Annotated in this window: 48 protein-coding genes (1 of these 48 only partly in view); 20 read left to right on the plus strand and 28 right to left on the minus strand. The window is 37.9% G+C overall.

Features of this window, described 5'->3' with window-relative positions; all coding sequences use genetic code 11:
* Nucleotides 1–38 precede the first annotated feature (38 nt).
* The 3 genes from ACKGJN_RS12980 to ACKGJN_RS12990 all read right to left on the minus strand — a co-directional run bounded on the left by ACKGJN_RS12980 (nucleotide 39) and on the right by ACKGJN_RS12990 (nucleotide 2,678).
* On the minus strand, nucleotides 39–599 hold the full coding sequence (locus ACKGJN_RS12980; protein WP_409539971.1) for a helix-turn-helix domain-containing protein: 561 nt from the start codon (nucleotides 597–599) through the stop codon (nucleotides 39–41).
* 515 nt (nucleotides 600–1,114) lie between these two features.
* A complete protein-coding gene (locus tag ACKGJN_RS12985; protein ID WP_409539972.1) occupies nucleotides 1,115–1,786 on the minus strand; it encodes a hypothetical protein in 672 nt (223 codons plus the stop codon).
* 175 nt (nucleotides 1,787–1,961) lie between these two features.
* Nucleotides 1,962–2,678: an SDR family oxidoreductase gene (locus tag ACKGJN_RS12990; protein WP_409539973.1), complete on the minus strand. Its 717-nt coding sequence runs from the start codon at nucleotides 2,676–2,678 to the stop codon at nucleotides 1,962–1,964.
* A 268-nt stretch (nucleotides 2,679–2,946) separates the two neighbouring features.
* On the opposite strand from ACKGJN_RS12990, the gene ACKGJN_RS12995 reads away from it, so the two are divergent.
* From ACKGJN_RS12995 to ACKGJN_RS13005, 3 genes are all read left to right on the plus strand, one after another.
* Nucleotides 2,947–3,324 (plus strand): hypothetical protein, encoded by a 378-nt coding sequence (locus ACKGJN_RS12995; RefSeq protein ID WP_409539974.1) that lies wholly within the window; start codon nucleotides 2,947–2,949, stop codon nucleotides 3,322–3,324.
* A gap of 89 nt (nucleotides 3,325–3,413) precedes the next feature.
* Nucleotides 3,414–4,031, plus strand: coding sequence for a YqaA family protein (locus ACKGJN_RS13000; protein ID WP_409539975.1), 618 nt, complete (start codon nucleotides 3,414–3,416; stop codon nucleotides 4,029–4,031).
* A 162-nt stretch (nucleotides 4,032–4,193) separates the two neighbouring features.
* Nucleotides 4,194–5,816 carry a M28 family metallopeptidase gene (locus ACKGJN_RS13005; RefSeq protein WP_409539976.1) on the plus strand — a complete coding sequence of 541 codons (1,623 nt, stop codon included), beginning with the start codon at nucleotides 4,194–4,196 and terminating at the stop codon, nucleotides 5,814–5,816.
* 169 nt (nucleotides 5,817–5,985) lie between these two features.
* Here the strand turns inward: ACKGJN_RS13005 and ACKGJN_RS13010 are convergent, their stop codons facing one another.
* From ACKGJN_RS13010 to ACKGJN_RS13030, 5 genes are all read right to left on the minus strand, one after another.
* Nucleotides 5,986–6,951, minus strand: coding sequence for an EamA family transporter (locus tag ACKGJN_RS13010; RefSeq protein ID WP_409539977.1), 966 nt, complete (start codon nucleotides 6,949–6,951; stop codon nucleotides 5,986–5,988).
* 167 nt (nucleotides 6,952–7,118) lie between these two features.
* Nucleotides 7,119–7,556 carry an acyl-CoA thioesterase gene (locus ACKGJN_RS13015; protein WP_409539978.1) on the minus strand — a complete coding sequence of 146 codons (438 nt, stop codon included), beginning with the start codon at nucleotides 7,554–7,556 and terminating at the stop codon, nucleotides 7,119–7,121.
* Nucleotides 7,557–7,563: 7 nt separating this feature from the next.
* On the minus strand, nucleotides 7,564–8,760 hold the full coding sequence (locus tag ACKGJN_RS13020) for an acyl-CoA dehydrogenase family protein (protein ID WP_409539979.1): 1,197 nt from the start codon (nucleotides 8,758–8,760) through the stop codon (nucleotides 7,564–7,566).
* 129 nt (nucleotides 8,761–8,889) lie between these two features.
* Complete coding sequence (locus ACKGJN_RS13025) at nucleotides 8,890–9,768, minus strand: DMT family transporter (RefSeq protein ID WP_409539980.1); 879 nt, start codon at nucleotides 9,766–9,768, stop codon at nucleotides 8,890–8,892.
* Nucleotides 9,769–10,013: 245 nt separating this feature from the next.
* Nucleotides 10,014–10,469, minus strand: a complete 456-nt coding sequence (locus ACKGJN_RS13030; protein ID WP_409539981.1) for a KTSC domain-containing protein — start codon at nucleotides 10,467–10,469, stop codon at nucleotides 10,014–10,016.
* A 170-nt stretch (nucleotides 10,470–10,639) separates the two neighbouring features.
* Between ACKGJN_RS13030 and ACKGJN_RS13035 the strand changes: the two genes are divergently transcribed.
* On the plus strand, nucleotides 10,640–11,143 hold the full coding sequence (locus ACKGJN_RS13035; RefSeq protein ID WP_409539982.1) for a RidA family protein: 504 nt from the start codon (nucleotides 10,640–10,642) through the stop codon (nucleotides 11,141–11,143).
* 14 nt (nucleotides 11,144–11,157) lie between these two features.
* On the opposite strand, the gene ACKGJN_RS13040 is transcribed toward ACKGJN_RS13035, so the two are convergent.
* From ACKGJN_RS13040 to ACKGJN_RS13080, 9 genes are all read right to left on the minus strand, one after another.
* A complete protein-coding gene (locus ACKGJN_RS13040; protein WP_409539983.1) occupies nucleotides 11,158–12,072 on the minus strand; it encodes a carbohydrate kinase family protein in 915 nt (304 codons plus the stop codon).
* A gap of 132 nt (nucleotides 12,073–12,204) precedes the next feature.
* Complete coding sequence (locus ACKGJN_RS13045) at nucleotides 12,205–12,417, minus strand: family 16 glycoside hydrolase (protein ID WP_409539984.1); 213 nt, start codon at nucleotides 12,415–12,417, stop codon at nucleotides 12,205–12,207.
* Nucleotides 12,395–12,862 (minus strand): family 16 glycoside hydrolase, encoded by a 468-nt coding sequence (locus ACKGJN_RS13050; RefSeq protein WP_409539985.1) that lies wholly within the window; start codon nucleotides 12,860–12,862, stop codon nucleotides 12,395–12,397. The genes ACKGJN_RS13045 and ACKGJN_RS13050 overlap by 23 nt, the downstream gene beginning before the upstream one ends.
* 200 nt (nucleotides 12,863–13,062) lie before the next feature.
* The gene (locus ACKGJN_RS13055) at nucleotides 13,063–14,163 is read right to left on the minus strand and encodes an alkene reductase (RefSeq protein WP_409539986.1); all 1,101 of its coding nucleotides are present in this window, start codon (nucleotides 14,161–14,163) and stop codon (nucleotides 13,063–13,065) included.
* Nucleotides 14,164–14,233: 70 nt separating this feature from the next.
* A complete protein-coding gene (locus tag ACKGJN_RS13060; protein WP_409539987.1) occupies nucleotides 14,234–14,920 on the minus strand; it encodes a type 1 glutamine amidotransferase domain-containing protein in 687 nt (228 codons plus the stop codon).
* 97 nt (nucleotides 14,921–15,017) lie between these two features.
* Entirely contained in the window at nucleotides 15,018–15,590 is a 573-nt protein-coding gene (locus tag ACKGJN_RS13065; protein ID WP_409539988.1) for a Crp/Fnr family transcriptional regulator, read from the minus strand.
* A gap of 111 nt (nucleotides 15,591–15,701) precedes the next feature.
* Nucleotides 15,702–16,133, minus strand: a complete 432-nt coding sequence (locus ACKGJN_RS13070) for a DUF4437 domain-containing protein (protein ID WP_409539989.1) — start codon at nucleotides 16,131–16,133, stop codon at nucleotides 15,702–15,704.
* A gap of 195 nt (nucleotides 16,134–16,328) precedes the next feature.
* A complete protein-coding gene (locus ACKGJN_RS13075; protein WP_409539990.1) occupies nucleotides 16,329–16,577 on the minus strand; it encodes a VF530 family protein in 249 nt (82 codons plus the stop codon).
* A gap of 163 nt (nucleotides 16,578–16,740) precedes the next feature.
* Nucleotides 16,741–18,288, minus strand: a complete 1,548-nt coding sequence (locus ACKGJN_RS13080; RefSeq protein ID WP_409539991.1) for an SDR family NAD(P)-dependent oxidoreductase — start codon at nucleotides 18,286–18,288, stop codon at nucleotides 16,741–16,743.
* Between the two features lie 180 nt (nucleotides 18,289–18,468).
* Here ACKGJN_RS13080 and rlmF point away from each other — a divergent pair, with 180 nt between their 5' ends.
* On the plus strand, nucleotides 18,469–19,323 hold the full coding sequence (gene rlmF, locus ACKGJN_RS13085) for a 23S rRNA (adenine(1618)-N(6))-methyltransferase RlmF (RefSeq protein WP_409539992.1): 855 nt from the start codon (nucleotides 18,469–18,471) through the stop codon (nucleotides 19,321–19,323).
* Nucleotides 19,324–19,696: 373 nt separating this feature from the next.
* Nucleotides 19,697–20,176 (plus strand): ferritin-like domain-containing protein, encoded by a 480-nt coding sequence (locus ACKGJN_RS13090; RefSeq protein WP_409539993.1) that lies wholly within the window; start codon nucleotides 19,697–19,699, stop codon nucleotides 20,174–20,176.
* Between the two features lie 63 nt (nucleotides 20,177–20,239).
* Here ACKGJN_RS13090 and ACKGJN_RS13095 read toward each other — a convergent pair whose 3' ends face one another.
* Both ACKGJN_RS13095 and ACKGJN_RS13100 read right to left on the minus strand, forming a co-directional pair.
* Nucleotides 20,240–20,698 carry a universal stress protein gene (locus ACKGJN_RS13095; protein ID WP_409539994.1) on the minus strand — a complete coding sequence of 153 codons (459 nt, stop codon included), beginning with the start codon at nucleotides 20,696–20,698 and terminating at the stop codon, nucleotides 20,240–20,242.
* Between the two features lie 136 nt (nucleotides 20,699–20,834).
* Nucleotides 20,835–21,500, minus strand: a complete 666-nt coding sequence (locus ACKGJN_RS13100) for a hypothetical protein (RefSeq protein WP_409539995.1) — start codon at nucleotides 21,498–21,500, stop codon at nucleotides 20,835–20,837.
* A gap of 173 nt (nucleotides 21,501–21,673) precedes the next feature.
* Here ACKGJN_RS13100 and upp point away from each other — a divergent pair, with 173 nt between their 5' ends.
* Entirely contained in the window at nucleotides 21,674–22,330 is a 657-nt protein-coding gene (upp, locus tag ACKGJN_RS13105; RefSeq protein WP_409539996.1) for a uracil phosphoribosyltransferase, read from the plus strand.
* Here the strand turns inward: upp and tamL are convergent.
* Together tamL and ACKGJN_RS13115 are read right to left on the minus strand one after the other, a co-directional pair.
* Nucleotides 22,327–24,597, minus strand: a complete 2,271-nt coding sequence (gene tamL / locus ACKGJN_RS13110; RefSeq protein ID WP_409539997.1) for a translocation and assembly module lipoprotein TamL — start codon at nucleotides 24,595–24,597, stop codon at nucleotides 22,327–22,329. The two genes, upp and tamL, sit on opposite strands and share 4 nt — an antisense overlap.
* Nucleotide 24,598: 1 nt before the next feature.
* On the minus strand, nucleotides 24,599–29,584 hold the full coding sequence (locus ACKGJN_RS13115) for a translocation/assembly module TamB domain-containing protein (RefSeq protein ID WP_409539998.1): 4,986 nt from the start codon (nucleotides 29,582–29,584) through the stop codon (nucleotides 24,599–24,601).
* Between the two features lie 542 nt (nucleotides 29,585–30,126).
* Here ACKGJN_RS13115 and ACKGJN_RS13120 point away from each other — a divergent pair.
* Together ACKGJN_RS13120 and ACKGJN_RS13125 are read left to right on the plus strand one after the other, a co-directional pair.
* A complete protein-coding gene (locus ACKGJN_RS13120; protein ID WP_409539999.1) occupies nucleotides 30,127–30,966 on the plus strand; it encodes an OmpA family protein in 840 nt (279 codons plus the stop codon).
* Between the two features lie 197 nt (nucleotides 30,967–31,163).
* Nucleotides 31,164–31,511: a hypothetical protein gene (locus ACKGJN_RS13125; protein WP_409540000.1), complete on the plus strand. Its 348-nt coding sequence runs from the start codon at nucleotides 31,164–31,166 to the stop codon at nucleotides 31,509–31,511.
* Between the two features lie 44 nt (nucleotides 31,512–31,555).
* Here ACKGJN_RS13125 and ACKGJN_RS13130 read toward each other — a convergent pair whose 3' ends face one another.
* The 3 genes from ACKGJN_RS13130 to gndA form a co-directional block, all read right to left on the minus strand.
* Nucleotides 31,556–31,975 (minus strand): DoxX family protein, encoded by a 420-nt coding sequence (locus tag ACKGJN_RS13130; protein WP_409540001.1) that lies wholly within the window; start codon nucleotides 31,973–31,975, stop codon nucleotides 31,556–31,558.
* 134 nt (nucleotides 31,976–32,109) lie between these two features.
* A complete protein-coding gene (locus ACKGJN_RS13135) occupies nucleotides 32,110–33,456 on the minus strand; it encodes a GntP family permease (RefSeq protein ID WP_409540002.1) in 1,347 nt (448 codons plus the stop codon).
* Nucleotides 33,456–35,363, minus strand: coding sequence for an NADP-dependent phosphogluconate dehydrogenase (gndA, locus tag ACKGJN_RS13140; RefSeq protein ID WP_409540003.1), 1,908 nt, complete (start codon nucleotides 35,361–35,363; stop codon nucleotides 33,456–33,458). Before gndA ends, ACKGJN_RS13135 begins: the two co-directional genes overlap by 1 nt.
* Before the next feature lie 293 nt (nucleotides 35,364–35,656).
* Between gndA and ACKGJN_RS13145 the strand changes: the two genes are divergently transcribed.
* The 7 genes from ACKGJN_RS13145 to ACKGJN_RS13175 all read left to right on the plus strand — a co-directional run bounded on the left by ACKGJN_RS13145 (nucleotide 35,657) and on the right by ACKGJN_RS13175 (nucleotide 45,471).
* Nucleotides 35,657–36,160: a DUF4402 domain-containing protein gene (locus tag ACKGJN_RS13145; RefSeq protein WP_409540004.1), complete on the plus strand. Its 504-nt coding sequence runs from the start codon at nucleotides 35,657–35,659 to the stop codon at nucleotides 36,158–36,160.
* 212 nt (nucleotides 36,161–36,372) lie between these two features.
* Complete coding sequence (locus ACKGJN_RS13150; protein WP_409540005.1) at nucleotides 36,373–36,891, plus strand: DUF4402 domain-containing protein; 519 nt, start codon at nucleotides 36,373–36,375, stop codon at nucleotides 36,889–36,891.
* Nucleotides 36,892–36,988: 97 nt separating this feature from the next.
* Nucleotides 36,989–37,489, plus strand: coding sequence for a DUF4402 domain-containing protein (locus ACKGJN_RS13155; RefSeq protein ID WP_409540006.1), 501 nt, complete (start codon nucleotides 36,989–36,991; stop codon nucleotides 37,487–37,489).
* Nucleotides 37,490–37,583: 94 nt separating this feature from the next.
* Nucleotides 37,584–38,408, plus strand: a complete 825-nt coding sequence (locus tag ACKGJN_RS13160) for a fimbrial biogenesis chaperone (RefSeq protein ID WP_409540007.1) — start codon at nucleotides 37,584–37,586, stop codon at nucleotides 38,406–38,408.
* Between the two features lie 47 nt (nucleotides 38,409–38,455).
* Complete coding sequence (locus ACKGJN_RS13165) at nucleotides 38,456–42,334, plus strand: Ig-like domain-containing protein (protein WP_409540008.1); 3,879 nt, start codon at nucleotides 38,456–38,458, stop codon at nucleotides 42,332–42,334.
* Entirely contained in the window at nucleotides 42,334–42,861 is a 528-nt protein-coding gene (locus ACKGJN_RS13170) for a DUF4402 domain-containing protein (protein ID WP_409540009.1), read from the plus strand. The genes ACKGJN_RS13165 and ACKGJN_RS13170 overlap by 1 nt, the downstream gene beginning before the upstream one ends.
* Before the next feature lie 18 nt (nucleotides 42,862–42,879).
* Complete coding sequence (locus ACKGJN_RS13175; RefSeq protein ID WP_409540010.1) at nucleotides 42,880–45,471, plus strand: hypothetical protein; 2,592 nt, start codon at nucleotides 42,880–42,882, stop codon at nucleotides 45,469–45,471.
* 245 nt (nucleotides 45,472–45,716) lie between these two features.
* On the opposite strand, the gene ACKGJN_RS13180 is transcribed toward ACKGJN_RS13175, so the two are convergent.
* Nucleotides 45,717–47,762 (minus strand): HD family phosphohydrolase, encoded by a 2,046-nt coding sequence (locus tag ACKGJN_RS13180; protein ID WP_409540011.1) that lies wholly within the window; start codon nucleotides 47,760–47,762, stop codon nucleotides 45,717–45,719.
* 114 nt (nucleotides 47,763–47,876) lie between these two features.
* Between ACKGJN_RS13180 and ACKGJN_RS13185 the strand changes: the two genes are divergently transcribed.
* Both ACKGJN_RS13185 and ACKGJN_RS13190 read left to right on the plus strand, forming a co-directional pair.
* On the plus strand, nucleotides 47,877–49,052 hold the full coding sequence (locus ACKGJN_RS13185) for an acetyl-CoA C-acyltransferase (RefSeq protein ID WP_409540012.1): 1,176 nt from the start codon (nucleotides 47,877–47,879) through the stop codon (nucleotides 49,050–49,052).
* A gap of 23 nt (nucleotides 49,053–49,075) precedes the next feature.
* Nucleotides 49,076–49,825, plus strand: coding sequence for a C40 family peptidase (locus tag ACKGJN_RS13190; RefSeq protein WP_409540013.1), 750 nt, complete (start codon nucleotides 49,076–49,078; stop codon nucleotides 49,823–49,825).
* 93 nt (nucleotides 49,826–49,918) lie between these two features.
* Here the strand turns inward: ACKGJN_RS13190 and ACKGJN_RS13195 are convergent, their stop codons facing one another.
* Nucleotides 49,919–51,166: a tetratricopeptide repeat protein gene (locus ACKGJN_RS13195; RefSeq protein WP_409540014.1), complete on the minus strand. Its 1,248-nt coding sequence runs from the start codon at nucleotides 51,164–51,166 to the stop codon at nucleotides 49,919–49,921.
* A gap of 23 nt (nucleotides 51,167–51,189) precedes the next feature.
* The gene (gene gyrA, locus ACKGJN_RS13200) at nucleotides 51,190–53,727 is read right to left on the minus strand and encodes a DNA gyrase subunit A (RefSeq protein ID WP_409540015.1); all 2,538 of its coding nucleotides are present in this window, start codon (nucleotides 53,725–53,727) and stop codon (nucleotides 51,190–51,192) included.
* Nucleotides 53,728–53,973: 246 nt separating this feature from the next.
* Here gyrA and ACKGJN_RS13205 point away from each other — a divergent pair, with 246 nt between their 5' ends.
* Nucleotides 53,974–56,523, plus strand: coding sequence for an ATP-dependent Clp protease ATP-binding subunit (locus tag ACKGJN_RS13205; RefSeq protein WP_409540016.1), 2,550 nt, complete (start codon nucleotides 53,974–53,976; stop codon nucleotides 56,521–56,523).
* A 193-nt stretch (nucleotides 56,524–56,716) separates the two neighbouring features.
* Nucleotides 56,717–57,088, plus strand: coding sequence for a hypothetical protein (locus tag ACKGJN_RS13210; protein WP_409540017.1), 372 nt, complete (start codon nucleotides 56,717–56,719; stop codon nucleotides 57,086–57,088).
* A 2-nt stretch (nucleotides 57,089–57,090) separates the two neighbouring features.
* Here ACKGJN_RS13210 and hutH read toward each other — a convergent pair whose 3' ends face one another.
* A protein-coding gene (gene hutH, locus ACKGJN_RS13215; protein WP_409540018.1) for a histidine ammonia-lyase crosses the window boundary here: on the minus strand, nucleotides 57,091–57,671 show its end. Its footprint extends 931 nt past the window's final position; the window shows 581 of its 1,512 coding nt (coding positions 932–1,512); its start codon lies off the right edge, out of view; the stop codon is at nucleotides 57,091–57,093.

Consider the following 57,671-nt stretch of genomic DNA (forward strand, 5'->3'; position numbering starts at 1 on the left):
TTAGTATAATTTTAGGTAAAAATTCTGGTTAATATTAGTTAGAAGGTTTCCAATAATGCTGCTCGTTTTTGATTTAGTAGTTTATAAACAGAAGGAGAAAAGCCTGTAACTTTTTTAAACTGACTGGATAAATGCGCCACACTGCTGTAATTTAGTTTATAGGAGATCCCGGAAAGATTGAGATCATCAAGCAAGATTAACTCCTTAACCCTTTCAATTTTGTTGAAAATAATATATTGTTGTATTGTAACCCCTTTTACTTCTGAAAATATATTGGCCAGGTAGGTATAATCATAATTTAATTTTTTGCTTAAGTATTCAGAATAATTAAGAACAGAATACTTCTCAGAATATTGGATCATTTCGAGAATTGCATTTTTGATTTTTTCAATCAAAATACATTTTTTTTCCTCATGCAGTTTCAGTCCACATCTTAAAAGATTTTCTTTAAATTGATTTCGCTGTTTTAAAGTTAGTTCGTGATAGAGCTCAACAACTCCAGCATCAATAAACCTAAATGGTATTTCCAGCCTTTCCAGTTCTTTTTCAACCTTCCTTTTACATTGAACACCAACCATATTTTTAATAAATAACTTCATAGTACCTTTATTAAGTATGTAATTCAGTTTTTCAAAATAACCTACTTGATGGTTTACTTCACTTATAGATCATCAAAAACAATTCTTATTAAGTAAAAAATATAAAGACAGAGCTTTCTTACATAGCACGGTGAATTGTAATCAGGATTAAAATTAGTCCTATTAGAGCGAAGATAAAGGTAATTGGGATAGTCTTGGGATAGAGTTGGCATTAACAATTAGGCATTTATACCGATTATAATTGTATTTTATCGAGGAACAGGAATGTTAACTTTTTAAATTTATATTAAGAAATAATTTACATTTGTCTAATCCACTGATTGTTGTGAACTTGCTTTAAGGATCTTTTTAAATTCATTGCAAAGAATGAAATGGTTTCAGCAGAAATTTTGTTGTCTTTTCATCGATTCGAAAGGTTAAAAAACAAAAAAATGCTGCTAAGATATTTAGCAGCATTTTAAAGAACTTGTCTTTAAATCAAAAACCCTCAATGAGGGATTCAACAATTCTGGTTTTTATGAATCATCTTCGGTTTCTTCTATTTCACCTTCCCATTCTGAAGCTATAACCTCTTCTTTTTTGATCAAATTTCCTGATGTGGTTATTTTAAAATGGTTTTCATTTAAAATTTGTAATTCCCAAATAATATTTTCTGCTTCCGGAAATTCAACGCTCCCGTTCATTTGTTCTTCAAATAAACGTTTAATAATATTCCTGTCGGAAAGGCCATCATTAAATAATCGCAACAGCATTTCTTTGGTTAGGGTGATATCGTTATTTTTGTCCAAAGCGGTAACGGAACATTCGATGATGGTAGCGCTGGAGCTTGGGAATTTTCCATTGTAAGCCTTAAACAGCAATTGAGTGATATGGAATAATGTGGATTGCAATTCCATTTCCGGATATTCCTCACAAACGGTATCTATTAACATATCGTTTGCGATCTGGTCGATTTGCCCTTCCGATAGCTGTTCGCCCAATTTGTAATCCAGGGCTAATTTAGCAGCTTCCGAAGGCTCAAAATCTGTTATAGCCATAAATAATAATTCCCTTAAATTTTCGGCTTTGGAATCTTCTGCATCCGGATAATTGAATTTTTCCAGCAACTGAACATAATCTTCTTTTTGCCAGTATTCCTTGATTTCATCAACAGTATGGATGCTATCTATTTTTATTTTGTATTTCATCTTTAAATTTTATTCGGTTGTTTAATTTACCTGTGGGTCATGATAAGCATTTCTTAACTACAAATTTACCTGTATGCAGCCAAAATTTTACTAATATTTATTTGAGGATACCTGGTATTTTACAAAAGAAAGGCAGCAATTTAATTTGCTGCCTTTCAGGAAAACTATAAAATCTTTATTTTGAGGGTGGTTGAGAAGGCCTAACCTCAATTTTACTTGGCAAGGTGCGGGGATTCATCTTTAACAAATCAACAACCAATTCTCCTATATCCTCGATCTGGATTTTCCAGGAATCTTTTTCTGATGGTTCATGATCGTTAAAATGTGTCGCCACAGATCCCGGCATAATGGTACTTACATTTATTCCAAGATTTCTTAAATCCAACATAACAGACTGTGTCATTCCGGTTACACCAAATTTACTGGCATTATATGCAGATCCTCCGGCAAAGAAATTTGTTCCGGCAAGACTTGAAATCGTAATCACATAACCTTTTGACTTTTTTAATCCGTCCAGGGAAGCTTTTATACTATAAAAAACTCCGCTAAGATTCGTGTCTATAGTTTGCTTCCAATCCTCTATTGAAAGATCTTCTACGGAAGCAAAATGGCCTACTCCGGCATTGGCTACCAGAACATCCAGTTGCCCCCAGGTGTCAATGACTTTTTTTACAGCCCGCTGCTGACTTTCATAATCCCTTACATCAGCTTCAAGACCTAAGGCCTCTCCACTGCCAACTTTTGAAAGCTCTTTGGCTGCCTTTTCTGCAGCATCATTTGAGCGACTTGTAATGGCTACATTCATTCCCAATTTTATAAGGGCTTCTGCAACTCCGTACCCTATTCCTTTACTCCCACCTGTTATAAGTGCCACTTTTGATTTAAATTCCATTTGGTCTAATTTTTAATGAGTCTAAAACTACTAAAGAAGCAGCTCCCTTTAAAATTTAAAGTTCTAATTAATTGTTAATACTATTAAGTTTATAGCCATAGTACAGGGAATGAGGGACAAAGATTTAAAATTTAAATCTTTTATAAATATTAGCTAAAATTGTTTTGAAAATACTTTAAAGCACTAACTTTGCTATCATTCAAACCCACACATATCGCATGTGTTGAAGGTTGAAATTTAAGTGTAACGAATTATAAAATCAAAAAAATTGAATAATCCCAAAGCTCAAAAATTACTCGATAAAATACAACGTGATCTAATGCGAAATGGAATTGTTGTAAATACCATTGTTAGCGATTTAAAAGAATTAAGACCTTATGCAGTAGAAGAAGAAGATCCACTTCTTGCTAAAGTTATACGGTTAACTTATGAGCATATTGAAAACTACCAGACATTTGCCATTTCTATTCCCGAGGATGAGCCTGTTGATGAACTGGAAGATGAAGATGAATCTGAAACATCTGTAACCCCGGAAGAAAGTCTTGATTATCTTCTGTCATTGATGAACGACACATCCATCAAGAATAATGAAATGGATCTAAGGGAATACAGCCGGGATCTACAGGAATATGAAGAAGAAAATTAAATACATTCCCACTAATCTACTATTTTTGTTTTGAAGTACGTTTTGAGACAAAAATAGTAGGATCTGAAATCCAATAAAGAAAAAATTTAATGAAGAAGGATGCGAAATCTAAAAAGAAGTCGCGCATAAAATTGCTGCACCAGTATTACGGCTATACGGGGTTTTATAAATTTGTTGGAAAAAGTGTCAAAAAGGCGATTATTCCAATAATCCTTGTCATTGCCGGAATATTCGCCGTAGATTATTTTGTTCTTGATTTAAATAAATTATTGGTTACTGTTACTGAAACCTTTTCTCCAGTTGGTATTCTTAGTGTTTTTTTTATTTCAGAATCCATATTAGGACTTGTACCTCCCGAACTTTTCATTGCCTGGGCAGGGAAATCTTTATATCCTATTTCATTTCTTACACTTTTGGCTTTAGCTTCCTATTTGGGAGGTATTGTTTCTTATTTCATAGGTGTTGGGATTACCAAAATACCTGCATTTAAAAACCAAATTGAAACAAACCTGGGAAAACATATTAAAAACACCCGAAAATGGGGTGGTTTCCTAATTATTGTTGGTGCCTTGCTCCCTATTCCATTTGCGATGACAAGTATTGCTGCAGGAATTATCCGTTTCCCATTTCCAAGTTACCTTCTGTTTGCATTGCTTAGGTTCGTAAGGTTTTACCTTTACGCACTTGTAATTTTTGAAATGGTTTAAGAAAGCATAAGAATACCCGTACTTCAAATAATGCTGTTTTATTCTCTTCAAAGCAGCATAACCCATTTTTCGGAAAATTACAAGTATCCCAATATCCATAAAAATTCAATACTTTAGGGACTTGTTTAAATCAATACTAATAGGAATAATAACAAAACTGGTATGAATAAGTATTTTGGTGTTCTTTTTTTAATTGCATTTTTAGGATGTAAATCCGGCGATAAAGAAACTAATAAGGTCGGGGAAATCAGTCAGGAAACGCTGGCAAAACATATAGAGCGATTGGCTTCCGATGAATTTATGGGCAGAATGCCTTTTTCAGAGGGAGAAGATAAGACCGTTCGTTATTTAGAGGAGGAATTCTCTAAACTCGGACTTTCCCCCGGAAATGGAGAGAGTTATTTTCAGGAGGTTCCTCTGGTAGAAATTACAGGAACAGTTTCAGAAAAAATGAAAATATCCTCCCCTAAGGGAGATTTTGATCTAAACTTTTTTAAAGATTTCGTTGCTCTTACCCTAAAACCTGAAGACTCTGTAGGTCTTGAAAACTCTGAACTTGTATTTGCAGGTTATGGAATTGTTGCTCCGGAATATGGTTGGAACGACTATGACGGAATTGACTGGGAAGGAAAAACAGCCGTTGTTTTAATCAATGACCCTGGATTTGCAACCAAGGATTCCACCTTGTTTAAAGGAAATGAAATGACCTATTACGGTCGCTGGACCTATAAATATGAGGAAGCCGGTCGCCAGGGTGCCGCCGGAGTTATTATCATCCACGAAACCGCACCAGCATCCTACGGTTGGAATGTGGTACAATCAAGCTGGACAGGGGCAAAATTAAATCTTGAAAGCGATGCCCCGGTTGCCGATATTCAGGGCTGGGTATCTCAGGATGCGGCAAAGAGACTGTTTGACGCCTCTCCAATTGAGAATAAGAACTTTAATGAGCTGGCCCTGGAAAAGGATTTTAAACCAATTCCAATGGGTATGAAGGCCTCTGTTGAAATAAAAAATGAAATCAAAAGGAATACATCCAAAAACGTGATCGCTCTTTTGGAGGGAACTACAAGAAAAGATGAGTATATTATTTATTCTGCACATTGGGATCACCTGGGAATTGGGCGTCCGGTAGACGGGGATTCCATTTATAACGGAGCGGTAGACAATGCCTCCGGAACAGCCGGACTTCTTGCCATTGCCGAAGCTTTTAAAAAGGGACCGCAACCTGAAAGATCCATTGTTTTTATTGCGGTAACTGCAGAGGAACAAGGTTTATTAGGCTCTGCCTATTATGCTGAAAATCCTGTCTTTCCTCCAGAAAACACCGTTGCAAACATCAATATGGATGCTTTAAAAAGTCCGGGGAAAATGAAAGATCTTACCATTACCGGTTTTGGTCATTCAGAAATGGATCAATATGCAACGGAAATCGCTCAAAAACAAGGACGTTATGTAATTCCCGATCCTGCTCCGGAAAAGGGTTATTTCTACAGATCTGATCATTTTAATTTTGCAAAAATTGGTATTCCGGCACTCTATGCTTCAGGCTCCAATGAGGGTTTTGATATTGGAGCAGATTCTATAAAGATATTGAATGATGAATATAGTGCAAACAAGTATCACCAACCTTCAGATGAATATGATCCTGAAACCACAGATTTAAGCGGTGTACTGTTTGATTTACAACTTTTCTACGAAGTTGGCCTGCAATTATCCACTGAAAATACTTTCCCGAAATGGAATGAAGGAAGTGAATTCAAGGCGGCAAGAGAAAGAAAATAAAAACCACTTGTTGGGATTCTTCCTCGCCCAAAAGTTCGTTCAGGATGACAAAAACAACCCTCAATTCATTCTGAATGAAGTGAAGAATCCTGTTTCTCATGGGTCCAATCATTATTCAAGCAACATCAGACTTTATCACTCCCTCCAAAAACCAATTGTTAGGATTCTTCTAATCAAGGTGATTTTCTAGATCATTCTGATTTGCTTTCCGACCTACCCTGCTTGAAAATCTTGCAAAGATTACCAGCTGTTTCCTGGTATTTATAAAATAAACCCCGGTAAGAAGCACAACTGCCGCAACGATAGATTGCGTTGTAATTTGTTCGTTTAGAAAATACCAGCCCAGCAAAAGAGCGATAATAGGATTAACATAGGTTGAAGTTGCAACTTTTTCAGGCGAAACCGTTTTTAATAAATAGTTAAATGAAGTAAAAGCTACAATACTTCCAAAGAGGACTAAAAGTATCATGGAATATTGAGTTGGTGAACTCCAGGATGTAGGATATGACCAGGTTTCTCCAAATGATACGCTGGCTATAAGCAGCAATACCCCTCCCGTAAACATTTGATATCCAGTATTAACCAAATAATTGGAAGGTAAATTGGCCCTGCCCACAAAAAGGCTCCCAGACGCCCAGCTTAATAATGCCAGAAAGATTAATACCATTCCCAGAACAGAATTTTCCTGTTCCGTTATTTGTTTCTGACTTACCAGTAAGTAAATTCCAATAACCCCCAGGATTACTCCTACGATGGACATTGCTTTAATTTTTTTATTGTCAATAATCCACATTAACAAAAGAACCACCAGTGGTTGGGCAGAAATTTGAAGCGCGGCGAAGCCGCTATCTACATATTCCAGAGCCCATACTACGATTCCATTTCCAAAAGCGAGGAACAGGAATCCTGCAATTACCGTGTTGAGCAATTGTTTTTTTGAGATCTTCAGACTTTTACCCAGGATCAGGCTTAAAATAAATATTAAAATCCCCGCTGTGATAAAACGAATAGACGCCAGCATAAAAGGAGGTAATTCGGTTACGGCAATTTTATTTAAAAGATAGGTCGATCCCCAGATAACATAAATTGAAAAAAACGCAGCAACAACAAGTGCGGTATTTGGAGATTTATTCATTGGGATTTCAGCTATTTTTAAAGGTGCGAAAATAGGAATAAACTTCTGTCTTCAACATATTCTTATTGAGTTTATAAACGCTTATACAGGACTTTAAAATATGAAAAATGAATTTTGGATCGTTTTAAAACCGGAAAAAAAATGTATTTCTTTCATAAATTTGTATTTTAAACGGGATTGGACAATCCTTCCAAAGCTTTTATTTTTTCTGATAAATAACCGGGTACTAATAGCTTTGAACCATTGGAGGGATCTATAATTATAATTTCGTGTACCATAATAGCCGCTAAACGATCCTGTTTCTCACTAAAAAAATAGGAACGAAAAATAATGCGATCTTCCCGAATTTCTTCAACCCTGGTCCCAATTTTTATGATGTCTGGATATTCTAACGGAATTATATATTTTACAGATTGAAATCCTAGTATAGGTAAATGTTCCGATTTTTCCGGATCGGAATTGATCAAACCTATTTTTACAAAATAATCAATTCTGGCAGTTTCGCCCCAACGTACGTATGCTACATTGTTTACATGCCTGAATGCATCCATCTCACCCCATTGTACATTTATGGTAGTAACAACTTTGAAATCTTTTATTTTCATATGTGTTTTATTTTTTTTGCATCGCTTTCATTTCCCGGAACAACTCCCTGAATAAGCCACGGGCGATCAATAATTTCATAATTTCATTTGTCCCGGCATAAATTCTGGCTACCCTGTTGTCTACATACATCCGGGCGATTGGGTAATCCCACATATAACCATAGCCGCCAAATAACTGCAGACATTCATCTACAACTTTAGAGTGCATTTCTGTGGCTGAATATTTTGCCATGGAAGCACTTTCTGCGGTGAGTTTATCTTCAGCCAGTAATTGAATACATCGATCTACAAATGTTTGATGAATTTGCAATTGAGTAGCACATTCCGCAAGTTTAAATTGGGTGTTTTGGAACCCGGCAATGGGTTGATTAAAAGCGGTTCTTGTAGAGGTATAGTCAATGGTATCCACGATAGCGCCTTCTGCACCTCCAATGGAACCTATGGCTACAGACAAACGCTCCCTGGCCAGTTCTGTCATCATAATTTTGAATCCGTTTCCTTCCTCTCCCAGCAAATTTTCCTTTGGAACTTTTACGTTGTCAAAAAATAATTCGCAGGTATCCTGGGCTTTCATTCCTATTTTTTTGAAAGGAACTCCTTTTTCAAAGCCTTCTGCAGCACTCTCCATAATCAATAAAGAAACCCCTTCATTTTCTGATCCGGAATTTGTTTTAACCGCTACTATTGCCATGTCACACATAAACCCATTGGTAATAAAGGTTTTTTGACCATTTACCAGATAATGATCCCCTTTATCTACAGCGGTTGTTCTAATTGCCCTAAGATCACTGCCACAGTTTGGTTCTGTCATCCCAATAGCTGTGATCATTTTTCCGGTTGCCATTATGGGCAGGTATTTTTGTTTTTGAGCTTCACTGCCGTGCTTTAAAATATAAGGCGCTATAATGTCTGAATGCAATGAAAAACCGGGTCCGGAGATCCCTTTTTTGGCAAATTCCTCAATAAGTAAGGCATTGAAACTAAAATCGAGACCGCTGCCGCCATATTGCTCTGGCATATCCATGCAAAGTAAGCCTAACTCTCCGGCACGTTCCCAAATTTCCCGGCTTACCATTCCGTCTTTTTCCCATTGAGGTACTTGATCCTCGATTTCATTTGTGATGAAATCCTGAATCATTTTCTGCATCATTTTATGTTCTTCTGATGCATATATTTCCCGTTCCAATAATATATTTAGTAACATAAGTCTCAATTTTTTGACCGGTTAATTTTTGTAAAATATTCTGTTACTTACCGCTTCATAAATATAAGGGCAAAATTTGATAAAGCTTGGGGAAAATCAATTGATCTCTTTGATAAAAAATAACCGGCTTCAATCTGGCGTTTGAACCATAGCAATTTTGCCCGCCTTTCGGTTTAAACGGGAAATATAAATACTGCTTATTAAAATAAACCCACCCCCAACTAAAATATTCCAGGTCAATTTTTCATCCAAAACAAAATGACCCAGCAATATTGCCGTTACTACTTCCAGGTACATCAAGGTGGTCGCGGTGGATGCAGTGAGATGTTTTAGTCCGAAAAAGAAGAGTTTAAAAACGACAATGCCAATTAATAATCCATAGAAAATCCCTGTGACCAGATGCCCTATTTCGGCAGTGGGCAATACCGTCAAAAACGGAATAAATAAAACAGCCCCTACAATGTTCTGATAAAAGATCATCTTGTTTTGGCTGTAATTATGGGTTTCAGTTTTAAAAATAATCACCGTAACGGCATACCCAATGGAAGCTCCAATTGCGGCGAGCATTCCTATAAAATCCCTGGATTCAAAATTAAAAGGTTTGCCGGCATAGGTTATAATTATGCCTATAAAAGCGAGTAACAAAAAAAATAATTGCGTCTTTTTTATTTTCCTTTTTAGAAACAGGATCTCAATGGCGGTCACAAAGATTGGATAGGTATAGAAAAGCACCACCGCATTCCCAATGGAGGTGTAGATAAACGCGATTAAATACAGGTACATTCTAATGGCATTTATGGATGAGGCCAGCAACATTCTTTTATTGCTGCCTTTAAAGTGCAGATCTCCATCTTTCCACAAAAGCGGGATTAAAAAAATTATTGGGATCGCAGTCCTGAACCAGGCGATAGACCCTGGCGTCATACTGGACATATGTTTTATCAACAAACCATTGTTACCTGCAATTAATGCACATAAAATAACGGCGTAGACAGCATTTTTGATCATCGGTAAATTTAGGCTTCCTTAAATTTTAAAAAGGTTTTTTACTTTTAAAAAAAGCTGTTTTTTTAAGAAAAAATTTAACTGGTTTTTTCCGGAACTGAATTTCATTCCTATTTGTTTGAGGTCATCGTCAGAAACTGTTGAAGCTACTCTATCCGGGTGAATTTAAAGTGAGCTGTATTCCTGATAAAAAAAATTCCAAAAATCCGGAGACTTTTGGAATTGTATAAAAAACTATAATTTTAATTTTAAGCTTCCTGAAGCTCAAGATCTTTCTTGGATTTTCTGTAAAGGAATGAGGTGAAAATATTCCTTTTCGCAAAACGAAATTGTCTGTCTGAATTAACGAATTTCTGAAAAAGAGGTTTATTTACACCAAAGTATTCATAAGTGGTACCATCTGTAAAAGAGATCTCCAAAAGATTTCCTTTATGCTGAAAATCGGCTATTCCGGCTTCAGAAGTTGTGATGTTATATTCTTCAAGATTTGCTGCTTTGGTTTCCGGTGCAATGCTCACAAGAAAATGATACCCATCAATAATTTGCTTGCTTTTAACTTCAGCTTCCGCATGCAATTCATCGGTTTCCTGAAATTTATCGGGATGCCATTCTTTTACCAGGTTTCTGTAAGAAGTTTTAAGTTGTTTCAGATCAATGTCTTTTTCAACATTAAAAAGTTTCTTGTATTCGTTAACACGCTTCATCTATGCTTATTTTAAATAAGCCGCGAATTTACAGCTTTTTATTTGATTAAAATAAAATTTATTTGGTGCTGTTCTACAGTTAAAAAAGCCTTCGGGTTTAAAGTTGTAAACACCAATTTTTAAAATGAATGGAATATTCTTAATTTGTACAATGATAAAACTACTGAATCATGAAAAACCTTTTACTCTTATTAATCCTGGCTTTTTTTATTATTACCGATGCAAGCGCACAAACTCCTGAAGAGCGATTGGTAGAACTTGGAATTAGTTTACCGGAAGTAAGCCAACCCGCTGCTAATTTCGTGAAATGGCGAAGGGTTGATAACCTAATTTTTTTGGCAGGAATAGGTTCAAAAATGAAGGGAAGGCTTGGGAAAGATCTTTCTGTGGAGGAAGGATATGATGCCGCACGTTTAACCGGTATCACTATATTGGCAACTTTAAAGGCCGCCTGTGGAACCCTTGACAATATTAAACAGTTTGTAAAAGTACGGGGAATGGTTAATTCTACCCCCGATTTCTATGAACAGCCGGCAGTGATCAATGGATTTTCTGATCTTATGGTAGAGGTCTTTGGCGAAAAAGGTAAACATGCAAGAGCAGCTGTAGGTCATGCAAGCCTACCATCCAATATCGCTATTGAGATTGAAGTGATTGTTGAAGTGAAAAGATAAAATCGATATAAAAGTTATAGGTTTTCCTGTAATTGCCCCTGTATTCCACCTATTTCAGAAAGACTCAGCGTGCCGCATTTTACAGCAGTCATTCCGCAAACTTTTAAGGGTTTTCCCTGAAGCCATTCCCGTAAAAAACCCGCATCAAAATTATCCCCGGCGCCGGTGGTATCGGCTATTTTTAAATCTTTACTGATTTCCTGGGGAACATCTGTATGAAAATGGACCTTGTCTTTAAATATGGTTGCACCATCCCCTCCTCTTTTAATCACTACTATTTGGCAGAACTTTGCCAGCCAGGTTCCGGCCTCTATAACATCGGTTTTGTTTGAAATTTTTTTAGCTTCTTCTTCATTTGGCATAAAGACGTTGATAGAGGGTAATAACTCCATAACTTTTTTCCAGTCATTATTTGGCGACCAGTTGGTATCCAATGAGGTAGTGATCCCTTTGCTTTGCAGCTCTATAATAACATCCGGCCAGAAACTGAACAATTGATCGAGTAAAAAATATCCCGCAATATGCAAGTGGCAGGTGTGATTCAATACTTTTGAATTCAGGATATCTTCAGCAGAAAGAGCGGCCATAGATCCCTGAAAAGTGAGCATTGCTCTGTCATCATAATAAGAAAGTCCAACCCCAACAGAAGTTTTTATTTCAGGTTTGATAATAACATGGTCTGTGGAAATATGGAGATGTTTTAATTTTTGAAGCAGGATATCGCCAAAAGTGTCTTCCCCAACCGATCCAATTAAACCTACCTTTCCTCCAAGTTTGGTAAACTGAGAAGCAAAAATTGCTGCAGAACCTCCTAATTCAATAGCATAATCGTCTATATATTGTTCTACCTGGCCATATATGGGTTTTACTTTTCCGGAGAGTAAAATATCCAGGCAAAGATCAGCCACTACTGCTACATCATATTTCATATGTTTATATTATTGGTTATTATCGGTCTCCTGATAGCTACCGGGAGTAACATTCATATAATCATTTCCTATGTGAGAAATTTTATTCTCATGGATTTTTCATTTTTGGTTCAGCGCTGGTTTGTAATAGTTCTAATCGAGTTCCTGATAGCTTATTTCCTTAAAATAAACCACATCGTCACCTCCATGATTTTGCAATCCAATATACCCGGACGCCGGTCGTGACCCCCTTTCTGGTTCATAGGATTTTACTTTTTCAGGAACCGGATCCCCTTCCGTAAAATCGGTAACTAAAATGCCATTTATGTGGACGAGGGTTCGGTTACCATCCAGTGTGATTACCATAGTATTCCATTCCCCAGGAATTCCCGGGCTTGCCTGTGCTTTTGTAAAGGAATATAAAAACCCCGGTTTTATGATATTCGTCCCCGCGATCGTCTATTTGGACTTCAAATCCTTTATTTACAGGCATCCAGGCTTCTGTTGGTTTTTCAGGAATCCGTATGAAAACTCCTGCGTTATTTTTATCGGCTCCTTTGTAAACCACTTTAATCCTGGAATTTTCAAATTTTTTCCCTGTAAACCAAAGCAATCCCATTCCGCCGTTGGATCTAAGCAATCCATCCTCTAAAATAAAATTACCATCGCCTACCTGTTCCCATCCATCGGTATTTTCTTTGTTAAAAGTGGGATCCATTCCTGTGCAAACAGGGTTCCAGTGAACATATGTAACAAAATGATTAAAACTGTTTTCATAAGTAATACTATTGTTTAATAATAAAATTAGCAAACCCGACCAATATATGCTAAAATTATTTTGGGAGTGGTCTTTATGAAGAGATTTATGATTTAATCCCCTATTGATGTTTAATTCCCGGATACAAAGATTATTGATATCCCCCGAAGTTATGAGATTAAAAAAAAGAGAGATTTTCAGCAATTGAAAATCTCTCTTTTAACTATAAATTTTTATGTTGTATCTACTACCTACTATGCGGTTTCCTTTTTATAATCAAGATACCCTTCTTTCCCCTGGGTATAAAATGTATCTGGATTCCATTCGGTTAAGGGAACATTTTGAGCGAATCGTTCCACGAGGTCCGGGTTTGATATATAGGGTTTTCCGTAAGCAACAAGATCGGCATTGCCTTCCTCCAGTACTTTGTTCCCTTTTTCCTGATCAAATCCGCTATTGATTATGATGGTTCCTTCATAAATTGGTCTGTAACGTTTTGCGATATCAGTTTCTGCATACGGGATATCCGATACATCGGTAAAAGGTTCTGATAAATGCAAATAGGCCAAATTATAATCATTCAATTTTTTAATAATATAATCGAAGGTTGGGATGGTTTCTTCGTCCATTTTCATTCCGAAGATACCATCCATAGATGGATTTAAACGCAAACCAACCTTGTTGACAGGGATTACCTCTTTTATCGCTTCAATCACCTCAAAAAGAATCTTCGCACGATTTTCTATACTTCCACCGTATTCATCTTCACGTAAATTAGTGGTGGCGTTAAAGAACTGGTGAAACAAATATCCATTGGAAGAATGTATTTCTACACCGTCAAATCCAGCATCTATCGCATTTTTTGCCGCGTTTTTGAAATCCTGAACCGTTTGCTTAACCTCCTCAATACTCATTGCTTTTGGCGTTACGGTATCTTTAAAACCATTATAGGTATAGGATTTTGATTCAGGATTTACAGCCGAAGGTGCCAATGGAAAATCCCCGTTGTGAAAATCGGGATGAGACATTCTACCTACATGCCAAAGCTGCATGAAAATTCTTCCATCGGCATCGTGAACCTTTTTAGTAACCGCTTTCCAGGCCTCCACTTGATCGTTGTTATAGATACCGGGCGTATGAATATACCCAACCGCTTGTTTTGAAACCTGAGAACCTTCAGATATGATCAACCCTGCAGATGCGCGTTGCTCATAATAGGTTCCCTGAAGTTCTTCAGAAGGAATATTTTCAGAATTGGTAGCCCTGCTCCTTGTCATGGGCGCCATTACAACACGATTTGGAAGTTCGAGTCCATTTAAATTATATGATTTTAATAATGCCTGATCTTTGTTCATTCTATTATTTTTTGTTTTAATCCCAACATTGGTTATTTTTCTGGGCCTATTATGTAGCTCGTTCTCCTACTTAATGGGAATTCAGTTTTTCGCCTAATTTCTCTGCAACTTTTTCAGAGGAAGCGGGATTTTGCCCTGTGATCAATAATCCATCCTCTACAGCATAAGGTTTCCAGTCACCGGTTTTGCTGTAAGTTCCTCCATTTTGTTTCAGCATATCTTCCAACAGGAATGGAACAACTTTAGATAATTCTACAGCTGCTTCTTCCCCATTGGTAAATCCTGTAACGTTTTTACCGTAAACCAGCGCTTGCCCATCTGTTCCTTTTACATTTTTCAACACTGCCGGAGAATGGCACACAAAAGCAACCGGTTTTCCTGCGGCATAAAAATCTTCGATGAGTTTAATGGAATTTTTGTTTTCCACAAGATCCCAAAGCAATCCGTGACCACCGGGATAAAAAACCGCATCATAATCGGCCATATTTACTTCACTTAAAAACCTTGTATTGGCAAGGGTTTTTTGGGTTTCTTTATCAGCATCAAATCGTTCGGTCGAAGCAGTACTGGCATCTTTAGTTTCACTATTTGGGTCTATTGGGGGTTGACCTCCTTTTGGAGAAGCAAGTGTAATATCAAAACCAAGATCTTTTAAAAGGTAATAAGGAGCTGTAAACTCTTCGATCCAAAATCCGGTTTTATGACCGGTATCTCCCATTTTATCGTTGCTGGTAAGTACAAATAATATCTTTTTCATCTTTTTATAAATTTTGTTTTTAAGAACAACGAAGGTAAAGCAGAATGCGGATTTACTGCTTGATGTATGTTATGGAAGCCTGTTAAAAATTGTTAAGCTATAGCAATTCTTTTCTAATTCGGCTTAGGCTTTCCGGTTGTATCCCTAGGTAATTCGCTATTTGATAATTAGGAACACGCTTTTCTATATTGGGATAGGACTTACAAAATTCCTGATATCTCTGTTTGCTGTTCAATTGCAATGAAGACAAGATCCTGCTTCGAAGTGATACAAAAGCTCCCGTGGTTTTTAATCTGAAAAAACGCTCAAATATTGGAATTCTTTGATAAAGTACTTCCAGGGAATCTTTTTGAATTTCCAGAAGAACAGATTCTTCTATAGTTTCCAGGAATAACTGTGCAGGAACCTGGTTGAAAAATGCTTCAAAATCAGAGATCCACCAATCTTCAACCGCAAATTGAATAATATGTTCATCCCCGTTTTCATCTAAATAATAGGCCTTTAAACAACCGCTTACAACGTAATATTCTGATTTCACACTATCTCCGGGTTTTATCAAAATTTCCTTTTTTCCGGCTTTTATTTCTGAAAGTATACTCAAAAATTCCTCCTGCTCTTCTTTGGTAAGAGTAATATCTTTTGAAATATGATTTAGGATAGCAGAATGCATAGTATTAAAAAAGGAATCTAATGTTAGGCCTGTCTGGTGAAGCCGCAAAAGTATAGAATCCTCTGATTATAATCTGTATTCTGTAAAATGAATCTATAGAATTCCACCGATTCAATTTTTTGTTGCAACCGGGATAGCGTCCAATGGTTCTTCAAACCCTATAAATAATACACAGGGACTATCGCCACACTTTGCAGAATGTGGCTTTCCCGCTGGTCCAAAAGCATAAGAGCCAACTTTTAAGGTTTGTGACTTTTCGCCCTCGTAGGTGACTTCAAGTTCTCCTGCTACAAGGACCATTCTTTCAACAGAGGTATGATAGTGATTTGGAATTTTTGAATTTGCAGGAACTTTAAAGAATATATCTACATTTTTTTCTGCAGGATCTCCATGCAATACCGCAATTTTACAGCCTTCCGGCATAAAATCGGGACATCCACCCCATTCAAGGCCGGGATCGTTGTGATCCTGCATCATAATAGATTCCTCCATTATTTCGTGATCCTGAGCTATCACAGGAAATGAGATTAAAAATAACAACATTATTTTCAGACTAAAAATTTTAGAAAATACTTCCATGATACTATAGAATTAAGGTTAAAATCTCAAAATTCAACAACTTCAAATCCTCAATAGTTTCAGTAAGATGAACCAGAATGAATTTTGCTAATGGTTAAGGTAGAAAAATATAAGCTAAAATTTTCTTGGGGAAATCCCCTATTTAGGGAGAGGTTAATTTTAGGAATTATGGCAGGATTTCAAATATAATTGTTCAACCTTTTCTCTGGCCCAGGGTGTTTTCCTGAGAAATTTTAAGCTGGAATTTACCGATGGATTGTGGGTGAAACAGCGAATATTAATCTTTTGGCCAAGTTCTTCCCAGCCATATTTTTCTACCAGGGATTCCAGAATGCCCGCAAGTTTCAGCCCATGCAAGGGGTTGTTAGGCTGCTTTTCGGGATCTTTATTTTCAGTATTTTGGGTCATCTTATAAAAGTAAAGAAAAAATTTATTTTGAGGTTTCTTTTAATCCCTCATTGAGGGTTTAATTCCCAGAGGCCTGCCCGAATCATTCAGGCGGGCTAGCCTCGAATTTTTAAAAGTATTTTTCACTTCATGCCTCGTATCTTGCATCGAGGTTTTTGATTGCTTACCAATCTATAGGCATATAATCTTTCAAAAATTTTCCGCTCCAGTGTTTTCCTGTATTGATACCATCTATTAAAGGATCCATTACCCTGGCTGCGCCATCCACAATGTCGAGCGGTGGCTGAAAATCGTGAACTTCCACCTTTTTCCTTGATAATTCAGCCGGATCTTCATCGGTTACCCATCCGGTATCCACGGCATTCATAAAAATTCCTTCTTTGGCCAAACCGGACGCGGAAGTATGAGTCATCATATTGAGAGCAGCCTTCGCCATATTGGTATGAGGATGCCTGTCTTCCTTCTTGAACCGCTGGAATTTCCCTTCCATGGCCGAAACATTGATGATATGCTTTTTGCCTGTATTTTCCTTTTTCATCAATGCTGAAAGTCGGTTACACAAAACAAAAGGCGCAACGGCATTTACAAGTTGCACTTCCACCATTTCAGTGGTCTCTATCTCCCCTAATTTCAATCTCCAGCTATTTGTTTTCCTAAGATCTACCTGTTGAAGATCGGCATCCAGTTGTCCTTCCGGAAAAACCTCTTTTACCGACAGTGAATTATCAAAACTATAAGGGATTTGAGAAAGTTCTGCAGAAGCCCTTAATCCTATTCCAGGTTCCGGACCGTGCCAGGTTACAGGCAAATTTTGATTATTTCCAGGGCCATCGGCAAGTCCTTTCAATTCCTGGAGACAGTAAATATGATTTTCAAGCAAATCCTGAGCCTGAAGAGGAAGCTCCGATACAGGCATGGTTTCCTTAACCATTAAATGCTGATAAAATCCTGCAGGACGCCTTACGGTTTGTGCAGCATTATTGATCAAAATATCAAGCCTGTCATATTTTTGTTCGATATAATTACAGAATATTTCCACACTGGGAATATGTCTTAAATCCAGTCCGTGAATTTTTAGTCTATGGCCCCAATCCTGAAAATCATCTTCTTTAGAAAATCTAAGGGCAGAATCTGCCGGGAATCGTGTAGTGGCCACAACTGTTGCTCCAGATCTTAGCAACATCAGGGTGATGTGATATCCTATTTTCAATCTTGAACCTGTAACGACTGCTACCTGCCCGGTAAGATCGGCTGTTTGGAAACGCTTCGCGTAATTGAAATCCCCACATTCAGAACACATGGTATCATAAAAATGGTGGAGTTTTGTATAAACAGCTTTACACACATAACAATTTCTGGGTGATTTCAATTCCAGATCGCGGTCCGGATTACTACCCGGAGCTAAAAGTTTAGGAGCCGAAAAAACAGTTGCTTCCCGGGCACTCCTAATTCCTGTTTCCTTTCGTGCGTGTTTGTCCCGCTCGATCATTTTTCGCTTTGCGGCTTTTTTGGCATCTTTTCTACGTCGGGAAAACTCATCCTTATTTGGCCTGGTGAGCAATCCTGCAGCCAACATAAGAGCGATGCGTTGTTCCTCGGGTAAGTCAAACAATTGATTGGTATCTCCCACCAACTGTTCCAATACAGAAATACATGTATCGATTTCTTTCTGGCTTAGGGCTTTGGCTGCATCTTCATTTCCGGAGTTCATATTACTTAATTTCAGTCGGCAAATATAAGTTTAAAATCCAATTTTTCCACCCGAATGGAATGGAGTTCCTTTTTGAAAAAAACAAGGTTAACTGACAGGTTTCTGACTTGATTTGATTTTTTCTGTTTTTCAAATACATGTTACCTTTACCAAACAGAAATTCATATAAAACAATACAGTTTGCATCCGAAAAACGTACACAATCAGGAATATGATATGGAAGCTTTAACCGTTTCTTATCCGGAATTGTCCAGTTATATTTTTCAGAATGATTTTCGGAAAACCACCATAGATTTTTCAAATCCTGAAGCGGTTTTACATCTGAACAAGGCACTCCTTAAACATCATTATCAGGTTGCCAACTGGAATATTCCGGAGGATTATTTATGTGCTCCAATTCCCGGAAGGGCAGATTATATTCACTATCTGGCCGATTTTCTTGCCGAAGAAGGAATCGATAACAAAAGCATAAAAGGACTTGATATTGGGGTTGGAGCGAATTGTATTTATCCCATTTTGGGAGCCAGGATTTATAACTGGAAAATGACCGGGTGCGATATTAGTTTAACTTCGGTAAAGGCAGCCAAAGCAAATGTTAATGCTAATTTCGGTTTGAATAATTTCATTGAAATCATACATCAGCCCGATCCTGGCCATATCTTTAAAGGAATTGTTACTCCAGGAACCTATTTTGATTTCAGTATGTGTAATCCTCCTTTTCACGCTTCGGCAGAAGAGGCAAAAAAGGCGAGTCTTAAAAAATTAAAAAATCTGGGAATTTCCGGAACAGCTCTTAATTTTGGAGGGCAAGCCAATGAATTGTGGTGCAATGGCGGGGAAGCATTATTTATAAAAAGAATGATACGGGAAAGCATTGCATTTAAAACACAAATAGGATGGTTTACCTGCCTTGTATCGAAAAAGGAAAACCTGCCTAAGATCTATAAACAACTTACCAAATTAAAGGCTTTTCATAAAACCATTGAAATGGCTCAGGGCAATAAAAAAAGCAGAATAATTGCGTGGAAATTTTGATAAAAGAGTGATAGTTCCCAGATGTCCAAACGTGATATTCGGGTGAGATTTCATAGATATTATCGATTTTTCTTCTTTTCATCTGTTTATTTTATTGTTTTTTATCGGTCCTGTTTAACATCCATAATACTCATCCACCTGTATATCGACTTGCCGTTATGGATGTTTCATATAACTCTACCAAATAATTGATTCCTAAAAATTTAATATAAAAGACTTCAAAAAATCTTACTTTAGCTTAGGTTTATTTTAAATTTTCACTATATAATCTTAGTGTTTTTGTTAAACCATTAAAAAAGCTGATTTTAATCAGTTTTTTTAAATATTTTAAATTTTAAATTTACAAACGGAAATACCAAAAAATCGTATTATTATGGAAACCACAAGAGAATCTGCTAAGCAAGAAAGTCATAATCAACTTGTAAATAATTTACAGGAATTGCTTGAAAAAAATTATGATGCTGAAAAGGGATATAAAAAAGCGCTGGTAGAAACCAAAGATGGAAATTTAAAACGCTTTTTAAAAAAACAAGTCGTTCAAAGAAATCATTTTGCTATAGAGCTTGATAAAATAATCCGTTCATTAAATGAACGCCCTAGGGAAAAAGGGAGTACAGCAGGGGATTTGCACAGAACCTGGATGAATATAAAAACCAAGCTTAGTGCAAATAAAGATGAGGCACTTTTAGAAGAATGTATCCGTGGTGAAAAGGCCAGTAAAAAAGAATATGAAGAGAAGTTAAAAAAATATAAATTTCCTCCTTCTATTTCTGAAACATTAAAAAGACAGTTAAGTGAGATCAGCACTACTGTAGAAACAATTAAAAAGTTGGAAGATCTTGAAGAAGAATAGATTTTCATAATACATTGAAAGAAGTCCTGAGGAAGCACATCCTCGGGACTTTTATTTTTTGCTTTACTTCTCTCTTATTGGGATAATATATAAAGGTATTTTAGAAGATTTTAAAATTTCGGAGGTTACATCTCCAATAAAAATTTTCTCCAAAGTACTGCGGCTGTGAGTTCCTAAAACCAGAATATCCGCCTTCCATTCCGAAGCATAATTTAATATTGTATCGGAAGTGTCTCCTTGCCCTATATAAGTTGACATTTCGGGATCCTTAAGATGCTCTTTTGTTTTTTCCATAAAATCCTCTGCCACTTTGTGCAATTCATCGGCCATAGTAAGGTCCATATCCATGTTGTATCCTGTGTATCCCATAAATGAAGGATATTCCATTCCGTAATATTTAACTTCGGTCATCACGTGCATTATACAAACCTGGGCCTGCATATCTTTAGCCAGTTTATAACCGGCCTCTGCTATTTTTTCTGAGCTTGGACTATAATCTATAGCAATTAGTACTTTTTTCATAATTGAAAATGATTTAATTGTTAAAAGGATTTATTGAAAGTTAACATTTAAAAAAGTTATAGTCCCTTAACAACTTGTTATAATTTCTTCAATATTGAAGAAGGGTTTTCCTGAATGAAAAAATTGAAAAAAAGAATTACTCTTTTACTATAATCATACTTGCTTTGGAACCTGTTAACAGGTTCCAACGATTGGAATTGATAATTTCCCCCATTTCATTAATTACAGAAAATGCCGCTGTATTTGGGCCGCTGGATCCCTGATTAAGTGCTTTAAATTCAATGGTATTAAAACCTTTTTCAAGGTTCACAAGAATAGGGGTCCAATTGCTTCCCAGGGTAATGCTGTTATGAATAACCACTCCATTTACCCGTACCTGGATTTTATCTCCATCCACATATTGATCGTCCCGGCAATAAAGCTCGACAAATTTTCCTTTGGTTTTAAAATCACCCAAATATTGATCTTCTCCAAAACCAGCTTTCGGTTTTTCGTCTTCGGCCCATTTGTTTTCAATAAAATCACCCGCGCTAAGAAGGTCACTTTTAGTTCTCATTTCTATGGGTTTGGGTTTTGTAGGATCATCTTTCAACTTATAATCCGGCCTTGGGGCTTCACGCATTAAGATGGATGGTAATCCACCGGAATTGCTTTTAGGCCCATCAAAAACAGGCTTATTTGAGCTTGCCGGAAGTTCTGTTTGGGCATAGGAAACTATGGAAAAAGATATAAGAAAGAATGCTGAAAGCACGGTTTTCATATGTAGATTTTTATTGATCTGGCTATCGGGAATAATTCGCATGTTTTAAATTATTTTCATTTTTCATTATACAATAACTCAGCCAAAAATATGGAATTTTAAATACATCCATTTCTATTTTTCTGCTTTGGGTTTTTTTAGAAAATGAATTTCATATTATTGGTTATTATTGGTTCCAATTTTTAAATTTCTGATTAAATTTATAAAAAATAAATATGCAAGTTTTTAATCTTGAGGAAAAAAATTCGGTTTTAAATAAATTTATTGCGGAGATCCGGGATATAAAAATGCAGTCGGATAAAATGAGGTTTCGAAGGAATATTGAACGAATAGGCGAAATACTGGGATATGAACTTAGTAAAACCTTGAATTATAAGGAAACCATCATCACTTCACCCCTTGGAACATCTAAGGTTTCGGTACCAGATGAAGAACTGGTTATCTGTTCGATTTTGCGTGCAGGCCTGCCGCTTCACAACGGCTTATTGAATTACTTTGACAATGCAGAAAATTCTTTTATTTCTGCATATCGGCATCATACCTCTGAAACTGAATTTGAAATTAAGGTGGAATACCTGGCTTCTCCTTCCCTGGAAGGAAAAACCCTCATTCTGGCAGATCCTATGTTGGCAACGGGACTTTCTTTTATCAATGTTTTTAATTCCTTAAAACCTATGGGAACTCCTAAAAATATTCATTTGGTTTCTGTAATAGGTTCGCAGCAAGGCATTGATAATTTACAGAAGGAACTTCCGGATCACGTAAAATTATGGATAGCTACGGTGGATAATGAACTCGATGAACACGGATATATTGTTCCGGGTCTCGGGGATGCCGGAGATCTTTCTTTCGGAACAAAGCTTCAGTATTAGAAAGGATATCCAATAGCAAAATTAAATACCGGTTTTCCAAAATCAAAATTCCATCGTTCCCCTTCCGGTAGATATGGAGTTCTAAACGGAGCAGCCAGATCAAACCGGATTACAAAGTTTTGAATATCCACACGCAATCCTACCCCTCCACCAATTCCAAGTTCGTTAATGAAGTTGGAACTGAACTTTCCACCAGGAAGGGAATTATTTGTATTCCAAACATTTCCTGCATCCACGAAAGCAGCACCCTTCAGAAACGAAATTATGGGAAACCTGTATTCCACATTGGTTTCAATCCTGATGTTTCCAGATTGATCAAAAAAACCGGCATCTCCAGATTGGGCCGGATCATACGTTCCCGGACCCAATGATCGAATACGGAATGCCCTGACACTATAAGGACCTCCGGAAAAATACTGTTTGCTGAATGGCATTACGTTAGAATTTCCATAAGGAATTCCATATCCTGCAAAAAATCGGGTAGCGATCTTTTGTTCTTTCCCAAAATTAAAATGATATCTGAAATCGCCATCTGCTTTGGCATACTGCGCATATTCCAATCCTAAAAAGGTTTGTGGACCTTCAGCTGCATTTCCGCTGATAAGATCTATACCATTTCCGGCAATATCCAACGTTGAATTCAGAAAAAACTGATGTTTTTTATATTGGTCTACCATCCCATTATAGGTGAAAGAATAAGTAAGACCCGCGATAAATTGTTGATTGAAACTATTTCTTAAAAACGGATTTTCATCAAGAATAGTTTCAAATTCAGGTGTTGTATTGGTTAACCTGACATAATTAACCGAAATTGGATTTAATTCGTGTGTAACATATCGGTTTGCGCTCCAAAAATATCCAAATCGGGAAGAAACAGACCCCAGACTGAATAATTCACTTCGGTTTAAATAATCCCCTTCCAGACTGATCCTCGTTTTGGGAATCGAATATTTAAACCAGTTTTCATCAAAGGAAATTGGAAACAGCAATCGCGGAAAGATAAGATCGGCACCCAAACCAAGCTGAATACTGCTAAGCCCTTTCCGGTCTCCCCCTGCAATCTGCACTTCATAACCGAATTTAGCAGAAATATTCAAGGTTTCACCACCATGAAAAAGATTCCTGTTGGATAAAGTAACCGCAAGATTAGGACCTGCAAAATTATTTGATTTTGTAATGGCCTGAAGTTCTGCCCGGATTGCCCGTTTATTTAAAGGCGAAAGAAATATGTTGGCTTCCAGTATACCAAGGCTATCGGTTGCTAAAGTGTCAATTTCATCATAGCGTATGTTTACAAATTTATAGACTCCAATCGATGCCAGACGCCTGCTGGTATTCCGGGAATCAGAAGGGCTGTAGAATGCTCCTTCATCAATAAGAATATAAGGATCGAGACGTTTCGGTTTAAAGAATTCCTGTGCTTGTATAAAACTTTTCCCTTCGTAGCGAACCGTATCTTGCCTTATAGTATCATGCCCAATCACATAATTGGGATAAATGTTCACTTTTGAAATTTTATAGGGGATGATAGATTTTACAGGAACTTCCTTTTTTAACCTTAAAAACAAATCAAACCGCTTATTGCTGTATTGATTGGTATCTGCTTCAAAGATCAAAAATCCGGAATTGAAATTATAGTATCCTGTTTCTTTCAATTTTCTATCCAATCGTTCCCTTTCAAATTTTAACAAAGGCAGGTCAAACCGCATTCCTTTTTCAATTGGGGTATCCGGAAGGTGTTTTGTAATTTCCCTATAGATAAGAAGGGAATCAGAATCCAGTTTATAATTTTCAAGTCTGTAAGGCTCTGTCAAACCAACTTTATAGTTTACCCTGGCTGTTTTTTTAGGTTCATTTTCCCGAATAGAAGAAGTTGCAGTACTATAGAAAAAACCCCTGTTTTCAAGCCTGTTTATAAGCAGATCCTGTGTTAAAATAGGATCCACATTTGAAAGATAAACGGGCTCCTGCCCTATTTTATCGTTCAGGAATTTATTTATAAATCCAGGTTTTTCTTTTTGTGCCTTATAATGGAAGTAAAGCCCCGGGTACATACCCAAAAGTTTTCTGTTTGGCTCAGGTTGTATTACGGCTTCCAGCTGCGTGAGTAATTGGTCAAATTCCTTAATATCTGAAACCGTATCTACTTCAAGATCAGCGCCCCTGTAAAGAAGTTCCCCCTCCGGAATAAATCGTTTTATACTGCAGGACTGCAGTACAAGAAAACTTATCAATCCAATTAGGTATATATGTAATTTTCTTAGCATATTAATCTTCTGTATTTTCAGGTACTTCCTTTAGAAAATTTTTCCACAATTCTTTATATTCATTAAACTCTCTGGTAAAAATAAACGCTATTCCGCTAATGATGATCTGGCCGTCTATAACATTTTCGAATTGATTTTTTCTGAAACCTTTTAAACGGAAAATTCCATCTTCGGTAAGCAGGTATTCAATACTCACATTTCCTATTATTGGGCTCTCTTCTCCCTGAACCTGGCTGCTGCCCTGAATATCCACATCGCTTCCTACCCGTACTATTAAGCGGTCATCTAAAAGCTTTTTTTGAGCAGTGATCTCCACCTGGGTTCTTTCCTGAGGACTTTCTCCCTGATAATCGGTAAAACTGTCTACTCCAAAATCCAGTTCTACTCCGGTATCACCCAATAATTTTTCTGAAAAAATGTTTAACTGATCGGAAAGCGCCTGGTTTAAATTATCCCTTGCAACGGTTACCGTACCACCGCCGCTGCCATCAGACATAGATTCAGGAAAAAATCTGTTCAGAACCAGAAGGGAAAACACCTGTTTGTTCAGTTCCTGCTCCTGACTATTGAGTTGCTGAATTCTTCCATAAACCTGTCCGCCAATGGCTCCCTGATCATTCTCCGGCATATCAAGGTTGAAGGAAATCTTGGGTTGCATCAATTCTCCATCGACATTTAAATAAACCAGAAAGGGTAATTGTTGTCTAAATCTTCCCCTTACAGAAGCATCGGCTCCTGCGGTTTGTGTTGCCATTAATGCAGAGGCAGATGTCTCCACCTTGTAAATAGCACGTATATCGAGATTGGCATCCAAAGGATCTCCCGCCCAGGTAATCGTGCTTCCTGGTGCGATATTGAAACGCCTTTTTACAAGACCGTACAGGCTCATTTCGTAATGTCCCCCACTCATTTCATACCTGCCGGATAAGGTGGTTCTACCATTGGGGTAAACGTTAAAATTAAGATCTCCCTCCCCTTTTACCTGAAAATTATCTTCGGTTTGCTCATCTAAAATAATGGTGAATACCGCGCCATCGACTATGGAGATCAAAGCACGGATATCTACCCCGGAGATAATTGCGGATTCCTCTTCCGAAGATTTGGTTAATATATCATCCGGATCTTTCCGATTTACAAAAAGAACAACTCCATCCCGTTCCTGAATTGCCAGAGATTCTTCCGGAATAACATAAGTAACATTCGTATTTGAACCCACCGTAATATTAACATCCAGTTTTGGCAAATCAAGATCGCCGGTTAAACGCGCGGTTCCGTCAAAACTTGCTGTTCCATAATAAAGCTCATTATCTTCTGCAGTAGAATTAAGCACATTAAAATTGGTTGCCTTAAACTCAAGATTGAATTTAGGATTTAACAAGGTTTTGGTTAATACTTCCCCATTAACCACAAAGGAATTATTTTTAGTGTCATTTATTTTGAAGTCATCAAAATAAAATCCATCGGTATTTACTTTTAGTATTTCATCTTCAATTTTAAATGGCGCATTAAGAGTAGCAACCGTAAAAGCTGTATTATTAAACTGGAAAACCCCGTCGTAATCAGGTTTTGCAAGAGTGCCGTTTAGTTTCATTTCCCCGGAAATACTTCCGCTTGTGGTATTGATGGCTCCATTTGAGAATCCTTCGATGGCTGCCAATTTTAGCTCATTGAGCTGAAGGTCCATATCTATTTGTGCACCGGTTTCGGAGGCAATATAAGTTCCGGTAAGGTCAAGATCTGCATCGCCTCCTTTTATGGAAAGATCAAAATTGTAATTCTGGCCTCCTTCGGCTACAGCGTCAAGGTATAATACTCCCAGGGGAACTTCCATTACCTTTAAATCCTGGATTTGCAAATCGGCCAGGAGCCCTGTACTGGAAAAAGGTTCCTCAATAATAAAATTCCCGTTCAGGTTTCCCGAGGCAAGGCTTTTTTCCGGATTCAGGTAACTGAAAATAGCCTCAAGGTTAAAGTTTCTAAAGCTGATGCCTATATGTTCTTTTTGAGCTTCAGGCATAGAATTGCTTATTTCTATTTCCTGATTTTCCCGACTCAATCTGAAATCGTTAAATCGAATTGATTTTTCTCCAATTAGAACTTCATTCGACTCCGGGATCTTCCATTCTGAATAATTCAGGATCAGCTCTTCAGGAACCAGGTGAACCCGGAAAATATCATCTTCCTTCGAGATCACCGATGCAATATGAACAAGTTTTTCGTCCTCATAGTAGGAATTGAAATCCAGATTCAAAATTTTATCTTCTATACTTCCTTCAAGAAAGGTCTTTTTAACCGCAAGTGGCCCAGCATCCAAAGCATTAAATCCGAAATTGAAATTAAAATTTTCCTTATCTGAATTCAGGCTGAAGGACAAACTGTCTATTATATTTCCGTTATAATTAATATAAGGGAGTTCCACGTCTGCAACAAGCGTCCTGTTTTTTTCACTGAAATCTACATTGATATCAACCGTATCCAATTCGGTAAGATTAGCGATGAAAACGTCATTAATGATTGGAGACTGATTAATTTGACCGCGCAACTTTAATTCCACCGGATTTTTCACTGTGTCAGTTCGAATTTCATCCGAGAAGTAACTTTCAAAATGACGGTAAATGGCATTGGTGAAATCTTCCGGACTGGCATTGGACCGAAGTTCCAGATCGACCATTTTATTTTTGATATTCAGCGAAGTAGTATCCTTACTTACGAAGGCAGACAGGTCCAAATTTCCCAGTAAATAAGATTGATCATCATAGACCACAACCCCATCGGTAATATTTGATGAAAACTCATAATCTTCGGCATTGCCTTGAAATGTTGCATTTAACTGGAAGGCACCCTTAATGTTTCTTTTGGTTAAACCAAGAGCCTGCAGATTTGCTCCCGTTACATCAAGTTCGGCAGTTATTTTTGGGGATATTGAATCAAGCTCAACAAATGCCTGAAGACTTGCGTTAAGATTTTCATCTTTGTAGGCTGAAGTGATAATGCCGTCTCCATTTTCTATCCCTCCGTTGATCTTCCAGTCTTTAATACTATACTCATTGTAGGTTAAACTGTTTATTGTAGACTCTAAAGTAGCATTTAACACGTTAATATTTGCGCCGGAACCACTCGAACTTAATTCCATATTCAATATACCCAGATTCTCATTTTGTAAAAGTTCTCCAAGATTAAGTTCAATTACATCCACATCTGCCCTATAACTGATGGTTTCGGCATCGGAAAAGTTTCCGTTAACGACAATGGCGCCCTGAGATGTTTCCAGCTTTGCAACAGTATTAATATTTTCCGGACTGCCTTCAAGAGATCCGCGCAAACTTAATTGTGCAGGAACCTTTATTCCCAGACTATCTTCCTCAATAAACCTTATTACATCCAATCTTGTAGACGAAAATTGGAAGGAAGGAAATTTAAACATGAGCTTTTTAGCGTCCATAGGATTTTCTATAGTTCCTGTTGCACTTAAAGAAGTGTTTTGTCCCCATTTAAAATTTGCAGAAGGTATTTCCAGGGAAGTAAGGGATCCATCAATTTCTAAATTTCCAGTAAGCACTTTTTTGCTTAATTCAAGCAGATATTCGTTCTTTTTTAATTCTGGCTGAAAAGGGAACAGGTCTCTTAACCAAAAATTAATTGTATTCAACTCAGCTTTTATTTGAGAATTTTCGGGATAATTTATGAGTTCTTCCACCGAATTATATTCCAAAGCCACAGTGCCTTGTATTTGATTTTCATTTAAGTGAACCTTTAAACCATCCAGATCCAGCGAGTTTTCATCAAGGTTAAGGGCCAGTGCAAACTCTTTTAATACATAACCTGAAGCCTCAGTAAAATTAAGTTTGTTTAAACGTATCCCGAGGGTCTCTTCCACAAAATAGAGATTTTCTGCACTGAAATTAAGGTCCTTGAGTACAATCGCATCAGGATTAAAAATCCCCTTCTCAACCTTGGAACCATTAGAAAAATAGCTGAAATTATTATTTTCCAGCGTTATCGTATTAACATTTGCAGTCCATTCCGGCCATTCAAATTCCTGATTTCCTCCTGAATCTTCTGTCAGCTGAATTTCTTTTTCAATTGTGGTAGTTTCAACCAATACTTCAGAATTATCAAGCAGAATTTCATCAATTTCAATAAGATTATTATTCAGATTTATTTCCGCCGATCCCACTATAAACTCACCCACATCAAGAATACTTAAAATTCCATCTTGTTTGGAAGCGTAATTTACGTTTACATTTTCCAGCTGAATTCTGTCAACAATTAAAAACGGCAAGGGCGCATCTGTATCTTCAGATTCTGGTAAGGGTTTGATTTGATTATAATAAATTGAAGTATTTGCCAATTGAACATTGGAAATATGGAATTTCATATTATCCAAATCGGTTTCTTCCATTTCAAGATTTAGCCTATCCATTTTCAATCGGCTGTCTATTCCGCTGACATCATCTTTAAAGGTAAGATCGAAATTCCTGAAATTAAGCTTCCCTATATTGATGTTTGTGGTTGCTGTGGTATCCTGTGCTGGAGCAGCATTAGGATTGGAAGTAGCATAAGCATCCAAAAGAAACTGATAATTAAATCCACCAACTGAATCTTTCCTTATAATTTTGGCAACAACTCCCTCCCATTCCACGAAATCAACTGAAATTCCATGGCCTCGAACAATTGGTATAACAGGAACATCTGCCTCCAGATATTTGGAGTAAACCAAAGTATCCCCTTGTTTATCTTCAATGTAAAGGCCTTTCAGAAGAATATTGCCATCAAAGCTTATAAAGAGTTTTTCAATTTCAACCCTAGTTCCGGTTTTTTCAGAAACAGAAGAGACTATTTTATCTACAATAATTCCCTGACCCCAGGGACTGCGGACGAAAAGTAAAATAGCAATTAACAGAATGAGCAGACTTAAAAAAAACCAGCCTACTATTCTTAAAATTTTATTTACCTTTTTTTTTTCTTGCTTTTCTTCCTTTTCCAATCCTTTTTACGCTTGAACTTCAAATTTATCGCATTATGCTTATATTATGAAGCTCAAACCTATAATATTAAGTTAATATAAATGTAATAAATGAACCTTTATATTATTCTGCCGTACCTAATCAATGGTGGGAATACAGGAAAGCGGAACTGTTTCTGCCGGTTTCGAAGATTAAGTTTCCCTCCATCCCTCTCGGGCCGGATTTCATACTAATTCTGAATAGGCATAAGGCAAATTGGTACAAGTCAATTGAATAATTATCTTTTAAATGCCAAAATGTGTGGTAATTATATACACTTTGTATTAAAATTTCCACACATTTTACTAAATTCTGGATAGAATACATATAAGGCTGTTTTTTAAAAATATCAACCTAAACCAGTGGTTTTTAGTTAACTCAGGCTTTACTGCAATACATATAAACCGGTTATCCTTAATCCTGAAATTGGTGCAAAGTGTATTGGCATCGTTATGGCAACCACCTAACAGGTCTACATTAAACCAACCATAATTAAACGGGCCATAATTTTAAAAATTATACTATGAAAAGAACTCTTTTAGTAGCAGTATTATCTGTCGCGATGTTAAGCTCTTGTGTTTCCAAGAAAAAATATGTTGAACTTGAAACAGAATTATCCAATACCCAATCCAATTTGCAAAAAACAGCAATGGAAAAGGAAGAAGCTCAACGTAAACTGGATGCCATTGAAGCCCGTGTTTCAGATTATAACGCCAAAATCAATTCATTGCAGGAATCCAACGATAGCAAAATGGAAATGAATGATCTTACTGTAATGTCAAATAACAACAAGGCAAAAATGAGAGAAACCCTTAAAAAGGTAGATCAGGAAGCACTTAGAAATGCCAGAACTCTTGAAGATTCCATCAACCTTGCAGTTTCCTATAATTTGAAACAATCGATTTCTGATGACTCTGAAAGTGATGATGTTAATATCACTATCGATAAAACAGTGGTAATGATCAATGTTTCCGATAAATTATTGTTTAACAGCGGAAGTTACCGAGTGAGCAATAAAGCCTCTAACTTAATGCAGAAATTGGCTGATGTTATCAATTCTGAACCAAGTATGGAAGTGATGATTGAAGGACATACTGATGACAGAACCATTGTTAAAGGATCACATTTACAGGACAATTGGGATTTAAGTGTTAGACGTGCAACTTCTATAGTAAGATTGTTACAGGATAAATACAATGTTGCCCCGGAAAAACTGATCGCAGCAGGAAGAAGCAGTTATTCTCCTTTAGTGGAAAATACTTCAAAAGACAACATGGCTAAGAACAGAAGAACAAGAATTGTTATTATTCCAAATCTTGATAAGTTCTTTGCTCTTTTAGAGAGTGAGCAGTCAGGACAGTAATAATTTAGATAAAACTATTGAAAAGGCAAAGCTGAAAAGTTTTGCCTTTTTTTAGTTTCTATTCTTTTTACAATAGGACAGAGATTTCCAGGAAGTTTTAGCAAAAGAGATCTCCACATTTAACTAGAATTTAACCCGTTATGTAATTGAAAAGCGTACTGTTTTTTTAACTTTAATAGAAATCTAGGAAAGAAATAATGAAAAAGAACGAGCACAAATCTTCAGATAAAGCTAGAAATAAAGAGGATAAAAGAAAAGAAAATCTTTCATATAATCCTGACATAACAGATGAAGATAAGCAGGCCCTGAATGAAAAAGGGCACAGTATGAATATGGGGCAGGATAAAGATTTGGCAAACAGAGAAAGGGAAGTTGATTTTACAGCTAAGGATCTGGATATCCCGGGAAGAAAAGAAAGAGATACTTCCACAGGAAAAGAAATTCCGGATGAAGATAATTTTCAATTCAACCAAAGAGGATCACGGCCTGAAGAACAGAAAAAATTAGAACATCCCAATCCTGACAGGGAAATTCCAAAGGATTAAAAATTTATCCCGGCAATTGCCGGGATTTTTACGTTTATAAGGAATTATTTTTTCTTTGAAAGAAAGTACCAGTCCAAAGAGTATTTTCCGGCACCGGTGAAAAACAATAAAATCCATCCGGTTAAATAAAGCAATGGCAGTTCCTGCCTTCCAAAACCATCCGGAACATGAACTATTAAAGCGACTACGGCCATGGTGCCAATAAGTGGAAGAACAGCCAGTCTTGTTCCAAGACCTAAAATCACTAAAACAGAACAAACAAATTCCGCAAAAACGGCTAAGGTAAAGGTTGTGATTTCTCCTAAACCCAAAGGATCTGCAAAAGCTATTTCCTCACTTCCAAAAAATTTGATGAGTTTAGGAATCCCGTGAGTAAGCATCAATGCAGAAATTGCCAGGCGGAAGATCAATAATCCAAGATCGACATGCTGAAGATTTAAATTTGTAGAGTACGTGTTTTTCATAAATAGCTGGTTTTAATTTTAAAATGGTTCATAAGTTCAAATAAATCAATGTTTTCACCGAATATGATCTATGTTCATTTCAAATTGTTTTATGTCTGAAATTGAAAGATATAAAATTTTAAATGGTTTTCTGTTTATAATATGAACCACATAAGCAAGGACATGAATAATCCCACAAAGGCTATGATGGTGGTCATCATGGTCCAGGACTTGAAGGTTTGCTTTTCGGTTAGTCCTAAATACTGTCCTACCAGCCAGAATCCACTATCGTTTACATGAGATAAAATCGTTGCTCCGGATGCTATCGCGATTACAATAAGTGAAACCTCCTGTACAGAATACATTCCCTGGGCAAGCACAGGAGCTGTGATTCCTGCAGCCGTGATCATTGCCACCGTTGAAGAACCCTGTAAAATACGTACCAAAGCGGCAACAATAAACCCGAATACCAGGGGGTTAAAAAAGCTGTTATTCAAGGCGGCCGCGATCATTTCACCTGCCCCGGTATTGATCAGTATTTGCTTAAAAGCGCCTCCTGCACCGGTAAGCAAAATAATAATTCCTGCAGCCTGAAACGATTTGGTGGCTACTTTTAATAAATACTCCTTCTGCATTCCCCTTCGCACCCCCAAAAAATACCAGGCGATAAGATTGGCTATTATAAGGGCGGTAAATGGATGCCCTACCAATTCGATACTATATAACAATCCTGAAGGGATGTCATAATCCTCAAACAACGGACTTGTTATAAGGGTATTTGTCACGATTAAAAATATAGGGATCAAAATAATAGCTATTATAAGAGCAGGCGACGGTGCCTTTTTTTCATCGTAGCTATCATTTTCCTCAAAAACTTTTGGTTCAACCTGAATCCTTTTTGACAAAAATTTCGCGAAAACCGGTCCGGCAAGGATCGCAGCCGGGAGTCCTGCAAAAAAGCCATAAACTATAACCCAACCAAGATCGGCTCCCAGGATATCAGCAACCGCAATAGGCCCCGGAGTAGGCGGAATAAAAGCATGAGTAATCGCTAAACCGGCGAGCAAAGGAATAGCATATAATAAGAGGGATTTTCCCGTTCGCTTGCTTAGCGCATAGGTAATTGGCACGAGGATTATAAAAGCAACATCAAAAAATACAGGAATGGCAACAACAAAACCAGTGATCATCATTGCCCAGGGCGCATTTTTTTCGCCGGTTTTTTTTAGCATAAACGAAGCCAGCCGCTGAGCCCCTCCGGATTGCTCAAGAATACCACCAAACAAAGCACCAAGCCCCACAACGGTTGCCACAAAGCCCAAAGTGCTGCCCATTCCATCCTTCATAGTATCAAGGATCTCTTTTGCAGGCATTCCTGCCATCATGCCCACCGCAATACAAACGATAAGCAATGCCAGGAAAGCCTGGATTTTCAGTCGGAGAATAAGAAAAAGCAGTAATACAATGCCAAATAATACGGCCAATAGTAATTGTATATCCATTAATTAGCTGGTTTCCAATTGGTATGAAAAAATTCTCCGCGGGGTTTATCGGTTCTCTCATAGGTATGTGCCCCAAAATAATCCCGTTGCGCCTGAATCATATTTGCGGATGTTTGCCCGGAAAAATAGCCAAGCAGGTAATTTGCCGCGGCTGATAAGACCGGAACCGGAATTCCGGAAACTAAAGCTTCGCCTGTAACCTTTGTAAGAGTTTTTCTATTGTTTTTTATATCCGCGACAATTTCAGGATGGGTTAAAATATTTTTGTCGGGTTGTTCCCTGAAAATCACAATCAAATCTTCCATAAAAACCGAACGAATAATACACCCATTGGTCCATATTCTTGCTATTTCAGATAAATTAAGGTCCCAGTCATATTCCCTGGATGCTACAGATAAAAGATCAAATCCAATCGCATGATTTATAATACTGGCTGTTTTATATGCTGAAAATAATTCTGAAAGTTCACTTTCCTGAGTCCTGTTCTCTTTGACAGACGAAACGCCGTAAAGATCCATGGCCTTTTGCCTTTCCTTCTTTTTAGCTGAAATATTTCGCGCCATAACAGCTGCGGTAATGGTATCAAAGGGAACTCCCAGTTCCAGGGCGGCATTGGTAGACCAGCCACCGGTACCTTTTTGTTTGGCAGCATCCAGGATTTTATCGATTAAAAATTCGTCTCCTTCTTTTGTTTCAAGGATATCTGCAGAAATTTCCAGCAGATAGCTTTTCATTTCCAGATTCCATTTTCTGAACAGCACCGCGATCTCTCCTGGTCCCTTCGTCAATGAAAACCGCAGATAATGATACATCTCTGCAATAAGCTGCATTTCTCCATATTCGATACCGTTATGAAGCATTTTCACGAAATGTCCGGCTGCATCAGGACCAACATGAGTGCAACAAGGCTTTCCTTCCGGATCTTTGGCCGCTATCTTTTCAAAAAACCTTCCAACCCTTTTATAAGCTTCCTTAGATCCTCCCGGCATTATGGAAGGCCCTTTTAATGCGCCTTCCTCCCCTCCTGAAACTCCCGTTCCCATAAATAAAAGCCCATTTTCCTTAAGTTCCTGCTCTCTTCTTATGGTATCCTTATAATGGGAATTACCTCCGTCTATAATAAGATCGCCCTTATCCAGTAAAGGAAGCAGATCTTTGATTACAATATCTACAGTTTTCCCGGCATTCACCATCAACAAAATATTTCTGGGTTTCTCCAGGGAGTCAACAAAATCATGCAAGTCTTCAAACCAGGGGAAGTTAAAGTCTTTCTTATTGGCTTCAGCGAAATTTTTAGCGATATCGACTTCAAACCTATCTACATGCCTGTTGTAAACAGAAACCTTAATTCCCCTTGAAGCGAGATTAAGGGCAAGACTTTTTCCCATAACGCCAAGTCCCAAAAGCCCGATTTTAGATTTTGGATGGTCTAACTTGTTCATAATATCTTCGATGATTTTATCTTCAGATTTGTTCACGTCGATATGAAGTCCGTAGCCCGGAATCTCCAAGGCTTCAAACTGGGACTTTAATAAGGAAGGCTTAAAATAATGATCTTTTCGGGCTGAAAGCCTGTTAAGTATAACTTCATATTCCGAATTTAAAAAGATCCAGGTGATAGCCTGCTCAGGATCTCCAAGTAATTTTTTGCGGTATTTTTCTTTTAAGGCAGAACAGGCAAGTACTGCCCCATTTTGGAAATTCCAGTTTTTTATGTTTTTGGCTAAATTTTGGAGCCAGGATTCCCGGTCTTCATCCTGTAATGGGATTCCCTGAGCCATTTTAGCTACATTTTCGGGAGGATGAAAATCATCGGCATCATAGAAAGGAAACTCAAGTTTTTCGGAAAGCAGTTTTCCAATTGTTGTTTTTCCTGCTCCCGATACCCCTGCTATTATAAAAATCATTTTTCTGTTTAATTTTTGCTGATGCCAATATAAGATTATTCTGAAAATTGATTTGTTTTATGAAAATACCAATTTTATAAAATTTTTCCTACAAAATATAAATTGGGAAACAATAAAATATATTAAGTTTAAAAAAAAAGTGTATGATGAATTTAACACTTTAGCTATCCTTATTTAGATCAAATACAAACGTAATCATAAAATTTCGTGCATATCGTCGATTAAAAATGCTTTTCACCGATTTATTAAAAAGTTTGAGTATCTTTAATATTGTTGATATGAATATTTTAAAAATGAGAAATTTAATAGTGATTTTCGGAATTTTAGTGCTAAACGCTTCTCACAGCGTTCAGGCACAAACTTCTGCTACCGCTAATTTCACCGCTTCAGCTACGATCATTCAACCCATAACAATAACCACCACCTCCGATATGAATTTTGCAAATATCGACGCAAAGGACGGCGGTCAGATAATTCTCACACCTGAAAGTACCCGTTTAAGTTCCGGCGGCGTTGTTTTGGCCGGGGAAGAAAATCTTTCAGCAGCCACTTTTACGATTTCCGGACAAACCGGATATACCTACGATATTTCCCTTCCAGATAATACTTATACATTAACAAATGGAATTGAGAGTATGGTGATCAATAATTTCACAAGCAGTTCCAGCAACGGAAACCTGATCGCCGATGAATCTCAAATTATTCGCGTGGGTGCAACAGTTAATGTAAATCCAAATCAAACTCCCGGTTTTTACTCTACGCCAGCGCCTTTAAATGTTACTGTGAATTACAACTAGTACCTCCCTGTTCCTTATATATACGCTCCACTACTTTAAATTTTCACTTTTATTCATATTTCCTATGGGTGTTTTCACCCATTTTGTGCAGTTTAACGAATATCGGGGTTAGTTAACGATTAAGTTTTGAAGGTATTGCTTATTCAACGCATATTTGAATTGTCAATAAAGACAAACCCAAATAAACCTACAAATCTAAATACCTACTTAAAATGAAAAAAATTACTTTTATCTTTTTCGCTCTTATCGCTGGAACTGGTTTTGCACAGTTTACACAAGAATCGGCTGAAGGAACAGCTGATGTAAATGCTCAAATTGTTAGTCCGATTGAAATAACGAATGGCACTGCCTTAAATTTTGGTAGCATTAACGGAACTGCTACCGGTGGTAACGTAAATGTATCTACTACAGGAGCAAGAACATTTGATAATCCTGATATGGTAATTACTACTGCTACGGCTATTACAGCTGCTGCGTTTGAAATTACTGCTGCTTTAGATTATTCATATAGTATTTCAATCCCAGCAACCAGTTTAACTGGAACTGGTGTTGCTATGCCAATTACATTTATTAATAGTTTAGGTTCAACAGATGCTGCTGGATTAACTCAGAATGTTGTGGGTACTGGTACTACTCAAAACTTAAATGTTGGTGGTGTCCTTACCGTAGGAGATGGACAAACTCTAGGCGCATACTCTGGTACTGTAAAAGTAACTGTAGCTTACGAATAAAAGAACATTTATTAATATCTTACAAAAATGCCGCCCTTGTAGCGGCGTTTTTGGTTTTAAGACATCTTTATATTAAGTTTAATTTAATTGGTTTTTAATGAAAAGTGCAATTCCATTGATGTTCCTCTTAGTATCCTTCCAGGGCTTTTCCCAGGCTTCCGCTACTTCCTCTGTTAATGCAAGGGTTAGAGTTGTAGAGCCTATTAAAATCACAAAGTCTGTTGATCTGGATTTCGGGAATGTAATTGGAAGTTTTACCACGGGAACTTTGACTTTGGATCCCGATGGAATCAGGACGGTAAACGGGGTACAAATCTCCAATGCGATACCAGGAGATGTGACCGCGGCAGAGGCAATTGTAACCCATAACAACAACAATTATTCTATCAGCCTGCCGGAATCCTTTACTTTGTACAATTCTGAAAACCCGAACCAGTTTCTTTTAATAAACCAGTTTAGGGTGCAGCCATTGCCAAATGCAGGAGATGAAGGATCAGATATTTTAAAGATAGGTGCTACCTTAAATCTTGAAGCCAACCAATTGCCCGGATTTTACACCAATTCCGCCGGTTTCAACGTTACGGTCTCCTATAACTGAAAAAACGGGAATCTAATCCCGTAATTGCTTATGTTTGCTTATATTTGAGCTTCAGCAACATAAGATTTAACAACATAGATATCTAACCCCAATTATGATATTAAAATTACTTCAATCCACCTCTGTTTTTCTTTTAACTTTCTTTTTGTTCAGCACTACCGGTTTTGCCCAGGGAGATTTGATGATCATGCCAAAAAGGCTGGTTTTTGACGGCTCACAACGCTCGCAGGAGATCAATCTTGCAAATACAGGATCCGATTCGGCCACTTACGCCATTTCCATAGTTCAGTACAAAATGACCGAAAGCGGGAATTTTGAAGAAATCACAGAACCCGAGGAAGGTCAGCGTTTCGCCACCGATTTCCTGCGGTATTATCCGCGACAGGTGGTTTTGGGACCAAATGAAGCTCAAACCGTGAGGCTGCAGCTTACCAGAACCGGGAATCTGGAACAGGGAGAATACCGTTCGCATATTTATTTCAGGGCAGTTGAAAAACAAACCGCGCTGGGAGAAGAAGATCAAAATGAATCCGAAGGAATTTCCATCAATATCAAAACCGTATTCGGGATCAGTATTCCAGTTATTATCCGCGAAGGAGCTTCTACCACCGCTATAGAATTAAGCGGACTGGAACTCAACCGCGATCCGGAAAACCCAGTATTATCAATGGTTATTAACCGCACCGGAAATATGTCGGTTTACGGGGAACTCAGCGTTCAACACATTTCTCCTGAAGGTTTAAAAACCGAAATAGGAAAAGTAAAAGGGCTGGCCGTTTATACCCCCAATACCAAACGGGATTTTGCTTTCAAACTTCAAAACCCCGAAATGGTTGACCTGATCAAAGGAAAATTAAACATCACCTATAAAACCGAAGAAGGAAAAGTATTGGGAGAATCTCAATTCAACCTGGATTAAATTGTGAGAATGGTAAAATACTACTCTTTTAAATTTAAATTATAAAAATGAGGAGCGCCTCCTGGTTTCCTTGTTTATTCTTATTGGCGACACTATTTTTAGGTTCGTTGGGGTTGCAGGCACAAACTATTACTGATGTTACGGTAACCGGAACTCCGGTTTGCAAACCCTCATCCATTGATATAAGTTTTCGGGTAACTAATGGAACTGGTGTTCCTTCAAGATTTACTGCATCCACCGATTATACCGTTAGATTGGTAACTATAGCTGGAAATTATTATACAGAAGAAAAACTTGAAACTTTTCGGAGTACTACTTTTCCAGCTGATTCTAATTTATCTACCATAATAATAAAAAGAACATTTCAAATTCCATCAACAGTTACAAATAGATCGAATTATCAAATATTAGTTTCTTCAACTAGTCCTACAGCCGGGCAAACTATTGAAGCTAGCTCAGCTATTTTTGAAGTGAAATCCCTTCCACCTGCACCAACAGCCACAAACAACGGCCCAGTTTGCGTTGGTTCCACCTTGAATTTATCCGCTACAACTGTTACGGGTGCAACATATTCCTGGACAGGGCCAAATGGATTTACTTCCACACTACAAAATCCATCACGTACAAATACCAGTGCTGCCATGGCTGGAACTTATACAGTTACCGCAACCGTAAATGGTTGTACAAGCAATCCTGCCAGCACAAATGTTATCATCAATACTATTCCTTCAAGCCCTACTGCCACCAATAATGGCCCAATTTGCATAGGTTCCACGGCTACCTTAACTGCTTCGGGTGCAGTTGCAGGAGAACGCTATTTATGGTACAATGCCTCAACAGGAGGTACTCTGTTAAAGACCAGCGCAAGTAATACAGACAATACTTATACAACACCCGTTCTTTCTGCCACAACAAACTATTGGGTATCCATAATAAATTCAAATGGTTGTGAAAGTAACCGAACAATAGTTACAGCCACTTTCCCTGGAAATTCTCCAGATTCACAAACCACTGCAGGTACCAATACATGGATTGGACATGTATATGACGGAACAAATACCGGGGTGGCTTCTAATGGGAATTTTACAAACTATTTTGGAACATATACCGAGGCTGAAAATTTCAATCAAAGTTTTGGGGGAACTAACACTTGTTTTTCTATCACTTCAAGTTTGGGCAATCGATCAATTCTTACCGAAACTTTTTCGGTACGCTATAGAATGAATTCAACCAAAAAAGGTTTGTATGTTATTGATTTAGGATCTGATGACGGAAGCCGGTTAAGTGTTGATGGTACACTCGTTTATAATAATTGGTCAGATCAAGCATGGTCTTTAAGACCGCGGGTTTTAATGAACCTCACCGGAACTAGTCAATTGGTATACGACTTTTACGAAAACGGCGGTGGAAACAGGGTGAATTTCAATAATCTCACACTAATCCTGGAAAATAAGCTAACCGGAAATAATGACCAAAATTTATGTGCTGGCGTGACTGCAGCGGCAATTTCGGGGGACACTTTTGGAACGCTTCCTGCAGGTTTGAGCGCGGCCGGTTATCAATGGACCTATAGCACAAGCTTGGGAGGAACACGAAACAATATAGTTGGAGCAACTTCTGCCAGCTTTACACCAGATGTTAATGCTGCGCCATTTAATAATCCGGGGACCTATTACATATACAGAAATGCCCGCTTATCAAGCAGCAATAATGTGAATCCAAATCCTTTGGTTGCCACGAATGAATCAAACCCGGCAATACTTACAGTAAAAGCAACACCCAATGCTCCAACAGCCTCAAACAACAGCCCTGTTTGCGTTGGTTCAACATTAGAGTTATCCGCTTCCAATATTTCGGGTGCAACATATTCCTGGACAGGGCCAAATGGATTTGTTTCCGCTATTCAAAACCCACAAGTTAGCACAAATACCAGTGCTGCCATGGCTGGAACTTATACAGTTACTGCAACCGTAGATGGTTGTACCAGTATAGGGGCAAGTACCATTGTTATTGTAAATGCGTCATTTAATTGGACCGGTACTACAAATACAGATTGGAACACGTCCTCAAACTGGGCCTGTAATTCCTTACCTACTCTGGAAACCAATGTATTGATACCAGCGAATTTGGCTTCTAATAATTATCCGGTTATAAATGCAGGAACGAACGCACTTGCTAAAAACATTAGTATCGAAAACGGTGCTTCCGTTATAGTTAATGAGAACTGGTTGCGAATCGCAGGCGATCTAACAAATTCCGGAGTTCTAAATACTGAAACGGGAAGTATTTCTTTTGAAGGCAATTCAGCCCAAACCATCCCTGCTGCCGCTTTTCAAAATAACCGAATTCGGAATTTAGGGATTGATAATACTGCAGGAGTAACTTCAGCAGCAATAATTGAAATAACTGGGATTTTAAAAGTTGAAACCGGAAACTTCAATACAGGAAACGACCTTACCCTTATTTCTAATGCAACCCAAACCGCGCTTATTGACGGTTCGGGAAACGGTCAGGTTGTCGGGTTAGTGAAAATGCAGCGATATTTGGATGTAGCTTTTGGATATAAATATTTCAGTTCGCCTTTTAGCAATAGTGTCGTTGGAGATTTTAGTTCTTATGTAGATTTAAACGCAACATTCCCCAATTTCTATCGCTATAATGAAAACAGGGAAGATGCCAGTAATAATTCTGCCACAGGTTGGGAGACTTACACTTCTCCCACTGCAACATTGGATATTCTAAAAGGCTACGCACTTAATTTTGGAAATTCCTTAACTTCTCCCAAAACGATTGAGATCTCCGGAACGGTTAATAACGGTGATCACCAAATTACCTTATACAATAATGACAGGTTGTATACCCAAGGTTTTAATTTAGTGGGAAACCCATACCCTTCTCCAATCGACTGGAATGCCGCTGGCTGGACCAAAACCAATATAGATGATGCCGTCTATTTCTTTACGGCCGGATCAACAAACATGTACACAGGAACTTATACTTCTTATGTAAACGGAGTTCAAAGTGGCGACGGTTTATCTTCCAATATTATCCCATCTATGCAGGGCTTTTTTGTTCATGTAACCGATACCGGGATTTATCCGGTAAGCGGAACTTTAGGAATGACAAATGAAGTGCGGATAACAAATTTTTCCCAGGAATTTTTAAAAACTCCTGAGTCCGGTAAATTTATGAGTATAAGTAAACAAGTTTTGAACTCCCCAGAACCAGAAAAAGTACCATTAATTAGAATAAATGCAGCTTTTGAAAACGAAGTTAACACAGATCCTGCTGTACTTTATTTTCCCCATTTTGCCGAAATTTCCTTCGAAAAAGACAAGGACGCCCTTAAATTGATGAATACTGATCTTAGCGTTCCAAACCTTTACAGCCTTACTCCTGAAAATAAAAAATTATCCATTAATGCCCTTCCAGAACCTGGAAGCGATGAGGTTAAAAAAATCCCCTTAGGCCTTAAAATTGAGAAAGACGGCTGGATGTCGATTGGCTTGCAAGACCTTCAGAATTTTTCTGCAAATTTCAATGTTTATTTAATCGATTCAGAAAAAAGAATTGGTCAGAATCTAAGCAGGAAACCACAGTACAGGTTTTATGTTAAATCAGGTCAGCACGATTCCCGTTTTTATCTTATGTTTTCAGAAACAGAGATAAGTGATCCTGCAATCGCGTTTGATGAACCTTTCAGCGTTAAAACTGTCGGAGGAAAAGTGATGGTTAGTATGAATTTGGAAACAGGTCAAAAAGGCGTATTACTGGCCAGTACCGTTACCGGGCAAATTCTGGACAGAAAAAATGTATCGGAAAAAGAGACCATAGAAATTGAGGGAATAAAAAGTTCAGGGGTTTACTTTTTCAGCATAAACCTGAAAGACGGGATGTTTTCCAAAAAAGTGTTAATTCAAAAATAATGAAAATAGCTTATAACCGCATCGGGACAAAAAAGACTATTAATTACGTGATTTTCGGATTGATCTTCATAGTATTCAGCTTTTGCGCAAAAGCACAGGAAAACCCGCCCATTCCTGTTCAGGTTGAGGTGAATACTGCCCGTTTTTTAAATTTCGGGGCATTTACCACGGGAATTTCCGGAGGCACTGTGATTGTCAATTCTAATGGCGCACGGACTGCGACAGGAGATGTGGTATTGTTGAACATGGGCGAACAGTTTTCAGCAGCTTTGTTCGATGTAACGGCAAATCCGGGAACTATTATTCAAATTCAACCTCAATCTTCAATTACTCTAACTGGAAGTAATAGTGGAAGTATGACTTTAAGCATTGATAGCTATAGCACGGGACAGACATTTATAACTACTGCCAGTCCTCCATTTGCCAATCCTGTTGATGTTGGGGGGACTCTTTCGGTAGGAGATTTATCCGCAAATCCGCCCGGGCAATACAGTGGCACCTTCACCCTAACTTTTATTCAGCAATAAAAAGCACAGTAACTTTTGATGCGTAAAATTACCCCAACCCACATTATTTCAATTGATTTTAATTCAGGGTTATCCAGATCGTTCTGCTTTATAATGTTGATCTTTCTATTAGGCCCGGGGAACAGTTTTGCACAGGAATTTATTGGATACGATGAACTAACCGTGGAAATGCGCATACCGAAAATTGGGATGATGGAACTTCCGGTTGCCATAAAAGACCAGGAAGCGTATCTTTCGGTAAAAGATCTGTTCGATTATTTGAGGATTAAAAATGCAACTGAAGAAAATTCCACAGTAATTACCGGGTTTTTACTTCAACCCGAGGCAACTTTCAGAATAGATGCCTCACAATCACAAATCATTTTTAAGGATGAAACCTATCAGTTAACTGCTTCTGATTTTATTCAAACCCCAACCACACTCTATTTAAAGTCGGAATATTTCGGAAAGATTTTCGCGCTTAACACTAAATTCAGTTTCAGAAGTCTCTCGGTAAATCTCGATACAGAATTGGAGTTGCCGATAATAAGGGAAAAACGGCTTCAGAAAATGCGCGACAATATGGATAATGTGCGTGGCATTGTGACCCCGGATACTATTATTGAAAGATCTTATCCGTTTTTTAAGGCCGGGATGGCAGATTGGGCGGTGATCACCACCCAGCAAACCAATGGGCAAAACGACAACCGATTTAACCTGGGAATTGGGACCATGATCGCTGGGGGAGAAACCAATGTGCTTTTAAATTATTCCACCAAAGTTCCTTTTACTTCCCGAAATCAGTTTTATCAATGGCGTTACGTTAACAATGAGAGTAAAGTTTTTAAACAGGTAACAGCAGGGAAAATATTCACCCGAGCCACTTCTTCCTTATTTGCACCGGTAGTGGGCGCTCAGGTTAGCAATTCTCCACTGGTAAACAGGAGGTCTTTCGGAACTTATACTTTAAGCGATGTCACCGAGCCGCGATGGATGGTGGAACTTTATGTGAACAATGTGCTTGTGAATTTTGTACAGGCCGATGCTTCCGGATTTTATACTTTTGAGGTGCCTTTGATGTATGGAAACACCCTGGTAAATCTTCGGTTTTACGGTCCTTATGGCGAGGAACGCGTTGAAGAGCGGGCAATAAATATCCCTTATAATTTTGTTCCTAAAAATGAACTGGAATACACCCTTAGCGCCGGAATGGTTGAAAACGATGAGAGAAGTAAATTTTCCAGGCTTAATTTCAATTACGGACTAAGCAACACCTTAACCTTTGGAGGTGGGGTGGAATATTTATCGGGAGTGACTTCCGGAGAAGTGATGCCTTTTGTGAATACATCGGTGAGAGTTGCTCCCGGCTTACTGTTTTCGGGTGAGTACACATACAAAGTTAAAGCGGATGGTTTGCTGAGTTACAGAACACCTTCCAATTTCCAGATCGATTTGAATTACATCAATTACGATAAAGATCAAACCGCCATCAATTTCAATTACCTGGAAGAACGTAAATTGTCCATGTCTATGCCCATTCGCAGCAAATTCTTTTCTGCCTATACCAGGTTTAGCCTGAACCAGATAATTTTGCCGACCACTGAATTTACAACGGCGCAACTGCTTTTATCGGGAGTATTTATGGGAATTAGTACAAACCTTACCACCTATGGATTGTATAACGACCGGACAAAAAAACCTACCATTTACAGCACGCTTTCACAAACCTACCGCCTGGCTTATCAACTCTTGTTTTCACCACAAATTCAATACGATTTTAGTTCAGACAGATTTACCAACATGATTTTAAGGTTGGAAAGACCTGTTTTTGAACGAGGATTTATGAATTTGGGTTATGAGCACAACTTTCAACGGAATACTTATACTTTTCAGGTAGGATTGCGCTATTTATTCGATTTTGCCCAAACCTCTGCCACTTCCAGAATTGGGAACCAGAATACATCTTTTGTGCAATCGGCAAGGGGAAGTTTCCTTTTTGACGACAGCACCAATTATCTCACTTACAATAACCGCAGCAGTGTTGGAAAAGGCGCAATAACTGTTATTCCGTTTTTAGATCTCAATTTCAATGGAAAATGGGACAAGGATGAGCCTAATGTACCCGGTTTAAAACTGAAAAATCTGGGAGGAAGGTTGGTTTACAGTGAAGATAAAACAACAATCAGGATCTATGATTTGCAGCCTTATGTGCCCTTGTTAATTGAGATAGACCCCATTAGCCTTGACAATATTGCATGGAAAGTCCGTAATCCTGTTATTGCATTGGAAACTGTCCCAAACCAGTTTAAAACCCTTCATATTCCAATTGAAGTTATGGGAGAAGTTTCGGGAATGGTTTATCTGGAAGATGATTCAGGAAATAAGGGTCAGGGAAGGATTATTGTGAATATTTTAGATACTAACGGGAATGTTGCAGCGCGTGTTTTAAGCGAAGGGGATGGATATTTCACCTATCTGGGACTAAAACCAGGTAAATATATGGCCGTTATCGATGCTGATCAATTGGAAAACCTTGGTTATTCAGTAACATCTGAAAACACTGCTTTCGAGATTATGGTGGATCAATATGGTGATATCGTGGATAATCTTGAATTCACCCTGAAAAATTGAAAGTTAGATTTAAATCAAAAACTCGTGGAGTACACAAATTCTGTGGTGCTCTATTACTCGTACCCCTTTTTATTTCGCCCTTTCAGGGCTTTCTTAAACTAACCTCTTTTATTCGATGGGAGTTGCCCATCGCTTATATATTTCGCCCTTTCAGGGCTATCTAATACCTACGCGATAGCAGGTTTTGTGCTTCACACTAAAATCAGATATTCCATCAAATCCAAGGTTTAAATGGAATAAAAGTATTATTCAGGATATTCCACCCTTAGATGAAAGATGTTCTTAAGCTTTTGCTTGAGGACCTTTTTTATGAGTTGAATTTCCTTAAAGGTGATATCGGCATTCAGGAATTGTGCTTCTTCCATTTGTTTGCTTATAATTTTTTCTACAAAGGAATCGATCTTGGCGGGGGTAGGTTCTTTCAGGCTTTTGCTGGCCGCCTCTACGCTGTCACACATCATAAGGATAGCGGTTTCCCTGCTAAAAGGAATTGGGCCGGGATACCTGAAGTCTTCAGCAGAAACAGCCTCATTCATTTCTTTTTCCTTCATATAAAAGAAATATACCGTAGTGGTCCCGTGGTGTGTTCTAATAAAATCAATTACTCTGTCGGGAATGTTATTTTTCTTGGCGATTTCAATTCCACGAATCACGTGACCAATAATTATTGCGGCACTTTCCCTTGGAGAAAGTTCATCATGGGAATTCACGGAACTTGATTGATTTTCAGAAAAATACGTAGGATTCTCCATTTTCCCAATATCATGATAAAGTGCTCCTACCCTTACCAACATAGCATTTGCTCCAATTTCATTTGCGGCTGCTTCCGCAAGGTTGGCAACATTGAGCGAATGATGAAAGGTACCGGGAGCCTTATCTGAAAGTTCTTTTAATAATTTAGTATTGGTGTCTGACAATTCCAGCAAGGACATATCGGAAACCAATCCGAATAATTTTTCATAAATATAAATCAGCGGCTGGACAAACAATGTGGCCAATCCTCCCAAAATAAAGGTGAGAAATATTTCGTAATCCAGGTTAAGAATATTGCCTTCCTGTATAACGATGAAAGCAAAATATACGAGGATATAGATAAAGGTAATTTGTCCTACTGAAATAAATAAATTTGCCCTTTTATATAATTCTGATACAGTTAAAATAGTTACGATCCCTGCAATTATTTGGAGGAACATATACTCATAGCTGTTTGGGACTATAAAGCCTAAAATAAGGACGGTAATAACATGGGTGAATAATCCTAACCTTGAATCGAAAAAGGCTTTTAACGTTAACGGAAGTATACATAAGGGTACAATATAAACAAATCTGGATTCAAAGTTAACCACCAATGAAGTAAGAAAAACCATCAGTAATAAATTAAAAAAGATAAAGGAAACCTTAACATTGTTATCATAGATATCCCTTCGGTATTTCCGGATGAACAATAGCAGCATCAATAAGGCCATGCACACCAACAGGCTATATCCCAACAGGATCCAGTTATAACTGGAATCACTCCATACCTGTGCCTCAAATTCCTGCTTCAGCGAATTTAGAATATCGAGTTTTTCTCCTTCCACCAATTCCCCTTTGGAAATAATGATAGTTCCTCTTTCTATGCTTCCGCGCGTATAGGATATGTTGTTAAGTTTGCTATCCAGCTCTTTTTGGGTAAGAGCCGAATCAAAAATAACATTGGGTTCAATAATTGTATAAAATAGTTCCAGCAATTCCGGTTGGATCGACACCAAATTTGAACTGGAAATTTCCGAAGTTAAAAAAGACTGTATCTCCTCCTGTGAAAATAGCCGGTCGTAATTAATTTCAAAGGCTTCATTACCTTTTCTTAAATACACAAGTTGCTCAGGATTAGAGCGTTTATTTTCTTCAAGTATACCGTATTGATAAAGACTCTCCAATGTTTTCTCAACAAATGTGGTAATAGCACCTTTTCTTCTGTTAAGTATGCTATCTGAAAAAACCTCCTTAATTTGAGGTTCAATTTGAGATTTTATCTGGACTACAATTTCTTCATTATAGGAATAATAAGGGATATTATTTGAAATGATCTGATCCTTTTCCTTTACAATTTCATCATCGGACTTTAAAATGGCAAAATCAAAAGGAGCATACAAATTTTCATATTGCCACGGCTTTCCTTTTGTGATTTCATATTTAAATTTACCACCTTTAGGAAGAAGGTATACAACAACCACCGCGGTAAGAATAAAAAGAAAAACCTTGTAAAATAAGGCCTGGTTTTTATATAAATTATTGATGAAATTGGTCATTCTATGTTTTACTATTTTCCAAATGTACTAAAAAATCATCTGAGGTGAGAAGCCTTGGTTTCTTCTTTATAAAATCACTAAATTCGCAACAGGATAAATTTTAATACTATCGTCATGAAAGAAGTTGTAATAGTGAGTGCCGCGAGGACGCCAATAGGAAGTTTTCTTGGAGGTTTGTCTACGGTTCCAGCCACCAGGTTAGGATCTATAGCCATCCAGGGAGCTTTAAATAAAATTAATTTAAACCCGGAACTTGTTGATGAAGTTTTGATGGGAAATGTAGTACAGGCAGGTGTTGGTCAGGCTCCTGCAAGACAAGCTGCCCTTGGTGCAGGAATTCCGGATACGGTTCCTTGTACCACAGTGAATAAAGTTTGTGCCAGTGGAATGAAAGCTGTGATGCAGGGCGCGCAGGCGATCATGCTTGGAGATGCCGATATTATTGTGGCAGGAGGAATGGAAAACATGAGCCTTATCCCTCATTATTTACACCTTAGAACCGGACAAAAGTTTGGTCCTGCAACTATGATAGATGGGATGCAAAAAGATGGACTTGTGGATGCCTATGACCATAATGCGATGGGAACCTGTGCAGATCTATGTGCCAGTGAGCATAATTTTTCAAGAGAAGATCAGGATGCTTTTGCCGTCCAATCCTATAACAGGTCTGCGAAGGCATGGAAAGATGGTAAATATGATAATGAGGTAGTACCTGTAGAAGTGCCTCAAAGAAAAGGAGATCCTGTTATTGTAAAGGAAGACGAAGAGTTTAAGAATGTACGAATGGATAAGATAACTTCTTTACGTCCTGCATTTTCCAAAGATGGAACTGTAACTGCTGCCAATGCTTCCACAATCAATGATGGAGCTGCTGCGCTTGTTTTGATGAGCCGGGAAAAAGCAAATGAAATGGGATTAAAAGTAATGGCAAGCATTAAAGGCTTTGCAGATGCTGCCCAGGAGCCAAAGTGGTTCACTACTTCTCCTGCCAAGGCTTTACCAAAAGCTATTGCCAAAGCCGGGATAACACAGGATGATATCGATTATTTTGAATTTAACGAAGCCTTTGCGGTTGTAGGTTTGGCCAATATGAAACTTTTGGGCTTAACAGATAAAAACACCAATGTTAATGGCGGTGCTGTTTCTTTGGGCCATCCACTTGGATGTTCCGGAGCACGTATTATCGTAACTCTTTTGAACGTTTTGGAACAGAATAATGCCAAAACCGGTGCAGCTGCTATTTGTAATGGTGGTGGTGGTGCTTCGGCTATAATAATTCAGAGAGATTAAGTAAAATTTCCAATGTTTAATCAATGCAATACGGAATATGTAACCTCAGCATTGTGCCTGTTCGTTTGGAACCGGCAAATGCTTCTGAAATGGTAAACCAGTTATTATTTGGAGAATATTTTAAAATCCTTGAAGAACGCGGAAAATGGAGCCGTATACGTATTGCTTTCGATTCTTATGAAGGTTGGGTAGATAACAGGCAGTTATTTAAGATAGAAGAAGAACGCTATCTGGAATTGGGTAATGCAACTCCGAAGTATTCTGCAGATTTGATAGAACACCTTATAGATGATCAGAACCGCTTCACTCTTATCCCAATGGGATCTCTTTTAAACGCAGCTCCGGCATTGAAGCAAAGCTTTGACGGACAAATTTTAAGCGGTTCCAGGGAAAAATCGAATTTAATTGAAACGGCTTTAATGTATCTAAATGCTCCCTTTTTATGGGGAGGAAAAACACCTTTTGGAATAGATTGCAGTGGTTTGACTCAAATGGTTTACAGGTTAAACGGATATTCCCTGCTAAGGGACTCAATACAGCAGGCCTCGCAGGGGGAACCTTTAAGTTTTATAGAAGAAAGCGAGCCAGGTGATCTTGCTTTTTTTGATAATCCTGATGGCAGGATTACGCACGTTGGGATCATGATGCCTGATAATTATATTATCCATGTAGATGGTAAAGTGAGAATAGACCGTATAGATCATTCAGGAATTTTCAATCTTGATTCCAGAAAACATACCCATCAATTAAGAGTTATCAAAAAGATTATTTAAGCTTACAGGATTTCAGATTTTAAAAAGGATAAAAACTAAAAGAGGTTGCCAAAAATGGCAACCTCTTTTTTATTCTCTCAACAAGATCAGTTCTTATTCCTGAGACTGATTTATTTTTTCCTGAAGGGCATCTGCTTTGGCATCTTCCCCAATTTGATAGTAAATATTCATCGCGGTACGCAAAGCTTCAATATTTGATGGATCATTTTCAATTACCTTTTCCAAATAAGGTAATGCATCCTTATAAATTTGACTGCGTTTTTCTGATAATTCATCATATTTTTTAGTGTCGGCGGAACTCATTCCCAGGGTGTTCATCTCTTCAACTATTGCAGCTTCTCTTGAAAGGATAGCAGCAGCTATGTTCAAGCGAGCTTCTGCCATTTCCGGGTCAATTTCCAGTGCTTTTTTATAGTAAGAAATAGCAGTGTCGATTTCTCCAATTTCAAATGAAGTAACTCCCAGGTTATAATATAAAGTTGGGTTGTTAGGATCTTTTTCAATAATTTCTTCCATCAATTCCTTATATTTTGCCTTATCACCCAATCTATAGTACATATCGGCTTCAGATTGCAAAAGGCTAATATCATTGGGATTAGCAGCTTTTGCAGCTTTCATTGCGGCAATGGCCTTATCATCCTGACCTTGCTCAATATAGATCAAAGCGATATTCTTGGCGATTTCTCCTGTTCTTGCTTCTGTGATCCTATCTTCAGGTTTAATGTATTCCCCTGTTTTAACCATAAGGTCTCTTTGGGTTTTGTTCATAACCTCTTCTTCTCCGGTTGTTTTATTTATGGCAACATACTGAGTTTCGATTCCTGTGTATCCAAGATCTTTTAATTCCTCATAGTATTTTAATGCTTTTGCATAATTACCGGCACTTACTTCGTTGGAAGCAGCATAATACAGGTACAAGGTGTCTTCGCTGTTTAACTGGTATCCTGCATAAAGCTTATCGGCTGCCTTATTAAATGCCTGGTTATTTTGATCGTTGATTGCACCCTGAACCAAACTGTTTGTTACAGAGGCTAATCCCTCAGCTGCGAAATCATTCCCCATTTCCTTCGCCTTTTTAAAAGCTTCGGCCGCGGTGATAAGATCCTCAACAGATGTGTTTTCACCGGTTCCAAGATATGCCTTACCTTTATAAAGGTAATAATCTTCTTTATAATTATCGTTCGCTTCAGATAACAAAGGTTCCGCCTGATTTAAAAGGGTTTTTGCTTCTGCATAACTTCCTTTATCAACAGCTTTACCCGCATCCCGGATCTCTTTCTTTTGTGCTATAGCAACTACCGATAAAAAGCAGAATGCTAAACTTAAAATATTGGTTTTCATTTGATTTTTGGTTTTGATTATTATTACTCTTCAGTATCGTCTGCAATTGTTGTGCCATCTGAAATTTCATCACTGATATCGCCAGAAGTAGCATCATCTAATAGTTCATCTTCAACTTCATCTTCATCTTTCATTACTTTTGCAACGGCAGCTATGGCATCATTTCCTTTAAGGTTAATCAATTTCACTCCTTGGGTAGCTCTTCCCATTACCCTTAAATTTTCAATGCTCATTCGTATGGCAAGTCCGGATTTATTGATGATCATAAGATCATCTTTATCGGTTACATTTTTGATAGTAACCAGTTCCCCGGTTTTATCGGTAACCGAAATGGTTTTCACACCTTTTCCTCCACGGTTTGTGATCCTGTAATCCTCTAATTTTGATCGTTTTCCATACCCATTTTCGGAAACCACCAAAACATTGGCATCCATATCATTCACCGCGATCATTCCTACTACCTCATCCTTATCATTTGCAAGGGTGATACCTCTAACCCCCGAAGCATTACGCCCCATTGGTCTTGTTTTACCTTCCTCGAAACGGATAGCTTTTCCGCTTCTTAAAGCAAGCATTACCTGACTTTCGCCATTGGTGAGTTTTGCTTCAATAAGTTCATCACCCTCCCGGATGGTTATGGCATTAATTCCGTTTACCCGTGGTCGTGAATATTGTTCTAAAGAAGTCTTTTTCACCTGACCCTTTTTTGTAGCCATAATTACATAATGACTATTGATATACTCTTCATCTTTAAGATCCTGAGTACAGATAAAAGCCTTTACCTTATCGTCCGGCTCTATGTTGATCAAATTTTGAATAGCCCGCCCTTTTGAGGTCTTACTTCCTTCAGGAATTTCATAAACCCGCATCCAGTAACATTTTCCATTTTGGGTGAAAAATATCATATACTGGTGATTGGTCCCTGTGAACAGATATTCCAAAAAGTCTTCACTCCTGGTGGTAGAACCTTTTTGTCCTACTCCTCCCCTGTTTTGGGTTTTATATTCGGTAAGAGAAGTTCTTTTGATATAGCCTGCATGAGAAATAGTAATCACTACCTGCTCATCCGGGATCATATCTTCAATACTTAGATCTCCACCGGCATATTCAATAACAGATCTTCTTTCATCTCCATATTTTGCCTTTATTTCCAGCAATTCATCCTTAATTACCTGCATTCTTCGCTCCTTGCGGTCAAGGATATCTTTCAGGTCTTCAATGGTTTTCATGATCTCTTCATATTCTGAACGAAGTTTATCCTGTTCCAGACCTGTAAGTTGTCTTAATCGCATTTCTACGATCGCTTTCGCCTGAATTTCGGATAATTTAAAACGATCGATCAATTTACCGCGCGCTTCGTCTGCATTGTTGGAAGATCTAATCAATGCTATTACTTCGTCGATATTATCGGAAGCAATGATCAATCCTTCTAAAATATGGGCTCTTTCCTCGGCTTTTCGAAGTTCATACTGGGTTCTTCTCACCACTACATCATGACGGTGCTCCACGAAATGAAAGATCATATCCTTTAGATTCAACATCTCAGGACGACCTTTAACCAATGCTATATTGTTTACACTAAAACTTTGTTGTAAAGCGGTATGTTTATATAAGGTATTCAGGACGATATTTGGAATTGCATCCCTTTTCAGGATATATACGATTCGCATTCCATTTCGGTCTGATTCATCCCGGATGGACGAAATACCTTCTATTTTTTTCTCATTAACAAGATCGGCAGTTTTCTTGATCATATCTGCCTTGTTCACCTGGTAAGGGATTTCGGTAACTATGATACATTCCTTGCCCTGAACTTCCTCAAGGGAAGATTTTGCCCTAACCATTACGCGCCCACGTCCTGTTTTGAACGCTTCCCGAACTCCATCATATCCATAGATGGTTCCCCCTGTTGGAAAATCCGGAGCTTTAATATAGGTGATAAGTTCATCGATATCAATATCGTTGTTCTCAATATAAGCTATGGTCCCGTCAATTACTTCTGAAAGATTGTGCGGTGGCATATTGGTTGCCATACCAACGGCTATTCCGCTGGCACCGTTCACAAGAAGGTTAGGCACCCTGGCTGGCAATACTGTTGGTTCTTCCAGTGTATCATCAAAATTCAAACGGAAATCCACTGTTTCTTTATCGATATCTGCCAACATATCTTCGGCGATCTTGCGCATCCTTGCTTCGGTATACCTCATAGCCGCCGGACTGTCTCCATCAACAGATCCAAAGTTACCCTGTCCGTCTACAAGCATATAGCGCAAACTCCATTCCTGCGCCATCCGTACCATTGCTTCGTAAACAGAAGAATCACCGTGTGGGTGATACTTACCTAAAACTTCCCCAACGATACGGGCAGATTTTTTATGGGCACCAGTAGCCCTAATTCCTAATTCGTGCATTCCAAATAAAACCCTTCTGTGCACGGGTTTTAGTCCGTCCCGCACATCAGGCAGCGCACGTGACACAATGACCGACATCGAATAATCGATGTAAGCCGATTTCATTTCATCTTCAATGTTGATAGGAATTAATTTTTCTCCTTCAGCCATATTAACATAGTTTAATTTAGTTCAAAAATCTAACGAGCCAATTTAAGCATTTTCCCAATGTTATTAGGGCTAAGTGCTTCTATTTTGATTATTTTTATTAACAAATATTTGGGCGTGCTTCGTTGATAAGTTGCTTATTTTATATTTTGTTTATTAAAAGTAATTTTGTCTATTAGCTAACGACTCATAAACGGGTATAATTTTTGAACGTTTTGAGGAAAATAAATTAACGAGAAAGGAAATAAGATGGATGATAATTTTTCACCCAAAGTAAAAGATGTCATTGCATTCAGCAAGGAGGAAGCTCTAAGACTGGGTCATGACTTCATTGGAACGGAGCATTTAATGCTTGGTCTTCTTCGTGATGGAGATGGTAAAGCTATAAATATATTGAACGCGATGGATATAGATTTAAGCCATTTAAGACGAAAAGTAGAAATATTAAGCCCGGCCACTTCAACCGAAACAATAACTTCAAACGAGAAAAAGAACCTGCATTTAACAAGGCAGGCAGAAAGAGCGCTAAAAACCACTTTTCTAGAAGCTAAACTTTTTCAAAGTTCTTCTATTAATACGGCCCATTTGTTATTATGTATTCTTCGGAATGAGAACGATCCTACCACAAAACTTCTTAATAAACTTAAGATAGATTATGATGGGGTTAAAGATCAGTTTAAATATATGATCACAAACGAAGATGATTTTCTGGAAGGACCAAAAGCTGAATCATTTTCAGATGAAGATAGTTCATCTGATGATGCTTCTAAAGACAACCCATTCAGCAGCAGTACCGGGAAACCCAATAAAAAGTCTAAGACTCCTGTATTGGATAATTTTGGCAGGGATTTGACCGCGATGGCCGAAGTGGACAAACTGGATCCTGTTGTAGGTAGAGAAAAAGAGATTGAACGGGTAAGTCAGATTTTAAGCAGGCGTAAGAAAAACAATCCACTGCTCATCGGGGAACCGGGAGTTGGAAAATCGGCTATTGCGGAAGGTTTGGCCTTGCGTATCGTAAAACGAAAAGTATCCAGAATATTATTTGACAAACGTGTGGTAACACTCGACTTGGCAAGTCTGGTTGCCGGCACCAAATACCGTGGTCAATTTGAGGAGCGTATGAAAGCGGTGATGAATGAACTGGAAAAAAATGATGACATTATTTTATTCATCGATGAGATCCACACGATTGTAGGTGCCGGTGGCGCTACCGGAAGTCTGGATGCCAGCAATATGTTCAAGCCAGCTTTGGCTCGTGGCGAAATTCAATGTATTGGAGCCACAACCCTGGATGAGTACAGGCAGTATATAGAAAAAGATGGTGCTCTTGAGCGTAGATTCCAGAAAGTGATCGTAGAACCTACCACTGTAGAGGAAACACTGGAGATATTAAACAATATCAAGGATAAATATGAAGACCATCATAATGTTACCTATACCCCTGAAGCTATTGATGCCTGCGTTAAATTAACCAACAGGTATATGACAGACAGGTTTCTTCCAGACAAGGCTATAGATGCCCTGGATGAGGCAGGTGCGCGGGTCCATATCACCAATATTGATGTTCCAAAGCAAATTCTTGAACTGGAGAAGAAACTGGAAGAAGTACGTGAAAGCAAAAATGCCGTTGTCAAAAAACAAAAATATGAGGAAGCAGCAAAATTAAGGGATGATGAAAAAAATCTCGAAAAAAATCTTGCTATAGCTCAGGAAAAATGGGAAGAAGAATCCAAAAAGCATAAGGAAGTTGTTACGGAAGACAATGTTGCCGATGTGGTTTCTATGATGACCGGAGTACCCGTAAACAGGATCGCACAAACCGAGATCAAAAAACTTGCTGAATTACCAGTACGAATTAAAGGTAAAATAATTGGTCAGGATGATGCGGTGAATAAGGTTGTAAAAGCAATTCAGCGAAATCGCGCAGGATTAAAAGATCCAAATAAACCAATTGGATCCTTTATATTCCTTGGACAAACAGGAGTAGGTAAAACACAGCTTGCAAAAATTCTTGCAAAGGAACTGTTTGACAATGAAGATACCCTCATTCGAATTGATATGAGTGAGTATATGGAGAAATTTGCAGTTTCAAGATTGATAGGTGCACCTCCTGGATATGTTGGGTATGAAGAAGGTGGGCAGTTAACCGAAAAAGTGCGCCGTAAACCATATGCGGTAATTCTTTTGGATGAAGTAGAAAAAGCGCATCCCGATGTTTTTAATATGTTATTGCAGGTGCTGGATGATGGATACCTTACTGATAGTTTAGGTAGAAAGATCGATTTCAGGAATACAATTATTATTATGACATCCAATATCGGGTCCCGAAAACTCAAAGATTTTGGACAAGGAGTAGGTTTTGGAACGGCAGCTCAACGATCGCAAATCGATGATAACACCAGGAGTGTTATTGAAAATGCGCTTAAAAAAGCATTTGCTCCTGAATTTTTGAACCGAATAGATGATGTGGTTATTTTTAATTCTCTTGAAAAAGAAGATATAAGTAAAATCATTGATATTGAACTTGAGAAATTATATGACCGTATCAATTTGATTGGTTACAATTTAACCCTGACCGATAAAGCCAAAAACTTTATAGCAGAAAAAGGATTTGATAGGGATTATGGAGCAAGACCTTTAAACAGGGCGATCCAGAAATACATTGAAGATACTTTAGCCGAAGAAATCGTTACCTCCCACCTTTCAGAAGGTGATAAAATCTTTATGGATCTGGATGAAGAAAAAAATGAACTTACCGTGAACATAGAGAAGGCGGCAAAAGAAACGGAATCTTAAAAAATTGATAGTATTTAAAATGCTTTGAGGTGATTAAATTCACTTTAAAGCATTTTTTTTATAATCAATAATGAAAACACACAACTAAATGCACCTTGATAATATCTTAAATCCAATGTACATTTTGTAGGAATCCAGATTATATTACGCTTAAATTTCTTACATTTAAAAATCATTTTTCCCCTACTAAAATATGATTGAATCTGCAATAGAGCTTGACTTTGGAAAAGTCACCATTATCGATAATATTCTCATCGCTGAACTTAACGAAGGAATTTTATTTGATGTTGAGAATAATCGTAAACTATTAAATTTAGGCAATAAAATCTTTAAAGGGATGCCCTATGGCTATATCTCCAACCGGGTAAATTCCTATGCCATAAACCCGATGATCTACCTGGAATCTTCCAGCACTATCAACTTAAAAGCGATAGCTGTGGTTAGCAGCAATCCGGTTTGCCAACAAAACACCCTTCTGGAAAAGCAATTCTATAAAGAGGGAGATTCTTTCGAAGTCTTTGATACCCTGGAAGCGGCTATAAATTGGATTAAATTAAAAATTTAGGATCAGTCAAACATCCGTTCGTTTTTAACAGAGAAGTTGGAAAGAAATTCTTTGGCCTTCCCAATATGATCAGCCATTACCTGGTCCTCTTTTAATACAGGCACTTTTAATCTGAAATTTTCCAGAATCTCCAATAGAAAAGGCGATGTTTTTGCAGGCTCACGGAAGTGCAATGCCTGGGAAGCATTGAATAATTCTATTGCAAGTATGGTTGATATGTTCTCAATCACTTTCAGGGCTTTTGTGGCTCCGTTTGCTCCCATACTTACGTGGTCCTCCTGCCCGTTTGAGGAGACAATGGAATCAACACTTGACGGAGTTGCGTATTGTTTATTCTGGCTTACGATACTTGCAGCCGTGTACTGTGGTATCATAAATCCGCTGTTTAAGCCTGGATTTTCAACCAAAAATGCCGGAAGTCCTCTTAAACCCGAAACCAACTGATAAGTCCTTCTTTCTGAAATATTACCCATTTCAGCCATTGCGATCGCAAGGTAATCAAAGGCTAATGCCAAAGGTTGTCCGTGAAAATTCCCACCGGAAATGATTTTATCTGCTTCAATAAAAATATTGGGATTATCTG

The organism is Gillisia xinjiangensis, from assembly GCF_046298265.1.
Lineage (GTDB): Bacteria > Bacteroidota > Bacteroidia > Flavobacteriales > Flavobacteriaceae > Gillisia > Gillisia xinjiangensis.

Excerpts from the sequence above, each read along its gene's own strand:
- ACKGJN_RS12980 (WP_409539971.1), bottom strand. The coding sequence starts at position 599 with ATGAAGTTATTTATTAAAAATATGGTTGGTGTTCAATGTAAAAGGAAG.
- ACKGJN_RS12985 (WP_409539972.1), bottom strand. The coding sequence starts at position 1,786 with ATGAAATACAAAATAAAAATAGATAGCATCCATACTGTTGATGAAATC.
- ACKGJN_RS12990 (WP_409539973.1), bottom strand. The coding sequence starts at position 2,678 with ATGGAATTTAAATCAAAAGTGGCACTTATAACAGGTGGGAGTAAAGGA.
- ACKGJN_RS13000 (WP_409539975.1), top strand. The coding sequence starts at position 3,414 with ATGAAGAAGGATGCGAAATCTAAAAAGAAGTCGCGCATAAAATTGCTG.
- ACKGJN_RS13005 (WP_409539976.1), top strand. The coding sequence starts at position 4,194 with ATGAATAAGTATTTTGGTGTTCTTTTTTTAATTGCATTTTTAGGATGT.
- ACKGJN_RS13010 (WP_409539977.1), bottom strand. The coding sequence starts at position 6,951 with ATGAATAAATCTCCAAATACCGCACTTGTTGTTGCTGCGTTTTTTTCA.
- ACKGJN_RS13015 (WP_409539978.1), bottom strand. The coding sequence starts at position 7,556 with ATGAAAATAAAAGATTTCAAAGTTGTTACTACCATAAATGTACAATGG.
- ACKGJN_RS13020 (WP_409539979.1), bottom strand. The coding sequence starts at position 8,760 with ATGTTACTAAATATATTATTGGAACGGGAAATATATGCATCAGAAGAA.
- ACKGJN_RS13025 (WP_409539980.1), bottom strand. The coding sequence starts at position 9,768 with ATGATCAAAAATGCTGTCTACGCCGTTATTTTATGTGCATTAATTGCA.
- ACKGJN_RS13030 (WP_409539981.1), bottom strand. The coding sequence starts at position 10,469 with ATGAAGCGTGTTAACGAATACAAGAAACTTTTTAATGTTGAAAAAGAC.
- ACKGJN_RS13035 (WP_409539982.1), top strand. The coding sequence starts at position 10,640 with ATGAAAAACCTTTTACTCTTATTAATCCTGGCTTTTTTTATTATTACC.
- ACKGJN_RS13040 (WP_409539983.1), bottom strand. The coding sequence starts at position 12,072 with ATGAAATATGATGTAGCAGTAGTGGCTGATCTTTGCCTGGATATTTTA.
- ACKGJN_RS13045 (WP_409539984.1), bottom strand. The coding sequence starts at position 12,417 with ATGGTAATCACACTGGATGGTAACCGAACCCTCGTCCACATAAATGGC.
- ACKGJN_RS13055 (WP_409539986.1), bottom strand. The coding sequence starts at position 14,163 with ATGAACAAAGATCAGGCATTATTAAAATCATATAATTTAAATGGACTC.
- ACKGJN_RS13060 (WP_409539987.1), bottom strand. The coding sequence starts at position 14,920 with ATGAAAAAGATATTATTTGTACTTACCAGCAACGATAAAATGGGAGAT.
- ACKGJN_RS13065 (WP_409539988.1), bottom strand. The coding sequence starts at position 15,590 with ATGCATTCTGCTATCCTAAATCATATTTCAAAAGATATTACTCTTACC.
- ACKGJN_RS13070 (WP_409539989.1), bottom strand. The coding sequence starts at position 16,133 with ATGTTGTTATTTTTAATCTCATTTCCTGTGATAGCTCAGGATCACGAA.
- ACKGJN_RS13075 (WP_409539990.1), bottom strand. The coding sequence starts at position 16,577 with ATGACCCAAAATACTGAAAATAAAGATCCCGAAAAGCAGCCTAACAAC.
- ACKGJN_RS13080 (WP_409539991.1), bottom strand. The coding sequence starts at position 18,288 with ATGAACTCCGGAAATGAAGATGCAGCCAAAGCCCTAAGCCAGAAAGAA.
- ACKGJN_RS13090 (WP_409539993.1), top strand. The coding sequence starts at position 19,697 with ATGGAAACCACAAGAGAATCTGCTAAGCAAGAAAGTCATAATCAACTT.
- ACKGJN_RS13095 (WP_409539994.1), bottom strand. The coding sequence starts at position 20,698 with ATGAAAAAAGTACTAATTGCTATAGATTATAGTCCAAGCTCAGAAAAA.
- ACKGJN_RS13100 (WP_409539995.1), bottom strand. The coding sequence starts at position 21,500 with ATGCGAATTATTCCCGATAGCCAGATCAATAAAAATCTACATATGAAA.
- upp (WP_409539996.1), top strand. The coding sequence starts at position 21,674 with ATGCAAGTTTTTAATCTTGAGGAAAAAAATTCGGTTTTAAATAAATTT.
- tamL (WP_409539997.1), bottom strand. The coding sequence starts at position 24,597 with ATGCTAAGAAAATTACATATATACCTAATTGGATTGATAAGTTTTCTT.
- ACKGJN_RS13120 (WP_409539999.1), top strand. The coding sequence starts at position 30,127 with ATGAAAAGAACTCTTTTAGTAGCAGTATTATCTGTCGCGATGTTAAGC.
- ACKGJN_RS13125 (WP_409540000.1), top strand. The coding sequence starts at position 31,164 with ATGAAAAAGAACGAGCACAAATCTTCAGATAAAGCTAGAAATAAAGAG.
- ACKGJN_RS13130 (WP_409540001.1), bottom strand. The coding sequence starts at position 31,975 with ATGAAAAACACGTACTCTACAAATTTAAATCTTCAGCATGTCGATCTT.
- ACKGJN_RS13135 (WP_409540002.1), bottom strand. The coding sequence starts at position 33,456 with ATGGATATACAATTACTATTGGCCGTATTATTTGGCATTGTATTACTG.
- gndA (WP_409540003.1), bottom strand. The coding sequence starts at position 35,363 with ATGATTTTTATAATAGCAGGGGTATCGGGAGCAGGAAAAACAACAATT.
- ACKGJN_RS13145 (WP_409540004.1), top strand. The coding sequence starts at position 35,657 with ATGAGAAATTTAATAGTGATTTTCGGAATTTTAGTGCTAAACGCTTCT.
- ACKGJN_RS13150 (WP_409540005.1), top strand. The coding sequence starts at position 36,373 with ATGAAAAAAATTACTTTTATCTTTTTCGCTCTTATCGCTGGAACTGGT.
- ACKGJN_RS13155 (WP_409540006.1), top strand. The coding sequence starts at position 36,989 with ATGAAAAGTGCAATTCCATTGATGTTCCTCTTAGTATCCTTCCAGGGC.
- ACKGJN_RS13160 (WP_409540007.1), top strand. The coding sequence starts at position 37,584 with ATGATATTAAAATTACTTCAATCCACCTCTGTTTTTCTTTTAACTTTC.
- ACKGJN_RS13165 (WP_409540008.1), top strand. The coding sequence starts at position 38,456 with ATGAGGAGCGCCTCCTGGTTTCCTTGTTTATTCTTATTGGCGACACTA.
- ACKGJN_RS13170 (WP_409540009.1), top strand. The coding sequence starts at position 42,334 with ATGAAAATAGCTTATAACCGCATCGGGACAAAAAAGACTATTAATTAC.
- ACKGJN_RS13175 (WP_409540010.1), top strand. The coding sequence starts at position 42,880 with ATGCGTAAAATTACCCCAACCCACATTATTTCAATTGATTTTAATTCA.
- ACKGJN_RS13180 (WP_409540011.1), bottom strand. The coding sequence starts at position 47,762 with ATGACCAATTTCATCAATAATTTATATAAAAACCAGGCCTTATTTTAC.
- ACKGJN_RS13185 (WP_409540012.1), top strand. The coding sequence starts at position 47,877 with ATGAAAGAAGTTGTAATAGTGAGTGCCGCGAGGACGCCAATAGGAAGT.
- ACKGJN_RS13190 (WP_409540013.1), top strand. The coding sequence starts at position 49,076 with ATGCAATACGGAATATGTAACCTCAGCATTGTGCCTGTTCGTTTGGAA.
- ACKGJN_RS13195 (WP_409540014.1), bottom strand. The coding sequence starts at position 51,166 with ATGAAAACCAATATTTTAAGTTTAGCATTCTGCTTTTTATCGGTAGTT.
- gyrA (WP_409540015.1), bottom strand. The coding sequence starts at position 53,727 with ATGGCTGAAGGAGAAAAATTAATTCCTATCAACATTGAAGATGAAATG.
- ACKGJN_RS13205 (WP_409540016.1), top strand. The coding sequence starts at position 53,974 with ATGGATGATAATTTTTCACCCAAAGTAAAAGATGTCATTGCATTCAGC.
- ACKGJN_RS13210 (WP_409540017.1), top strand. The coding sequence starts at position 56,717 with ATGATTGAATCTGCAATAGAGCTTGACTTTGGAAAAGTCACCATTATC.